Source organism: Ruegeria sp. AM4 (assembly GCF_056540665.1).
Window position 1 is genome coordinate 164,212 of record NZ_JBQFXD010000005.1, and the last position, 56,176, is coordinate 220,387.

Here is a 56,176-nt window from a genome sequence, read left to right on the forward strand (position 1 = left end):
GGCAAGACAGCGGACGAAATCCGTGCCGCGCTGACCGGCGGCATCCGTCAGTTCAACGTCGAATCCGAACCAGAGATGGAAGTGATCAATGCGGTCGCTTTGGAATTGGGAAAGGTCGCGCCGATCACCGTGCGGGTGAACCCGGATGTGGACGCAAAGACACATGCCAAGATTGCCACCGGCAAATCCGAAAACAAGTTTGGTATCCCGATATCGCGCGCCTCAGAAGTCTATGCGCTTGCCGCCCGCCTGCCGGGGTTGGAAGTGATCGGGATCGACGTTCATATCGGTTCGCAACTGACCGAGTTGGAGCCGTTTGAACTGGCCTACTCCAAGGTCGCTGAACTGACCGAGCAACTGCGTGCCGAAGGGCACAATATTCGCCGTCTGGATCTGGGCGGTGGCTTGGGCATCCCCTATACCCGCGCGAACGATGCGCCGCCGCTGCCGGTGGAATATGGTGCCCTGATCAAGAAGACCCTGGGCCATCTGGATTGCGAGATCGAAATCGAACCAGGCCGCCTGATCGCGGGCAATGCGGGTCTGATGGTCAGCAAGGTGATCTATGTGAAATCAGGCGAAGGCCGCGATTTCCTGATTCTGGACGGGGCGATGAACGACCTGATCCGCCCTGCAATGTACGAGGCACACCACGACATTGTTGCCGTCAAGGAACCCGAACCGGGTGTCGAACAACAGCCCTATGACATCGTCGGTCCAGTTTGCGAGTCGGGCGACACCTTTGCCAAGCAACGCAATATGCCCCCGTTGACACCGGGCGATCTGGTGGCGTTTCGCAGTGCCGGTGCTTATGGCGCGGTGATGTCCAGCGAATACAACACCCGACCGCTGATCCCAGAGGTGCTGGTGCATGGGGATCAATTTGCAGTTATTCGTGAACGGCCAAGCTTTGACGAAATCATAAACCGCGATACCATACCCTCGTGGCTCTGACGCGATAGGCGCGCGGGCCCGACCCGGAGGCTTGCCTTGACCGACAAACCGAACCTGCCCATTCCGCGACTTTCCGTGTGGCTTACCCATGCGGGAATGTTGGCCGAACAGGTTTTGCGCGCGTTCTGGCCCTTCTTTTCGATTCTGATGGTAGTTCTGGCGGCGCTGATGCTGGGACTGCAAGACGCGGTTGGCGTCGAAACCGTCTGGGTTACGGGCGCGCTTGCTGTGTCGTCAGCGCTGGGCGCTTTGGGTTTTGGTGTGCGTCGATTCCGTCTGCCCTCCCGGGCCGACGCCCTTGTACGGCTGGATGAAACCCTTCCCGGGCGCCCGATTCAGGCCCTGATGGACGATCAGGCCATTGGCGCGATGGACGCGGATTCGGTGGCGCTGTGGCGGGCGCATCAGGCGCGTATGGCAACCCGGGCAGCGCAGGCCGGGCCGGTCCGGCCTGATCTGCGGCTGGCGTCCCGCGACCCATATGCGTTGCGCTATGCGGCGATGCTGGCGCTGGTGGTTGCGACGCTCTTCGGGTCATTCTGGCGGATCGGGTCGGTCGCAGACATGACCCCCGGTGCTGCAGTTGCCGGTCAGGGGCCCACTTGGGAAGGCTGGGTTGAACCGCCGCGCTATACCGGCCTGCCGACATTGTATCTAGCAGATCAGGACGACCCGACACTGTCTGTGCCACAGGGCAGCCGTATCACCTTGCGATTCTATGGCGAGGTTGGGGCGCATACGTTGACCGAGACAGCTTCGACCACCGGCGCCGAGGCGGCTGCCGAGCCCGAGCAGGAATTCATCGCCGAGCGCTCAGGCCAGATGCGCATCGAAGGCCCGGCAGGGCGCGACTGGGTCTTGAGCGTCGTGGAAGACGAAGCCCCCCAGATCGCCGTGGCGGGTATGGCCGAGGCCGAGGCGGGCGGGCAAATGAAGCTGCCGTTTGCGGCCAACGACGACTATGGCGTCGTGTCAGGTTCCGCAGAGATCACGCTGGATCTGGATGCGGTCGAAAGGCGTTTTGGGCTGAAAGTCGACCCCGAACCGCGTGAGGTGATTGAGGTTCAGTTGCCGATGCCCATCACCGGAGACCGGTCAGATTTCACCGAAGACCTGATCGAAGATTTCTCGCAGCACCCCTGGGCGCACCTGCCGGTCACGATCACGCTGCAGGTGGTGGACGATGCCGATCAGACCGCGTCGTCGGAGCCTTACAAGACGGCTTTGCCCGCGCGACGTTTCTTTGATCCGCTGGCAGCGGCAGTCATCGAACAGCGCCGCGACCTGCTGTGGTCCAAGACAAATGCCGCTCGGGTGGCGCAATTGCTGCGGGCGGTCTCGCACCGGCCCGAAGGCCTGTTTCGCTCGGATACGGCCTATCTGCGCCTACGCGTGCTGTTGCGCCGCTTGGAAACATTTACGCGATACGATCTGAAGCCAAAGCAGCAGGAAGAAATTGCGCGAGCGCTGTGGGATCTCGCGGTGCTGATCGAGGATGGCACCCTTGCCGACGCTCTGGAGCGGATGCGCCGGGCGCAAGAACGTCTGACCGAGGCGATGCAGAACGGGGCCAGCGACGAAGAGATCGCTGAACTGATGCAGGAGCTGCGCGAAGCCACGCAGGACTATATGCGCCAATTGCAGCGTCTGGCGCAGGAAAACGGTGAAACGCAGGACGGTCAGCAAGGACCGAACGGCGAAACCATGCAGATGACACAAGACGATCTGCAACGCATGATGGACCGCATTCAGGAACTGATGGAACAAGGCCGCATGGCCGAGGCGCAGCAGGCGTTGGAAGAGTTCCAACAGATGATGGAGAACATGCGCGTCACGCAGGGACAGGGTCAGGGTGGCCAGTCCGAAGGACAGCAGGCCATGGAAGGATTGGCCGAAACGCTGCGTGAACAGCAGGGCCTCAGCGATCAGGCATTCCGCGACCTGCAGGAACAGTTCAACCCCGGCGCGCAAGCAGGCGAGAGTCAGGGCAACGAGGGTCAGTCCGGCGGTCAGGGCCGCGGGCAGAGCCACGAAGGCCAAGGTGGTCAAGGCCAGGGTCAGGATCAGGCTGGCGAAGGGCAGCAGGGCCAGGGATCGCTGGCAGACCGACAACAAGCCCTGCGTGACGAACTCAACCGTCAGCAACAAGGCCTGCCGGGTGCCGGAACGCCCGAAGGCGATGCTGCGCGCGAGGCGCTGGGCCGCGCGGGCCGCGCCATGGACGAAGCCGAGGACGCCTTGCGCGGTGACGATCTGGCCGAAGCAATCGACCGCCAGTCCGAGGCGATGGAGGCCCTGCGCGAAGGCATGCGCTCTCTGGGCGAGGCCTTGGCGCAGAACCAACAGAACCAACCGGGGCAGGGCACGCAGGACGGCGACATGCAGGCCAACAGCCGTGACCCGCTGGGCCGCAATCCGGGGTCTGCCGGGTCGATCTCAACCGAAGAGGACCTTCTGCAAGGCGAAGATGTCTATCGCCGTGCGCGCGAGTTGCTGGATGAAATTCGCCGCCGGACCGGAGAATCCGACCGGCCGCAAATTGAACTGGACTACCTCAAACGGTTGTTGGAGCGGTTCTGACGCGTAACGCGGCCTTAGTTCTCGGCCGCGCCCCCGGTCTGTGCTTCAAGCCACAGGCGCGCCTGATCGACAAATGAGACATACGATTTCAGCACCGGATCGGCCTGCGGAACGGTTTCGCTGATCTGGGTGGCGTTGCTGTAGACCAGCAGCAAAATGACCCCGATGATGACGATCAACGCAAACCCGCGCAGGAAGCCGCCCGATTTGCGCGGGGCTGCTGTTGCTTCGTCGCCCTTTGCGCTGTCGTCGCTTTTCAGACCAGTGTTGATGGTCTCGACATCGGGCAATTCGTCCTTTTGTCCGGCATCAGCGGCGGTCGCGCTCGCCGCTGGCCGCTTGGGTTTGACCTTTGCCTCAGCGGGCTGATCCAGCGCCAGATCCGGTTGGCTTTCCAGGCTGGTTGTGCCTTCCTTAGCGCGCAATTCAGCCTCGCGCGCGGCCTCTTCCTTGAGGATGCTGGCAACGGCCGGGTCAACATTGCCCGAGTCGGCTGGGGCTTTTTCGGCCTCCGGCGCGGGTTCTGGCGCAGCGGGTGGTGCCTCGGCGGGTTTTTCCTCATCCTTGGCTTGCGGCGGTTTTGGTTCCGCCTGATCGTCCTTGGCTTCGGGGTGTTTGGGCTGAAACCAGGTCTGTTCGCAATTCGAACATTGGACATCCCGTCCGCTTTCGGGGATGACGTCGTCCGGCACTTCGTACTGAGCGCTGCAATTCGGACATGTGAGTCGCATACTGCCTCCTGGCCTGACTGCCGGCCTGATAGTTTTCTTGCGATGATATTCCGTTAAGCCCCAACAGCAAAGCGTGTTTTCGGCCTCACGGGCCAAGTGTCGCCAATTGGTCCCTTTGCAGGCATTGAAACTGAGGCCGCGCTCGGGCAAGAGAGGCTGTATAACAAAGGGGACAGGCGTGATCGAGCTCGAAAGTGTCAGCTACAGCTATGGCGGCGGCGAACTGCTGAGCGATGTGTCGCTGCAATTGCAGTCGGGTTCGTTCCATTTTCTGACTGGCCCATCAGGGGCGGGCAAAACCACCTTTCTGAAACTCTGCTATGGCGCGTTGCTGCCGACCTCGGGACGGCTGAGCGCCTTTGGCGAGGATGTCGCAGGCTTGGATCGGGACCAGATGGCGGTTCTGCGTCGCCGGATCGGCATGGTCCATCAGGATTGCCGCTTTCTGGATCACATGACGCTGGCGGAAAACGTGGCTTTGCCGCTGATGGTGTCTGGCCGCGCTGCCGAAGCGGAACAAGACAATCTGACCGAGCTGTTGAATTGGGTTGGTCTGGGCGCGCGGCTTGGGGCGCATCCGCCCGAATTATCGGGCGGCGAGCGGCAACGGGCGGCATTGGCACGGGCGGTGATCTTGTCACCGGATATCGTTCTGGCAGATGAACCCACCGGCAATGTCGATTGGGAGATGTCACAGCGTCTGCTGCGCCTGCTGATCGAACTGAACCGAATGGGCAAGACCGTGCTGATCGCAACGCATGACCTGAGCTTGATCCGCGCCGCCAAAAGCCAGGTCCAGGCGCGGGTGCTGCGCATTTCACAACGCAAGCTGCAATTGGCAGGAGCAGATCTATGAGCGGCGACGATTTCCGCAATCTGCTGCGCCGCGACCGTCGCGCGGATCGCGTTGTGCCGCCCACTGGGTTCACCGCGCAACTGACACTATTTGTATCCGGGGCGATGGCGTTTCTGGCCGTCTTTGCGCTGGCGCTGTCGCTTGCGTCGGGCCGATTGGCCGAGCGTTGGGCTTCGGAACTGGCTGGGGCGGCAACGTTGCGCATCAACGCGCCAGCGGATCAGCTTGCAGCGCAGACCGAGGCGGCGTTGACCGTTTTGAATCAAACGCCGGGCGTGGCCTCGGCCCGGGCTTTGACGACCGAGGAGCAGGCGGCCCTGCTGGCCCCCTGGTTCGGGCCGGACCTGCCGCTGGACACGCTGCCGGTCCCGCAACTGATCGAGATTACCGAAGGAGAACCCGGTCTGGATGCGGCAGGGCTGCGCCTGCGGCTGGGGGCCGAGGTGCCCGGTGCGGTGCTGGACGATCATTCGCGCTGGCGTGAGCCGCTGGTTACGGCAGCCAATTCGTTGCGGCGGCTGGGCGTGATCTCGATCCTGTTGATCGGCGGGGCCACGGCGGCAATGATAACCCTCGCGGCCAACGCCTCGCTTGCTGCCAATGCGCAGATCATCGAGGTATTGCGTCAGGTTGGGGCCAAGGACCGTTTTATCGCCGGAGCCTTTGTCCGACGTTTCACCTTTCGCGCCTTGTTCGGCGCGGCGGTTGGAACCCTGCTCGGCATGAGCGGCGTATTACTGTTGCCCGAAGCGTCGGCAGAGGGCGGTTTTCTGACCGGTCTGGGCTTTCAGGGCGTCGGATGGCTGCTACCGGCTCTGATCCCCGTTTTGGGGGCCTGTGTTGCGTTTGTCGCCACATGGTCTGCCGCGCGGCGTAAGTTGAAGGAGCTTTCGTGATGTCCAAAGCGATCCAATGGGTGCGGTCCTTGATCTTCATGATCACGATCTATGCCTGGATGCTGATTCTTGGCGTCGTCTTTGCGCCTTATGCGCTGTTTTCGAAACGCGGAGCCCTGCAAGCGTGCAAGACCTATGCCCGAACAACCAAATGGTTGGCTGGCTGGATGGTCGGCATCAGGTGCGAAGTGCGTGGATCGGTGCCGACGGGCGAGGTCGTGGTCGGCGCCAAACACCAATCCTTTCTCGACATCATAATGATTTTCGACGCCGTCCCGCACGGCAAGTTCATCATGAAGCGCGAGTTGCTGTGGACGCCGGTTATCGGAATGTACGCCCGGCGTTTGGGTTGCATTCCAGTTAATCGCGGAAGAAAGGGAGCGGCTGTGGCCAAGATGGTCAAAGACGTGGCAAAGGAGTTCAGCGAACCCGGTCAGTTGGTGATCTATCCGCAAGGCACGCGCGTCGCTCCTGGGGTGCAAAAACCCTACAAGGTCGGTACGGCCGTTCTGTATGAGGGTCTGGGTTTTCCCTGTGTGCCGGTGGCCACAAATGCGGGTGTGTTCTGGCCACGGACCGGGATTTTGCGCAAACCCGGTCTGGCGATCGTCGACTTTCTAGACCCGATTGAACCGGGTGTAGCGCGAAACGCGTTTTTGGGGCGACTGGAAGACGTGATCGAGACGCGCTCAAATGAATTGATGCGAGAAGTGGGGTTTGATCCGGATGCGGTTCATTGACGACATCGAGGCGCTTGAGGCGCTCTATGGAACACCTGGCGCGCCGTCGATCCGAAAGGTCGCGCATCAGCTGACGCCGCTCTATCGGAAATGGATCATGGCCTCGCGCCTCTGTGTCCTCAGCACCGTTGGACCCGAAGGTGTCGATGGCAGCCCGCGCGGCGATGACGGCCCGGTTGTGCTGGAGCTGGACCCAAAGACCCTGGCGTTACCCGACTGGCGAGGCAACAACCGCTTGGATTCGCTGCGCAACATCGTGCGTGATCCGCGTGTCTCGCTGATGTTCATGGTGCCGGGGTCCAACAACGTCATCCGGGTCAATGGACGGGCGCGCCTGACCGACGATGCGGACTTGAGCAGCCGGTTCGAAAAACACGGCAAACGACCGGCAACTGTTGCCGTGATCGAAATCTCAGAGATTTACACCCAATGCGCCCGCGCGCTGATCCGGGCGAAGACATGGACGAGCGGCGACGAAAGCGCCGATCTGCCAAGCGTCGGCCAGATTTTGGCCGAGGTGAGCGCGGGCGAAGAAGGCGGCGCGCAGTATGACGAGGAATGGGCCCCGCGCGCCGCTAAGACGATGTGGTAGTGACCTGTCGACGCTGGCTTCAATGCGCGGCCGCACCCATTTTGGCGACATTGTCGATCCAGCGTTCGACGCTTCCGGGCTTTGGGTGGCTCGCTGCGGAAAAATAGGTAAAGCGCGTGGGTTTGAATCCAACAAAGCCCAGAATCTGGTCGCGTAGTTGGCGCAAAAGCGCTTGCCGATAGACCAGACGCATGAACCAACCTGGCGTATCTGATGTCATGATCACCCGCGCGGTACGTCCTGTCAGCATCGGTGCCGGAAATCCGATCTTCGTGGTTGTGCGCGTATCAAAGGTTCGGCCCGGAAGGAATGTCCGGTCGATCAGGCCCTTCAATTTGGCGGGCAGACCTCCCCACCACATTGGGGTCGTCAGAACCAGGTGATCGCTCCACTCGAGATTCTGCAAAACCTGTTCGAGCACGGGTTCAAGTGGTTTGTAATCCTCGTAACTGCTCTGACCATAGTCGTGATCGAATTGCAGATCGCTCAGATGAGCCATTCGAACCTCGTGACCCTCGGCAAGTGCAGCGTCCGCATAGGTTTGCGCAAAAGTGCGCGACAGGCTGGTTCTGGCGGGATGTCCATCCAGAACGAATATCTTTTTAGCAGGCATTATGATTCTCCATAAATTGACCACGGTCACTTTCTAAAGCAATAAATTGACCACGGTCAATTAAAAATTTGACCACGGTCAAAAATTGTGCCACCAAGCGCTATGCCAAAGCCGATTCAAAAACGAACTCTCAAAACGCGCGCGCGCCTGATCTCTGCCGCCGAGAACGAGATTCAAAACGGTGGGTACGAAGCCTTGCGGGTCGAAGAAGTGGTTCAGGCTGCCGGCGTGGCCAAGGGAACGTTCTTCGCGCATTTCCGGGACAAAGATGCGCTAATGGAAATCCTGTTGGCGGAGAAATTGAATGCCTGTCTAGATCTGGCCGAGGCGGGATCGCCGCCAAAATCCGTGCCCGAGATCATCGCGGCGCTTGGCCCGGTTCACAGTTTCATGACGGTTGAACGCTATGTTTTCGACCTGCTCATCAGGTATTCGGGCGCAACAGCGATCGCCGAAATCGGACCGATTGCCTATTTCTTCGAACGGTATTTCAGGGTCGTCATGATGTGGCTCGAAGACGCCGACATGCGCAAAGACGTCCCCTCTGAGCTGTTGGCGGAAGGGGTGCAGGCGTTCGCCATTCAGTCCATGTCGCTTAGATTTTGTGCCTTGCACGCCTCGACCAGTTTCGATGACAGGCTGAACGCCTATCTCAAGGCGTGGTTGACCCCGACGAGGTAATCGCCGGGGTCTTTCAATTAGCTATGGATCGGTCCGTCGCCGCAGGCCAGCGCGGCCTCGCGCACGGCTTCGGAATAGGTCGGGTGGGCATGGCAGGTCAGGGCCAGATCCTCGGCCGAAGCGCCGAATTCCATGGCTACGCAGACCTCATGGATCAGATCACCTGCGGCAGGGCCGATGATATGCGCGCCCAGAATGCGGTCGGTTTCCTTGTCGGCGAGGATTTTTACAAACCCGTCGGCGGCAAAATTGGCCTTGGCGCGACCGTTGCCCATGAACATGAACTTGCCAACCTTGTAGGCGCGGCCTTGTTCCTTGAGCGTCGCTTCGGTTTCGCCGACATTGGCGACCTCGGGCCAGGTATAGATTACACCGGGAATGACGCCGTAATTCACGTGGCCGTGCTTGCCTGCGACCTGTTCGGCGGCGGCCATGCCTTCGTCCTCGGCCTTGTGCGCCAGCATCGGGCCTTCGGTGACATCGCCGATCGCATAGATGCCAGGCACATTGGTCTGCCAGTCCGCCCCGACCTTGATCTGGCCACGCGGCGTCATCTCGACACCCAGCGCGTCCAGCCCCAGCCCGTCGGAATACGGCTTGCGCCCTGTGGCAACCAGCACCGTGTCCGCGTCGATCACATGTTCGCTGCCATCCTTGAGCAGCTTGTAGGTGACCTTGGCCTTGGTCTTGGTCGCTTCGGTCTTTTGCACCGCCGCGCCCATGACAAATTTCAGGCTCTGCTTCTTGAGGATGCGCTGGAAGGTTTTCTGTACCTCGGGGTCCATACCGGGCGTGATTTCCTTGAGGAATTCGATCACCGTCACCTCAGCCCCCAGACGACTGTAGACCGAGCCGAGTTCTAGTCCGATCACACCTGCGCCGATCACCACCATCTTCTTGGGGATCTTACCCAGCGCCAGCGCACCGGTTGAGGTGACGACAACCTTTTCATCGACCTCGACGCCGGGCAGGGACGAAGGCTCGGATCCGGACGCGATGATGATGTTCTTGGCCTCGTGAACTTCGTCCCCCACCTTGACCTGACCGGCGGCGGGGATCGAGCCCCAACCTTTCAGCCAGTCGATCTTGTTCTTCTTGAACAGGAATTCGATGCCCTTGGTATTACCGTCGATGACCTCATCCTTGTAGGCCTGCATTTGCTTCCAATCGACCGAAGGCGATTTGCCCTTCAGACCCATCTTGGCAAAGTTGTGCTCGGCCTCGTGCAGTTGATGGCTGGCATGCAACAGCGCCTTGGACGGGATGCAGCCCACGTTCAGGCAGGTGCCGCCCAGCGTGTCGCGCCCTTCGACCACGGCGGTTTTCAGACCCAGTTGAGCACAGCGGATGGCGCAGACATAGCCGCCAGGACCCGCTCCGATTACGATGACGTCATAATTTGACATTTTGTTCTCCTAAACCCCGTAGAGTTTACTAGTGAAAGCAATGCCCTGCCGGTGGCAGGGCGAAATTTCTGAGTTCAAACCGGTTCCAGCACTTTGACCTGGATATGCGCCACGCCACCCCGTTCGTGGTGCATGGCCAACTCTTCGGAGTCAAAGAACTCGCGCGCGCGCGTCAGGTCGGCCACCTCGAACATTGCGACCGCGTGGTCGGCCTGATCGGGGTCTTTCCAGACATGGAGGTCGTGGATACCCGCGGCCTCTCGCATGGGTTTGTCTTCCCGAAAAACCTTCAGCCAGGCATCGAAATCGGCCACATCGGCCTGCCAGAGTACATGTGCTGCCATGATTACAGATCCATCAACAGGCGGCGTGGGTCTTCCAGCGCCTCTTTCACGCGAACAAGGAAGGTCACAGCACCTTTGCCGTCGACAATCCGGTGATCGTAAGACAGGGCAAGATACATCATCGGGCGAATCTTGATCTCACCATTGATGACCATCGGACGGTCCTGGATCTTGTGCATGCCCAGAATGCCGGATTGCGGCGGGTTCAGGATCGGCGAAGACATCAGCGAGCCGTAGACACCGCCGTTTGAGATGGTGAAAGTGCCGCCCTGCATTTCCGCCATGCTCAGCTTGCCGTCACGGGCGCGGCGGCCTTTTTCGGCAATCGCCTTTTCGATCGCGGCAAAGGACATGCTGTCAGCGTCCCTGATCACAGGAACGACCAAGCCCTGCGGCGTACCGGCCGCTACACCCATATGTACGAAGTTCTTGTAGACGATGTCGGTGCCATCGATCTCGGCATTGACCTCGGGCACTTCTTTCAGCGCGTGACAGCAGGCCTTGGTGAAGAAGGACATAAAGCCAAGCCGGACACCATGCTTCTTTTCGAACTGGTCCTTGTACTGATTGCGCAGGGCCATCACCTCGGTCATGTCCACCTCGTTGTAGGTGGTCAGGATCGCGGCGGTGTTCTGCGCATCTTTCAGACGTTTGGCAATGGTTTGGCGCAGGCGCGTCATGCGGACACGTTCCTCGCGCGATGCATCCTGCGCTGCGACGGGCGCGCGTGGCGCCTGAGCTGCCGGGGCGGGCGCAGACGGAGCGGACGCCGGGGCCGAGGCGGTTACAACCGCTTTGGCCACGTCTTCCTTCATGATCCGACCATCGCGACCCGTGCCGGTTACCTGATCGGCGGACAGGCCAGCCTCGGCCATCGCTTTCTCGGCCGACGGCGCGTTTGCCACATCTTTGCCGGTGCTTGCCGCTGCTGCCGGGGCTGCCGCCGCTGCTGCGGGGGCTGCTGCTGCACCAGCTGCGGCGCCCGAGATCACCGCCAGTTTCGCACTTGCATCCACCGTTGCACCTTCCGGAGCGACGATTTCGGCCAGCACGCCGGCCGCTGGGGACGGAACCTCGACCGAGACTTTATCGGTTTCCAATTCACACAGCATTTCATCTTGCGCGACACTGTCGCCAACCTGTTTGAACCATGTGGATACCGTCGCTTCGGTCACGGATTCACCCAGCGTCGGCACCATCACATCAACGCTGCCTGCTGACGCCGCCGGGGCCGCTGCGGGTGCCGGGGCTGCCGCAGCCGCAGGGGCTGCACCGGCACCTTCACCGGCTGTGATGGTCGCGAGCAAGGCATCGACACCGACTGTTTCACCTTCGGCGGCTACAACCTCGCCCATCACACCCGCAGCTGGGGCAGGGACTTCGACCGTGACCTTGTCGGTTTCAAGCTCACAGAGCATTTCATCCACGGCGACCGCGTCGCCGGGTTTCTTGAACCATGTCGCAACCGTGGCTTCGGTTACCGATTCGCCAAGCGTGGGAACACGAACTTCAATTGACATCGTTTACTTTCCTTCAATGCTCAGCGCTTCGTTCACCAGCGCTTCTTGTTGGGCTTTGTGTTGGCTGGCCAGGCCCGTTGCGGGCGAAGCCGATGTGGCGCGGCCGACATAACGCGGCCGCGTATGTGTGGCCTTGATGCGGGTCAGCACCCATTCGATATTGGGTTCGATAAAGGTCCAGGCCCCCTGGTTCTTTGGCTCTTCCTGACACCAGATCATCTCGGCGCCCTTAAAGCGCTCAAGCTCGTTGATCAGCGAATGTGCGGGGAAGGGATAGAACTGCTCGATCCGCATCAGATAGACATCGTCGATCCCGCGCGCGTCACGCTCTTCGAGCAGGTCGTAATAGACCTTCCCGGAACACATCACCACGCGCTTGATCTTGTCATCCTTGACCAGCTTGGTGTCCGAGTTTCCGTGCTGCGCATCGTCCCACAGCACCCGGTGGAAGCTGGAACCCGTGGTGAACTCTTCGGCCCTGCTGACAGCCAGTTTGTGGCGCAGCAGCGATTTTGGCGTGACCAGGATCAGCGGCTTGCGGAAGGTGCGGTGCAACTGACGGCGCAGGATGTGGAAATAGTTCGCAGGCGTCGTGCAGTTTGCCACGATCCAGTTGTCCTGACCGCACATTTGCAGGAACCGCTCCAGACGCGCGGACGAGTGTTCTGGGCCCTGCCCTTCGAATCCGTGCGGCAGCAGGCAGACCAGACCGGACATGCGCAGCCATTTGCTTTCGCCCGAGCTGATGAACTGGTCGAACATGATCTGCGCGCCGTTGGCGAAGTCGCCGAACTGCGCCTCCCACAGGGTCAGCGCATTGGGTTCGGCCAGCGAGTAGCCGTATTCGAACCCAAGCACCGCATATTCCGACAGCATCGAGTCGATCACTTCGTAATGCGACTGCCCGGGCCGAATATTGTTGAGCGGATAGTATCGTTCCTCGTTCTCCTGATGCACAAAGCCGGAATGGCGCTGACTGAACGTACCGCGCGTTGCGTCCTGACCGGACAGCCGTACCGGGTACCCTTCGGTCAGCAACGAGCCAAAGGCCAGTGCTTCACCCGTGGCCCAGTCGAAGCCGGTGCCGGATCCGAACATCTGTTTCTTGTGCTCAAGAAGTCGGGCAACTGTCTTGTGTACTGCGATATCCGTCGGCGCATGGGTCAGGGACTTGCCGATCTCGGCCAGCGTGTCCGGGGTGATGGCGGTGTCGCCGCGCACATATTCTTCTTTGTTCTTGTCCAGATGCGACCAGCGCCCGTCCAGCCAGTCGGCTTTGTTGGGCTTATAGTCCTTGCCGGCCTCGAACTCATCATTCAGATGAGCCTGGAAGGCGGCCTTCATATCTTCGATCTCGCCTTCGGGGATCAGGCCGTCCTTGACCAGACGTTCAGTGTACAGAGACAGCGTGGTCTTATGCGTCTTGATCTTCTTGTACATGATCGGGTTGGTGAACATGGGCTCGTCGCCCTCGTTATGACCGAACCGGCGATAGCAGAAGATATCGATGACCACGTCCTTGTGGAACTTCTGGCGGAATTCTGTGGCTACCTTGGCCGCATGCACCACCGCCTCGGGGTCGTCGCCATTCACGTGGAAGATCGGCGCTTCGACCATCAGCGCGATATCTGTCGGATAGGGGCTGGAGCGGCTGAAGTGTGGCGCAGTGGTAAATCCGATCTGGTTGTTCACCACGATATGCATGGTGCCACCCGTCTTGTGGCCGCGCAGACCGGACAGGCCGAACCCTTCGGCCACCACACCCTGACCGGCAAAGGCTGCATCACCATGAAGCAGAATGCCCATTACCGCGGTGCGGTGATCATCCTTCAACTGATCCTGCTTGGCCCGGACCTTGCCCAGAACCACCGGGTTTACCGCCTCAAGGTGCGAGGGGTTGGCCGTCAGCGACAGGTGCACGCTGTTACCATCAAACTCGCGGTCGCTAGAAGCGCCGAGGTGGTATTTCACGTCACCCGAGCCATCCACATCTTCGGGCTTGAAACTGCCGCCCTGGAATTCGTTGAAGATGGCGCGATAGGGCTTGCGCATCACGTTGGCGAGGATGTTCAGGCGACCCCGGTGCGGCATCCCGATAACGATGTCGCGCACACCCAGCGCGCCACCGCGTTTGATGATCTGTTCCATCGCAGGGATCAGGCTTTCGCCACCATCCAGACCAAACCGCTTGGTGCCCATGTATTTGACATGCAGGAATTTCTCAAAGCCTTCGGCCTCGACCATCTTGTTCAGGATGGCTTTGCGGCCTTCCTTGGTGAACTGGATTTCCTTGCCGTACCCCTCGATCCGCTCCTTCAGCCAAGCGGCTTCTTCGGGGTTCGAGATATGCATGTATTGCAGCGCGAAGGTGCCGCAATAGGTCCGCTTCACGATCTCGACGATCTGACGCATGCTGGCCATCTGCAGTCCCAGCACGTTGTCGATAAAGATCGGGCGATCCATGTCGGCATCGGTAAAGCCATAGGTCTTGGGATCCAGTTCCGGGTGCGTGCTGGCCGCGCGCATGCCCAGCGGGTCCAGATTGGCGGCCAGGTGACCCCGGATGCGATAGGCCCGGATCAGCATCAGCGCTCGCAGACTGTCCAGCACCGCGCGCTTGATCTGGTCTTCGCTGACAACGACGCCTTTGTCGGCGGCCTTGTCCTTGATCTTCTTGCCCGCCGCCTTGGCGTCGATCTCGGCCCATTCGCCGGTAAGGGCACCCGTCAGATCGTCCGTCGGCATCGGCGGCCAGTCGGTCCGCGCCCAGGACGGCCCCTCGGCCTCACGTTGTACATCCGGAGTGGCGTCACCCATCTGCCGGAAGAATTCGACCCAGGCGGCATCCACCGCGCCAGGATCCCTGGTGTACTGGGCGTATAACTGCTCCAGATATTCGGCATTATGCCCCTGCATAAAGCTTGAGGCATGAAAGGCAGTGTTGGGCGTATGTTCGGTCATTGAGTTACCTCTGTTGGGTTGGGACCGTATTTGTTGGTGCCTGGTTCACTAGGGCGGGTCAGCCACCAGAGCACCAGAAGGGGCGACACAAACAGGACGATGAGTGTCGGAATGACGATCAGCAAAGTGGCGCGGGTGAACAGGATGTCCAGATTGCCACCGTGCTGGAAGCTGGACGCAAGGCCGATGCCAAAGATCAGCACCGCAAAGGCCCCGACGATCAGCAGGATCGGCAACAGAGCGTAAAGCCCGCTGCGCCCGGTATCATGCATCCGTCGCCACGCGACCGCGAGGTGCGGGATAAAAACGATCAGGCCGACGATGCTCTGCACCGGCGCCGAGGAAGTCGCGGTTGTGGTCGAGACCCCGTCCGCCTCGGTTGTGGTGACCTGTGTGAAGAATTGCCAGTCGATGATCCCGGCGATGATATTCCAGATCACGATGAACAGGAAAAAGAACCAGTATTCGGGCCGCGAGGCACGCCCTGAGAACGTGAAGAATTTGGAGAAACAAGTGCGGATGGCGTCAGAGAAGGTCATGGTTCACTCAACTCCAATCCTCGATGGATTTCCAACGCAAACGCGGTATTGGGCTCTCGCCCAAAGCCATCCACGAACTGCGATTCATCAAATCGAAAAAACTGGATGGAAGCACGACCTGCACCAAGCTGTGGTTCCAATACGGGCCGATCTTCCAAAATACCGAATTTCACGAGTAATCCGGCTGCCCCTGCAAGTGGGCGGTGGGGCGGATGACCTGAAGTGTATTCGGTCACAACACGGGCAGGGCCGTACTCAGATTCGTAAGTTTCCTCATCGAAGTCCCAGATAGCATCCTTTAATTGAGTCGCGTCGCCATGCGAGGCGCCAAAATACCTGCATCCCAATGTCTTCTTGGGAGATGTGGCCCCCGGTTGGTCGTAGAGCATCAAGAACGCCAAAGGCTCTCGTTTCCATAGCAATGCGTCATAAACGCCGCGTTCTGACACTTGGGAAATGGTTTCCATATGCTCTTGCATGGGAGGTATGACGCCAGCATTTGTGTCCAAGCCGAGTGAGTTATAGCCTTCGTCAACCAGCGCATGGAAAAGATACCCATCCGCAACAAGCTTTGGCGTCAATTTGGGGTAGGGCGCGCGAAACTTTGTCCATCCGCGCTCATAGAACTGCCGTGCAACTGATGCTCTATCACTTGTTGCCCAAGTGCATAGATCAAGAACATCTCGAGTTGGTTTTGATAAATCGAGATCAGCTTTGGCAATGCCTGGAACCAGCGAAATTGAGGCGCACATGGCGAACACCAAGAAATGCCCCATGCGAGAGGACCTCTCCCCCCGCCGGAACCCATAGTTTTCTTGGTACCGCACCATTGTTACCCAATCGCTTCCAGCACAGCCTCACCCAGCTGCGCCGGGCTTTCGGCCACGACGATACCGGCACTGCGCATGGCTTCGATCTTGTCCTCGGCACCACCTTTGCCGCCGGCGACAATCGCGCCCGCGTGGCCCATGCGGCGGCCCGGAGGCGCCGTGCGGCCTGCGATGAAACCGGCGGTCGGCTTCTTGCGGCCCTTCTTGGCCTCATCCGCCAAGAACTGAGCGGCTTCTTCTTCGGCCGAACCACCAATCTCACCGATCATGATGATCGACTCGGTCTCGTCATCGGCCAGGAACCATTCAAGCACGTCGATATGCTCAGTCCCTTTGATCGGGTCGCCGCCGATGCCCACACAAGTGGACTGGCCCAGACCCACATCGGTGGTCTGCTTGACGGCCTCATACGTCAGGGTGCCCGAACGGGACACAACGCCGACCGAGCCGCGCTTGTGGATGTGGCCGGGCATGATGCCGATCTTGCAAGCATCAGGCGTGATGACACCGGGGCAGTTCGGCCCGATCAGGCGCGAGCTTGAACCTTCCAGCGCGCGCTTGACCTTCATCATGTCCAGAACCGGGATGCCTTCGGTGATGCAGACGATCACTTCCATCTCGGCATCAATCGCCTCAAGGATCGAGTCCGCCGCGAAAGGCGGCGGAACATAGATCACGCTGGCATTGGCTTCAGTCACATGCTTGGCCTCGTGGACCGAGTTGAACACGGGCAAGTCGAGATGGGTCATCCCGCCTTTGCCGGGGGTCACGCCGCCGACCATCTTGGTGCCGTAGGCGATAGCCTGTTCGCTGTGGAATGTGCCCTGCGAGCCGGTAAAGCCCTGACAGATCACTTTGGTATTTTCGTCGATGAGGACTGCCATTCTGAGGAGTCTCCTATTGAGCTATGCGTGCGTTCCGTACCGCACGATAAGAAAATAATGCGATGGCTCCGAGCCAAAGCGGCCATACAAGAAGGGCCAAATGTTCAGCCCCCGGAATCTTCGCGGGCTCGCAGCCTTTGCAACCAATTAACTCCCATGCGATTCCGACCGCGGCCAGTGAAAGCAGGCCTGCGCCACAGACATAAACGCCCACGAGGCCAAACGCTTTTCTTGCGACCAGAAGCAGAAGGTAAACGCCAATTACTGGAGCCAATGTTGCAATAAGCAGAAATGTTACGAAGCCGAGCAGCAAGAGATTAACCCTTAACCGCCTTCACGATCTTCTCGGCACCGTCTTTCAGGTTGTCTGCCGCGATCACGTCCAGGCCAGAGGTGTTGATGATCTCCTTGCCTTTCTCGACGTTCGTGCCTTCCAGACGCACGACCAGCGGAACCTGCAGGCCGACCTCTTTCACCGCGGCGACAACGCCCTCGGCGATGACGTCACAGCGCATGATGCCGCCGAAGATGTTGACCAGGATGCCTTTGACCTGCGGGTCCGAGGTGATGATCTTGAACGCTTCGGTCACTTTCTCTTTGGTGGCACCGCCGCCAACGTCTAGGAAGTTGGCAGGCTCGGCCCCATACAGCTTGATGATATCCATGGTGGCCATCGCCAGACCGGCGCCGTTGACCATGCAGCCAATCTCACCATCCAGAGCGATGTAGTTCAGGTCGTATTTGCTGGCTTCCAGTTCCTTGGGGTCTTCCTCGGTTGTGTCGCGCAGCTCGGCAATGTCCGGGTGGCGATAAACCGCGTTGCCGTCAAAGCCAACCTTGGCGTCCAGCACCTTGAGGTCGCCGCTGTCGGAGACGATCAGCGGGTTGATCTCCAGCATCTCCATGTCCTTCTCGACGAAGGCGGAATAAAGCTGGCTCATCAGCTTGACGCATTGCTTGACCTGCGCGCCTTGCAGACCCAGCGAAAACGCGATGCGACGACCATGATAGGGCTGATATCCAGTGGCAGGATCGACCGAGAAGGACAGGATTTTCTCGGGCGTGGCTGCGGCCACCTCTTCGATGTCCATACCGCCCTCGGTCGAGCAGACAAAGGAAATGCGGCTGGTCTGACGATCCACCAACAGGGCCAGATACATCTCGGTCTCGATGCCGGAACCAGCCTCGATATAGATGCGGTTCACCTGCTTGCCCGCCGGGCCGGTCTGGTGTGTGACCAGCGTGCGACCTAGCATCTTCTTGGCTTCCTCGGCAGCCTCTTCGACGGATTTGGTCAGACGGACGCCGCCCTTTTCCCCGGCGTCAGCTTCTTTGAAAGACCCCTTGCCGCGGCCACCTGCGTGGATCTGAGCCTTGACGACCCACAGAGGACCATCCAGTTCGCCCGCTGCGGTTTTGGCTTCCTCGGAGCGCAGAACTGCGCGACCGTCAGAAACCGGCGCGCCATAGCTGCGCAAAAGAGCTTTGGCCTGATATTCGTGAATGTTCATCGAAACTGTCCCGTTTGACTACGATTGAACCGTTATAGGCGTGTCTAGGGGATATGTTTAAAGGGTTTTTTGATGTCAGGTGGGTTTTTACCGAAGATTTTCTCTTTTTGTGATCACAGGTTTTTGGGGTGTGATCACAAAGTTGGGCGCGCCGCAAATTTGATTCGAAATATCTTTTGCGCGTCGGGAAAACACATTCAAAAAGGGTGCTTGCGTCGTTTGCGCCAACATTTGCGACGGTTCACGTTGCAAGCTGCGTGGCGGTCCAAATAGAAAACCGGCCCGCTTTCGGGGCCGGTTTGAATGCAAGACCGAAGGGTGCTTACGCCAGCGAGCTGTCGATACCCTTGCAGGCTTCAATCAGGCCCTTCACAGCGTTGACCGAGTTGTCAAAACCGGCCTGCTCTTCTTCGTTGAGCTTGATGTTGACGACACGTTCGATGCCACCTGCGCCGATCACGGTGGGGACACCGACATACATGCCTTTGACGCCCAGTTCGCCGTCGCAATAGGCCGCACATGGCAGAACGCGTTTCTGGTCCTTCAGATAGGCTTCGGCCATTTCGATTGCCGAGGTTGCAGGTGCGTAGAAGGCCGAGCCGGTTTTCAGCAGGCCAACGATTTCAGCGCCGCCGTCACGGGTGCGTTGGACGATGGCGTCCAGCTTGTCCTGCGTGGTCCAGCCCATCTCGACCAGATCGGGCAACGGGATGCCGGCAACGGTTGAATAGCGCACCGACGGCACCATGGTGTCGCCATGGCCGCCCAGAACAAAGGCTGTCACGTCGCGCATGGAGACGTTGAACTCTTCCGACAGGAAATGCGCGAAACGGCCCGAGTCCAGAACGCCTGCCATGCCGCAAACCTTGTTGTGCGGCAGGCCCGAGAATTCACGCAGGGCCCAGACCATCGCGTCCAGCGGGTTGGTGATGCAGATGACGAACGCGTCGGGTGCGTTGGCGGCGATGCCTTCACCAACCGACTTCATGACCTTCAGGTTGATGCCCAGCAGGTCGTCGCGGCTCATGCCCGGTTTGCGCGGGACACCAGCGGTGACGATGCAGACATCCGCGCCTGCGATATCCTCATAAGACTGGGTGCCCTTCAACTTGGCGTCAAAGCCTTCCGAGGGGCCGGATTCGGCAATGTCCAGCGCCTTGCCTTCCGGGGTGCCTTCGGCGATGTCGAACAGGACGACGTCGCCAAGTTCCTTCATTGCTGCGAGGTGGGCGAGCGTGCCGCCGATCTGACCTGCGCCGATCAGCGCGATCTTGGGTCTGGCCATTTGGAATATCTCCGGTCGGATTAAAATCGCGGTTGTGCTAGTCGGTAAATGGCATTTGCGCAAGGGTTATGGGGCGCGGCATGCAACCGCATACCGATTGCAGACGACCCGGTGGTTGCGCTAAACGACCTGTTAGATAAGTCAATTCACGGATCGCCACATGTTCGATTTGAACCTGATGTTTTTTGCTGTGGCGATCCCTGCGGTGGTCTTTGCCGGTATCTCGAAAGGTGGATTCGGGTCCGGCGTGGCCTTTGCCTCATCGTCGATTCTGGCTTTGATCCTGACGCCCGGTCAGGCGCTGGCGCTGATGCTGCCGATCCTGATGGTGATCGATGTGGCCACGCTGGGACCCTATTGGAAACGCTGGAACTGGCCGGATTCGCGCCTGCTGATTCTGGGCGCGGTTCCAGGCGTCGCGCTGGGCGCATGGTTGTACCGCGCCACAAATGACGACTTGTTGCGCTTGCTTATCGGCGGAATATCAGTCGGTTTCGTGATCTGGCACATCGCCCAAAGCCGAGGTCTGATCCGGGGCTTTGCCAATCGGTTGCCACCGCCCGCCGGGATGATCGCAGGGCTTGTTGCCGGGTTTACCAGCTTTGTCAGCCACGCGGGCGGCCCGCCAGCGGCGGTCTATCTGTTATCGCAAAGGCTGACGAAAACCGAGTTTCAAGCCAGCACAGTGCTGGTCTTCTGGGTCATCAATGCCGCCAAATTCATCCCCTACGCTTTTTTGGGTCTGTTCACCTGGCACACGGCACTGGCAGATCTTCTGTTGACGCCCTTCGCAATTCTCGGGGCCTGGCTGGGCGTCCGGGCGCATTTCATGCTGTCCGAGCGCCTGTTTTTTGCCATAGCCTATGTGCTGTTGACCCTCACCGGCAGCAAATTAATCTGGGACGCGCTGACCTAGACGTTCGGTGGCAAGGCCTCGGCCATGTCCTCGTAAGCCTGGCCAGATGCGATCAGGCAGGTCATCCCGTCTGGTAGCGTAACCGTAACGGTCCAACTGCCGGTCTTCTCAGAAGCATAGACCTCCATCACCGCGCCTTGCCGGGCGATACCGATGCTGCGGCGCGTTTCGCCATAGGATTCGGCCAGCCGCTTAACCACGTCATCGCGTGGCGCGCAGGTGCGCGCCTGCAATTGCTGCGCGGCCAGAACCATGATCCCAAGGCCCATTGTCATCTTGATAAGCGTCTTTTTCATGCGTCACCCCATATGTTTCCATCTGTCGTCAGGCTGCAGGTAACGCACAGAAATTTGGTTAAATCGCCGCACGTTGCATTGCGAATGCTGCGTTGCGGCAATTTTCTCCTTGAACTTTCCGGCAAAAAATGCCCCATTCCGCGCAACATTCTTTCAAAGGGAGAGGCCAATGGACCTCCGTCAGCGCCCCTATCGTTCCGTTCTCTACATCCCCGGGTCCCGCGATCGGGCCTTGGAGAAAGCGCGCACCTTGCCGGTGGACGCGATCATTTTCGACCTCGAGGATGCGGTCTCGGCAGATGAAAAGGACAATGCGCGCGAAACGCTAAGGGCCGCTTTGAAAGCCGGAGGGTATGGTTCGCGGGTCAAGATCGTTCGCATCAACGGCCTGGATACGGAATGGGGCCGTGCCGATGCCGAAGCTGTGCGCCAGATGGATGCTGACTATGTTCTTTTGCCCAAGGTCAGTTCAGCTGCCGATGTGGACGCGTTGGCCGCGATCACGGGCGACATGCCGATTTGGGCGATGATGGAAACGCCGCGCGGGATGCTGAATGCAGCGGAAATTGCCGCCCACCCGCTGATGGCCGGGTTCGTCATGGGGACCAACGATCTTGCCAAGGAATTGCAGACCCGCTTTAGACCGGATCGGTTGCCAATGATGACCTCGCTTGGGTTGTGCCTGCTGGCGGCGAAGGCCGAGGGGCTGATCATCGTCGATGGCGTTTATAACGCCTTCAAAGACGGCGAGGGTCTGGCCGCCGAATGTGAACAAGGCCGAGATATGGGTTTTGACGGCAAAACACTGATCCACCCGGCGCAGGTTGAGATTGCCAATACAGCCTTTGCCCCGTCGGACGCCGAGATCGATTTGGCCCGCCGCCAGATCGCCGCATTTGAGGAGACTGAGTCGCAGGGGCAAGGCGTTGCTGTTGTCGACGGTAAGATTGTTGAAAACCTACACGTTGTAACTGCCCGCGAAACTCTGGCAAAAGCGGAGGCGATAGTAGCTTTGCAAGCGGGGTAAGCCAGCATGGGCTTTGTTCTTCTGATCCTTGGTGTCGCGCTTTGGTGGGCGGCACATCTGTTCAAACGCGTGATGCCGGCGCACCGCGCGGCTATGGGCGATGCAGGCAAAGGTGCGGTTGCGCTGTTGTTGGTTGTGGCGATTCTTTTGATGATCTTCGGCTATCGCATGACGGACTTCATCCATGTCTGGGCTCCGCCAACCTTCCTGATCCACGTCAACAACTTGTTGGTGCTGATTGCCTTCTACATGGCGAGCCCGGCCGGAACCAAAGGCCGCCTGTTGAACAAAATACGTCACCCGATGCTGGGCGGCTTCAAGCTATGGGCATTCGCGCATCTTCTGGTGAATGGCGATCTGGCGTCGATCGTCCTGTTTGGCGGGTTGCTGGCTTGGGCCGTGGTAGAGGTGATCGTGATCAACAAGTCCGAACCCGATTGGACCCCCGGCGAGCCCGGCACCTATGGCAAGGATGCGATGTTCTTTGTGGCTTCGATCGTGCTGCTTGGCGTTGTCGGCTATATTCACGGGCTGGTCGGCCCGTCCCCGTTCGGATCGTAAGGAGCAGACATCATGGCAAAACTCTATCGGTTGCTGACCGAGGAAGACACCTCGGCCTTTTGCCACAAGGTCTCGGACGCGCTGGCAAAAGGGTGGGACCTGTATGGCGATCCCTCTTACGCCTTTGACGCCGCAAACAATGTGATGCGCTGCGCGCAGGCGGTGACCAAAGAGGTTGCGGCTGATTATTCCCCCGACATGAAACTTGGACAGCAATGATGGCAAAGACCAATCCGGGCAATTTCTTCGAAGATTATTCAATAGGGCAAGTGTTGCATCACGCGGTTCCCCGCACCGTGACCGATGGCGAACGGGCGCTTTACCACGCGCTTTACCCGGCGCGGCACGCGCTCTACTCCTCGGATGAATTCGCCCGAAAAAGCGGCCTGCCACAAAGCCCGATTGATGACCTCGCCGCCTTCCATGTGGTTTTTGGCAAAACCGTTCCCGATATATCGCTGAACGCGGTGGCCAATCTGGGCTATGCCGAAGGACGCTGGTTAAAGCCGGTCTATCCCGGTGACACGCTGCGGTCAGAATCCGAGGTGATTGGACTCAAGCAGAATTCGAACGGCAAGACCGGCGTCGTTTATGTGCGCACTCGTGGCCTCAACCAGCGCGACGAGGCCGTCCTCGAATATGTTCGTTGGGTGATGGTACGCAAATCGAATCTGGATGCGCCCGCGCCCGAGACGCTGATACCCGAGCTGAAAAAGGTGCTGAACCCGCAGGATTTGGTAGTGCCCGAAGGGCTGGATTTTTCGTCCTATGACGACGCGCAGGCGGGCGAGGCCCATCGCTGGGGCGATTATGAGGTGGGTGAGACAATCGATCACGTCGATGGCGTCACCGTGGAAGAGGCCGAGCATATGCTGGCTACCCGCCTGTGGCAGAACACGGCCAAGGTGCATTTCGACCTGACTTTCCGTCCCGAAGGGCGGTTGATCTATGGCGGTCATGTAATCTCGATGGCACGGGCCCTGTCATTCAACGGTCTGGCCAACGCGCAGATGATTGTTGGCCTCAATGGTGGGGCTCATGCCAACCCTTGTTTTGCGGGCCAGACGATCAAGGCCTGGTCTGAAGTGCTGGACAGGGCGGACACGGATGCGCCCGGCGTGGGCGCCATCCGTCTGCGACTGGTGGCCACAAATGACGGTGAACCCTTTGCGTTGAAAGGTGATGACGGGCGGTATTTGCCCGACGTATTGCTGGATCTGGACGTCTGGGCGCTGATGCCCACGTAGCCGCCGTGAAAGGGGTCGCGATGTTAAAGCAACTCGCAGTTTGTGCCTTTGCTGCGGCTTCCCCGGCCGCCGCAAGCACCGACGAGTTCGTCGAGGCAAACCTGCTGTCCATCTTCTATCACGAGCTTGGACACGCGATCATCGATATCCTGCAGCTGCCCGTTTTTGGCCAGGAAGAGGACACGGCCGATGTGGCCTCGGTACTTCTCATCGACGCGCTGTTCGACGAGACAACCGCGACCAGTATCGCTTATGACGCCGCTTTCGGCTTTCTGGGCGAGGCGAATGCCGCTGGTGATGACATCCTGTATTGGGGGGTGCACGGCCCCGATCTTCAGCGTTACTACAATCTTGTGTGCCTGTTCGCGGGGGCAGACATGGACAGCCGCGCAGCGATGGCGGATGACTTGGGCCTGCCCGAGGAACGTCAGGAAACCTGCGAAGACGAGTTCCAGCTTGCCAATGACAGTTGGGGGCCGGTCTTTGATGAAATCGCCGGCAGCGGACGTTCGATCCGATACCAGGGCGACGCGTCGACGTTTGCCGGGGTGATAATGGCTGACGAAGTCGCGGCCTTGAACGAGGTTTTCAACCTGCCGCTCCGCTTGGATGTTCGGGTCGAACAATGCGGTGAGGCAAACGCATTTTACAACCTCGAGGACAAAGACATCGTGATCTGTACGGAATTCGAGAACTGGCTGCGCGAGATTGCGCCCTGACGCGAAATTGAGAGTCAAACTGCGCATTTGTGTTAGGCTCGCCCTATGCAAATCCTGCGCGCAGCTCCTCTGGCTTGTTTGCTTGCGACACCTGCCGTCGCCTGTGATCTGGCATTGGCGCTGGCCGTCGATGTATCCGGGTCGGTCGATTCCAGCGAGTTTCGAATTCAGATGGATGGTCTGGCCGCAGGGCTGCGCGACCCCGTAGTGTCCGAAGCATTGGTTCAGGGGCAAGCCCGTCTGATGCTGGTCCAATGGACGGGTAGTTCACGCCAGCGCACCACCATTCCCTGGACACGCATCGACAGCTTTGCTGCGCTGGACGCCTTTGCAGATCAGGTCGCCGTTGATCCTCGTGTGTGGCGAAACTTCTCGACCGCGATTGGCGAAGCGCTTGAGATGACGGTGGCGAGCTTTGACGCTGTCGCCGATTGCGGGCGGCATTTGATTGACCTGTCCGGGGACGGGGTCTCGAACGAAGGCGTTGAGCCATCCGAAATGCGCGGTCTGCTGAACGCCCGGGGCATCACCGTAAACGCCATCGCCATTGAGGAAAGCGAGCCGGACCTGACCGCCTATTTCTTTGAAAACGTCATTGTTGGCGAGGGTGCTTTCGTGGTTTCGGCCGCCGGGTTTGCGGACTACCCCGAACGCATAAGGAAGAAGCTGCTGCGCGAAGTGACTCAACAAACGGCGGGTCTGGAATGACGCCGCAGCAGATTCGTGATCACAATAGCTTCCCCTTGAAAACGCTAACATTGCGCGAGGTGAATGCAATTTGTGATCACAAGATAATTTTGCGTGATCACATACCCGATTTATCTGGGATTTAATGCAAGATTCGATGTTTTTTGCACCCGCAGCACGTGACAGAGTCGCAAAAAACGGTAAAACCTTCGGTAGCCAACCGAAAAGGAGCCAACATGGCCGATGTAAATCGGGGCAATCGCCCTCTTTCACCACACCTCACCATTTATCGTCCGCAGATGACGTCGATATCCTCGATCATGGTGCGGATTACGGGTCTTGCCGCGTTGGCGGTTTCCTTTTTTGTTGTCTGGTGGCTTTTGGCGGCTGCAACCTCTGAGAGTGCGTTCAACGTCATCGACGGGCTGATGCGAAGCTGGTTGGGTGATCTGGTGATGTTCCTCGCGGCCTGGGCGATTTTCTATCACATGCTGGGCCGGTTGCGTCACGTGATCTGGGATCTTGGCTACTGCGTCGAGGTCGCCGTATCCGAGAAGATGGGCATCGGCATGTTCGTCCTCGCTACCATTCTGGCGTTCATCACGGCGATTGCGGTTTAAGGAGACGGACCATGCAGAACTATCTGACAGACCGTAAACGCGCACAGGGCATGGGTGCCGGTGGGCAGGGTACGCATCATCACTGGCAGATGATGGCAAGCTCGACCGCGCTGGTGTTTTTGGTGCCCCTGTTTGTCTTCACCTTCGCTGCCGGTCTGGGCGGAACCTACGAAGAGGTTCTGGCCTATTACAGCCGTCCATTCCCGGCGATCATCACGGCGCTGACGCTGGTTGTCGTCATTCTGCACCTAGTGCGCGAGGCACAGGCCGCCATCGAAGACTACGTTCACGGCGTCGCAGAAAAGCTGAGCCTGATGGCTGTTGCTGCTTTCGGATACACTCTGATCGCTGCCGGGCTGTTCGCCCTTGTCAAGCTCGCCCTGTGATTTGCGCGGTAAGGAATTCAAACGATGACTGCATATGAATATGAAACCCACGAATATGACGTGGTGGTTGTTGGGGCAGGCGGAGCTGGCCTTCGCGCAACGCTGGGTATGGCCGAGCAGGGGCTGCGCACGGCCTGTGTAACCAAGGTTTTCCCGACCCGCTCGCACACTGTTGCTGCCCAAGGCGGTATCGCTGCGTCACTATCGAACATGGGGCCGGACCACTGGCAGTGGCACATGTACGATACGGTCAAAGGCTCGGACTGGCTGGGTGATACTGACGCGATGGAATACCTGGCGCGTGAAGCCCCCAAGGCGGTGTACGAGCTGGAGCATTACGGCGTTCCGTTCAGCCGCACCGAAGAGGGCAAGATCTATCAGCGCCCGTTCGGCGGACACACCACCGAGTTCGGCGAAGGCCCTGCGGTGCAGCGTACCTGTGCGGCCGCTGACCGGACCGGCCACGCGATCCTGCACACGCTCTATGGTCAAAGCCTCAAGAACAACGCCGAGTTTTATATCGAATACTTCGCCATCGACCTGATCATGTCCGATGACGGGCAATGTCAGGGCGTCGTCTGCTGGAAGCTGGACGACGGCACGATGCACGTTTTCAACGCCAAGATGGTGGTGCTTGCGACCGGCGGCTATGGCCGCGCCTATTTCAGCGCAACCTCGGCCCATACCTGTACCGGTGATGGTGGCGGCATGGTCGCCCGCGCGGGGCTCGCCCTGCAGGATATGGAGTTCGTGCAGTTCCACCCCACCGGCATCTACGGTTCAGGCTGTCTGATCACTGAAGGCGCACGGGGCGAGGGCGGATATCTGACCAACTCGGAAGGCGAGCGGTTCATGGAGCGCTACGCGCCCCAGTACAAGGACCTCGCGCCGCGCGACTATGTCTCACGTTCGATGACCATGGAAATCCGCGAAGGCCGCGGTCACGGTGACAATGGGGACCATATCCACCTGAACCTCAGCCACCTGCCCGCAGAAGCACTGGCTGAGCGTCTGCCGGGCATCTCGGAATCCGCGCGCGTGTTTGCCGGGGTGGATGTCACCAAGGAACCGATCCCGGTTCTGCCAACGGTTCACTACAACATGGGCGGTATCCCGACCAACTATTGGGGTGAGGTTCTGAACCCCACCGCCGACAATCCAACTGCCGTTGTGCCCGGCCTGATGGCCGTGGGTGAGGCCGGATGCGCCTCGGTCCATGGTGCGAACCGTTTGGGATCGAACTCGTTGATCGACCTTGTGGTCTTTGGCCGTGCGGCAGCGATCAAGGCGGGCAAGGTTGTAGATGCGGATGCACCGAACCCGGTGCTGAACCAGGCATCGGTCGATAAAGCGTTCGATCGCTTTGACGTGGTACGCAACGCCAGCGGCGCGATTCCAACTGCCGATCTGCGGCTTGAGATGCAGCGCACCATGCAGGAAGACGCAGCCGTGTTCCGGACCGCCAAGACCATGGCGGAAGGTGTCGAGAAGATGACTGCGATCGCCGCCAAGATGGACGATCTGAAAGTCTCGGACCGCAGTCTAGTCTGGAACAGCGATCTGATGGAGTCGCTGGAACTGACCAACTTGATGCCAAGCGCGCTGGCCACCATCGTCGGGGCCGAGGCGCGCAAGGAATCGCGCGGCGCGCACGCGCATGAGGACTTCACCGAGCGTGACGATGAAAACTGGCGGGTCCACACCGTCAGCCGTGTTGAAGGCAACAAGGTAGCCCTCAGCTATCGCCCTGTGATCGTTGATCCGCTGACCACCGAAGACGAAGGTGGCATCAGCCTCAAGAAGATCGCGCCCAAGGCGCGGACGTTCTAAGGAGAGGAACTTATGGTACAACTGACCCTCCCCAAAAATTCCCGGATCACGACCGGCAAGACATGGCCCAAGCCAGAAGGCGCGACCAATGTGCGCAAGTTCCAGATCTATCGCTGGAACCCCGATGATGGCCAGAACCCCCGTGTCGATACATATTTTGTCGACATGGATGCTTGCGGCCCGATGGTTCTGGACGCGCTGATCAAGATCAAGAACGAGATCGATCCGACCTTGACCTTCCGCCGGTCGTGCCGCGAAGGCATCTGCGGCTCCTGCGCGATGAATATCGACGGGATCAACACGCTGGCCTGTATCTACGGCATGGATGAGATCAAGGGCGACGTGAAAATCTATCCTTTGCCGCATATGCCGGTGGTCAAGGACCTGATACCGGACCTGACGCATTTCTATGCCCAGCACGCCTCGATCATGCCGTGGCTGGAAACCAAGACCAACCGCCCTGCGAAAGAGTGGAAGCAGTCCATCGAAGACCGCAAAAAGCTGGATGGTCTGTATGAATGTGTGATGTGTGCCAGCTGCTCAACCTCGTGCCCGAGCTATTGGTGGAACGGCGACCGCTATCTCGGCCCCGCCGCGTTGTTGCATGCCTATCGCTGGATCATCGACAGCCGGGATGAAGCCACAGGCGAGCGTTTGGACGAGCTTGAGGACCCCTTTAAGCTGTATCGTTGCCACACCATCATGAACTGCGCCAAGACCTGCCCCAAAGGTCTGAACCCGGCCAAGGCGATCGCCGAAATCAAAAAGATGATGGTCGACCGCGCAGTTTGATCACAGTGCCAGAAAATTCTAAACCCGGGGTGGAAACGCCTCGGGTTTTTTCGTGTTCTGCGAGCATTGAATAATCGGAGACCTTCAATGACTCAAAAATCAATCTTCGTCCTTTGCGCCATCGCAATCACTTTTCTTGCGGCTTGTGGTGGAACGAGCAGCAATCGGGCAGATCTTGTATTCAAACAAGTGGACTGCGCCGCGCAGGCGGGGATCAACGGCTCATTTACCACGCAGTACGAATTGCGGGACGGCAAACAAACCGAAGTATTTGTGCCCGGTAATGGCGTAACCGAAGCACAAGCGGCCAAGGCAAACGCCTGCATGGTGGCATAAGCGCGGCAACAAACGGGGCTGGCGCAAACAAATGCCAGCCTCTTGCGTTCTGATCATAACAAGACTGCAAAAAGATGCGGTGAACTCGGCGGATTTCCGGCTTACCATTCAATCAGGGAGGGGTGACTGGTTTAGAACAGGAACTCTTCGATGGAAAAGAAAGACAGCAAATCCGAGGCGCTTGAGGCGCTGGAACAGGCTTGGGCTTATTATATGCCAGAACCGGCGCCAGCGAAAAACGAACGTACCCCCGACCTGTTCGAATACGCCAACGCAGCCTGACACTTGAACTTGGTCGACGAATGGGCAAAGCATAAGCATGCCCATTCTGTTGCTGATACTGGCCGCTGGTGTATTTGCCTATTTCGTCTGGCGATCCAGAACGACATCCCTGACCCGCGATTGCCGCTGGCGGCAACACCGGCAGGAGGGTGTCTGGACCTGCGCCTATTGCGGGGCGCAGCAGGCCGGGTCGGATGCCCCAACTGCCTGTCTGCGCGGCACGTCAAAGTGAAAGGGCGGCGTTTCGCCCTGTCCTTGGTCTAGGCGTTGGGAAAGGCCGCCTGTAGAGCAATCTCAACCATGTCGCCAAAGCTACGCTCACGCTCGGACGCGGGCAGGGCTTCGCCGGTCAGCAGGTGGTCGGATACGGTCAGAACCGCCAGTGCACGGCAGTTGTGGCGCGCGGCAAGGATGTAAAGCTCGGCGGCTTCCATTTCGACCCCAAGGATGCCGTGGCGCACCATCTGTTCGTTCAGGTCGGGCCGTTCATCGTAGAACACGTCCGACGAATAAATCCCGCCAACATGGGTCGGCGTACCTTTGGCGCGTGCGGCGGCGACGGCCGCCTCAAGCAAATCGAAATCGGCACAGGGTGCGAAATTCAGCTCTTTCATGATCCCGCGCGACGGGGTGCTGAGCGTGGTTGAGGTCATCGCCACAATCACGTCCCGCACTTTGACGTTTTCCTGCATTCCGCCGCAGGACCCGATACGGATCAGCGTTTTGGCGCCATAATCGCGAATCAATTCGTTGGTATAAATCGACAGCGAGGGCATTCCCATTCCGCTGCCCTGAATAGTGACAGGGTTTCCCTTCCAGCTGCCGGTAAAGCCAAGCATGCCCCGCACGTTGTTAATTTGCCGAACATCGTCAAGAAACGTTTCTGCCGCCCATTTCGCGCGATATGGGTCGCCCGGCAGCAAAACTGTTTCTGCGATTTCGCCTTTTTCAGCGCCAATATGAATTGTCATTTCAAATCCGCCCGTCAGATTTCAAGATCAGAGATATCGGCGCCGGATTGCAGAGCGTCATGAATCCATTGCGGTTTCCGGCCACGGCCGGTCCAGGTTTGCACTGGATTTTCCGGATTGCGGTACTTCGCTTTCGCCTTGGTGCCTTTTGCAGAGAATTGCGAATCGGGCGAAAGCTCTGACAGGGAAAACCCAAATTCGGCGGCAGCCTTTTCAGCCGCTTTCAAGGCCGCTTTCCGTTCGCGGACTTCAGCGTTTTTTATTGCTTTTTCAACTTGCGCGCCTAATTCCAGCAGTTCTTTGCGCGACATGTTTTCCAGATTGATCCCCATCATTCCCTCCGTGTGTCAGGGTTGCCCAATGCAAAACCGCTTGGGCAAAACCGCATTCGCCCAAGTTGTCTATCCCTTTCAAGGGGGAATTAGAATCGAAAAAGATCAGCGCGGATTTTCCGCCTATTCAGCGGCAAGAGTTTGCGGATCAACCAGTGTAACGATATCGCCCATAATTGCGTTCAATTCGAAATTCTTGGGCGTGTACACTTTTGCGACGCCCATGGATTTCAACTGCTCGGCATCCTCGTCCGGGATGATGCCTCCGACGACCACTGGGATATGGTCCAGCCCCTCTTGCGCCAGACGTGTCATGACATCCTTGACCAAAGGCAGATGACTGCCGGACAGGATCGACAGGCCGATTACATGTGCGTCGTCTGCCGCCGCTGCCTCAACGATTTCCTCGGGGGTAAGGCGGATGCCCTCATAGCTGATGTCCATGCCGCAGTCGCGCGCGCGGAATGCGATCTGTTCGGCGCCATTGGAATGGCCGTCCAATCCGGGTTTGCCGACCAAGAACTTCAACCGGCGGCCCAGCTTGTCGCTGACTGCGTCGACTGAGGCGCGCAGGTCCTCCAGCCCTTCGGTCTTGTTCGATACCGACCCGGACACGCCCGTCGGGCCGCGATAGGTGCCATAAGCCTTGCGCATTTCCTCGGCCCATTCCCCGGTTGTCACGCCAGCCTTTGCTGCCGCAATGGACGGCTCCATGACATTAGCACCGGTTTGCGCCGCGTTGCGCAGGTCCGCCAGCGCCCGGTTCACAGCAGCTTCGTCCCGTTCGGCGCGCCATTCGCTCAGACGCGAGATCTGTTCCTGTTCGACCGCCGGGTCGACCACCATGATGCCGCCATCTTCGGTTTGCAGGGGCGAGGGCTCGCCTTGCGTCCACTTGTTCACGCCGACAACAACCGTTTCATTGCGTTCGATCCGGTTGAGACGCTCGGCGTTGGAGTCCACCAGCCGCGACTTCATGTATTCGATCGAGGCGACAGCGCCGCCCATCGAGTCCAGATTGGCCAGTTCCGCGCGGGCCCCGGTCTTGAGCTCCTCGACCTTGGTATCCACCGTCGGGTTGCCGTCAAACAGGTCTCCGAATTCCAGCAGGTCGGTCTCATAGGCCAGGATCTGCTGCATCCGCATCGACCATTGCTGATCCCATGGGCGCGGCAGGCCAAGCGCTTCATTCCAGGCGGGCAATTGCACCGCACGGGCGCGGGCCTTTTTCGACAGAGTCACGGCCAGCATCTCGATCAGAATGCGATAGACGTTGTTTTCGGGCTGTTGTTCGGTCAGGCCCAGCGAGTTCACCTGAACGCCATAGCGGAAACGGCGGAACTTGGGGTCTTCGACACCATAGCGATCTTGCAGAATTTCATCCCAAAGATCGACAAATGCCCGCATCTTGCACATTTCGGTGACAAAGCGGATGCCAGCATTCACAAAGAAGGAAATCCGTCCGCACAGCGCTGGGAAATCCTCAGCCGGAACGCGCGGGCGCAGTTCGTCCAACACCGCGATGGCAGTGGCCAACGCATAGGCCAACTCCTGCTCGGGTGTCGCGCCAGCCTCTTGCAGGTGATAGGAACACACATTCATCGGGTTCCATTTCGGCACGTTGGTATAGCAATACTCGGCCACATCCGCGATCATCTTCAGCGATGGTTTCGGCGGACAGACATAGGTGCCACGGCTCAGATACTCTTTGATCAGATCGTTCTGAACTGTGCCTTGCAGTTTCGAGATATCCGCGCCTTGTTCTTCGGCCACGGCAATATACAACGCCAGCAGCCAAGGCGCTGTGGCGTTGATTGTCATCGAGGTGTTCATCTGTTCCAGCGGTATCTGATCGAACAGCACGCGCATGTCACCCAGATGGCAGACCGGAACACCAACCTTGCCGACCTCGCCCCGCGCCAGGGTATGATCGCTGTCGTACCCGGTCTGGGTCGGCAGGTCGAACGCCACAGAAAGTCCGGTTTGACCCTTTGCCAGATTGTTCCGATAGAGCGCGTTTGACGCCCGAGCGGTCGAGTGACCGGCATAGGTGCGGATAAGCCAGGGGCGATCTTTCTGCGTCTGCGTCATGGTGCAATCCTAGTGAGTCCAAGAGTAACAAAATTACGTACTCAGGTTCTAAAGCGCAATTTTTGGGATATGTCAATTCGCTGCATTGCGGCATTCACCGGTTTCTTCAGATTGTGGGCGATGCAGATTAGTGGCACTGTGCGCCCATGACGCAGAGCGTGGAAATTCCGTTATGGCTGTTTGTGCTGATCGTGGTGTTTGCCACGGTCACCTTTGCCTCGCATTTCCTGTTCCCATCGGTGCGCTGGTTCTTTCGTCGGCGACTGGAACGCGCAGTGGCGCGGCTGAACCAGCGCCTGCAACGTCCGATTCAGCCATTCAAGTTGGCCGGACGCCACGACATGATCCAACGACTGATCTATGACCCTCAGGTCAGCAAGGCGGCGCAGGAATACGCGCGAGACACCGGCGTGCCCGAGGCCGTCGCCTCAGAGCAGGTGCGGCGCTACGCGCGCGAAATCGTGCCATCCTTTTCCGCATTCGCCTATTTCGGTTTGGCCATCCGTCTGGCCCGGTTGCTGAGCAATTCGCTCTATACGGTAAGGCTCGGCTATGAGGATGAGGCAGCGATCAACGAGATCGACCCCGATGCAACGGTGGTCTTTGTCATGAACCACCGCAGCAACATGGACTACGTTCTGGTGACCTACCTTGCGGCCAGTCGGTCAGCCTTGTCATACGCGGTTGGCGAATGGGCCCGGGTCTGGCCCCTCAGCCGTCTGATCCGTGCGATGGGCGCGTATTTTATCCGGCGCAGGTCGGGCAACGATCTGTACCGACAGGTTCTGGCCAGCTATGTGCGCCACGCGACCGAGGCCGGGGTAACGCAAGCGATGTTTCCCGAGGGCGGGTTGAGCGTGACCGGTCATCTGGGTCGCCCGAAGCTGGGTCTGCTGAAATACATTATCGATGGGGCAGGGGCCAGTGATCGGGATGTGGTGTTCGTCCCCGTGGCATTGAACTACGACCGGGTCCTTGAAGACACCATTCTGACCGCCGCTGCTCAGGACAGCGAAAGGCGTTTCAGGGCCCGGATTGGTGTGGTCACGCGATGGACGCTCAAACAGATCTGGCGGCGGTTGATTGGTCGGTACAAGCGTTTTGGTCTGGCTTCGGTCCGATATGCCAAGCCGATTTCGCTGAACGCGTTCCGACAGAAGCATGAGCGCGATCTGACAACCGATCTTGCACGAGAGCTTATGCGGCGCATCGGCGGTGCGATTCCCTATGCTCCGTTGCCCGAAGCGTGTCGCATCCTGTTGCATGATGGTCCGCTAGCGGAAGGGGAATTGAAAGCCCGGCTGTTAGAGCGCGCCAAGCCCGAAATGGCGGACGACGCCGAGCAGGTCATTTCGGACGCCATTGATCAACTTGTTGATCGCCGCTTGCTGGCCCGCAAAGACGGAGTGCTGGTGCCGACCGGGGATAGATCCGACTTGTTGACATACTACGCTGCCTCGTCGTCGCAGGGATCTGTGGTGGATGCTGCGAGTGCGAAAGGCATTTCTGCACCTGCTGGGTCATAAAATTACAAAAACGACACCAAAAACGGTTGCATTATTTCTCAGCCGTCAATATTCCATCTTTCAGAAACCGCGATTCTGCATCGCGGCAAGACAGTCAGCATAAGGAGGCCAGCATGGCTTTGGACACCGACAGCGGTATCGCGTCATACGAGGCGCCGGAAAAGGACCTCTACGAGATGGGCGAGATCCCTCCGATGGGATATGTGCCGAAACAGATGTACGCCTGGGCGATCCGCAAGGAGCGTCATGGCGAACCGAACACCGCAATGCAGCTGGAAGTCGTCGATGTTCCGAAGCTGGACAGCCACGAAGTGCTGGTTCTGGTGATGGCTGCAGGCGTCAACTATAACGGTGTCTGGGCCTCGCTGGGCAAACCGATCAGCCCGTTTGACGGTCACGGTCAGCCTTTCCACATCGCTGGTTCGGATGCCTCGGGCATCGTCTGGGCCGTTGGCGACAAGGTCAAGCGTTGGAAAGTGGGCGACGAGGTCGTGATCCACTGCAACCAGGATGATGGCGACGACGAAGCGTGTAACGGCGGTGACCCGATGTATTCGGACAGCCAGCGCATCTGGGGCTATGAGACGCCGGACGGTTCGTTTGCACAGTTCACCAACGTGCAGGCTCAGCAGTTGATGCCGCGCCCCAAGCACCTGACCTGGGAAGAAAGCGCCTGCTATACGCTGACGCTGGCCACCGCATATCGCATGCTGTTCGGCCATGAACCGCATGACCTGAAACCGGGTCAGAACGTTCTGGTTTGGGGTGCTTCAGGTGGTCTGGGGTCCTATGCGATCCAGCTAATCAATACTGCCGGTGCCAATGCGATTGGTGTGATCTCGGACGAAAGCAAACGTGATTTCGTCATGGGCCTTGGCGCGAAGGGTGTGATCAACCGCAAGGACTTCAATTGCTGGGGGCAACTGCCTACCGTCAACACGCCGGAATATGCCGATTGGTTCAAAGAAGCCCGCAAGTTCGGCAAAGCCATCTGGGACATCACCGGCAAGGGTGTGAACGTCGACATGGTGTTCGAACACCCCGGCGAAAGCACGTTCCCGGTTTCGACCTTCGTGGTGAAGAAGGGTGGCATGGTCGTGATCTGCGCCGGTACCACCGGTTATAACCTGACCTTCGACGTGCGTTACATGTGGATGCACCAGAAGCGTCTGCAGGGCTCGCACTTTGCGCATCTGAAACAGGCGTCCGCCGCGAACCAGTTGATGGTCGAACGCCGCCTGGACCCTTGCATGTCCGAAGTGTTCTCGTGGGATGATCTGCCCGAGGCGCATATGAAGATGATGCGTAACGAGCACAAGCCCGGCAACATGTCGGTTCTCGTTCAGGCACCCCGTACGGGTATGCGAACGCTGGAAGAAGTTCTGGCTGCGCGCGACTGATACCGTTCAAATTGAACCGAAGCACCCGCAGGGCGTTACAGCGCTTTTGCGGGTGCTTTTGCGTTCAAAATACCGAAGTGCGCAAATTCAAAGGTTTGCGCGTTCGCCCTCCGCTATTTCTGGGGAGTAGAAAGCGGTGAATAGGCCACACTGGCGCATACATGTTATGGTTGTGTTAACCCTTCGTTAACTATTTCGGGGACACCTTTGATGGCGAAAAATGAGTGGATATTGGACGTTTTGTCGGATCTCAACGCCTTTGCGGTGGCGAACGGGATGAGCGCGCTGGCCGAGCAGTTGGATGACACCCGGCTGATCGCAGCGGCCGAGATTGCGTCCAAGCAGGATGAGGCACGGTCGCCAGCGAATGGGAACAAAATTCGATTTGAGCCAGGTCCCGGAGGATTTGGAAAACACCAGCACGCTTGACGAGCTGACAGATGTCGCGGTCCGGATGCGCGACAATCTGGAACTGGACCACATCACATATCATTGGGTCGATGGGGCAGGTGATCAGTACGGCTTTACGACCTATTCTGACGCCTGGAACGATCAGTACCGAGACAGAAACTATCACCGGATCGACCCGGTTATCCTAGGCTGCTTCCAGCGGTTTCACCCGGTGGATTGGAAACAGCTTGACTGGACCTCGAAATCCGTTCGCGCCTTTTTGCAAGATGCCCGCGACCATGGTGTCGGAAATCAGGGCTATTCGATCCCGCTGCGCGGTCCTGGTGGTCAGTTCGCCCTGCTAACCGTCAACCACACCTGTGACGACGACCAATGGCAATTTTTCATTTCGACCTATGGCCGCGATCTGATCCTGATCGCACATTACCTGAATCGTAAGGCTCTGGAATTTGCACGTGACCGCCAGCCTGAACATCAACGTGCCCTGTCGCCGCGTGAAATTGACGCCATGACCCTGCTGGCGCTGGGATACAGCCGGGCGCAGGTGGCGCATTCCCTGTCGATCTCGGAACATACGTTACGCGCCTATATCGAAAGCGCCCGGGCCAAGCTGGGCGCGCAGAACACAACTCATGCCATCGCAACCGCACTCAGCAGAGGTTTAATAGTCGTTTAACGACCGCGCGTTGCTCATACGCATAATTAACCACGTGTCCGTACTCCCTTTGTTCCAAGCATGGACGACAAGGGGAACAAGTCATGTTGCGTTATCTGTATGCCGACGAGTTGCATAAATTCCCGGCGCTGGCCGAAGGCATGTTTCGGGATCGCGCCAATCAGTTCAAAATCCGGCTGGGTTGGGACGTGACGGTGGATGAAAACGGTGAAGAGCGGGATCAGTATGACGCCATGAACCCGCTCTATGTCATCTGGGAAGAGGAAGACGGCAGCCACGGTGGATCCATGCGGGTCATGCCGACAACAGGGCCGGTGATGGTGAACGAAGTGTTCGGACATCTGAACGGTGGCGCGCCGATCCACAGCCCGCTGATCTGGGAGGTGACGCGCTTTTGTCTGTCGCGCACGGCCAGCCCGCACACGGCCGGAGCGATCATGCTGAGCGGCGGCGAAATGATGGAGGGGTTTGGCCTGACCCATATCGCCGGTGTGTTCGATGCGCGGATGATCCGGATCTATCGTCTGATTGGATCCTCGCCAATTGTGCTGGGATCACAAGGCAAGGGACGCGATCAGATCTCGGTGGGATTGTGGCCCTATTCTGCCGATGACTGCAACCGTGTCGCCGAGCGGGCCGGTATCCCGCGCGAGCTGTCGCGCCTGTGGTTCAAGGTCGCTTTCGGCCATGTGGCACGGCATCGGTTCGCGTTGTCGGCCTAGCATATCGAAAAACGAATTCCGCATCTGGTCGGGGGTGGCGTGGCCCTGTAGGGTCGCGCCATGTCCTTGCCCCAAGTCACCTTTTCCGAAGATCAGGCCGCCGCATTCGACAGCATTGCGGAAATGCTGCGCTCGGCTGGCGTAGACCTTGAAGACGACGCTTTACTGAAGCTTCCGGGAAACGGAAAATCAGGTGTCATGGCCGTTATCGGCAAAGCGGGATCAGGAAAAACCCTTTTACTGGCAGAGCTTTACAAGGCTCTGGCGGAAACAGGCGTCAATCTTGTGTCCGGCGACTTTGAAAGCCGCAAGTCGCGCGACAAGCGCAGCCTCGCGATACTGGCCCCGACCAACAAGGCCGCCAGTGTTTTGCGCCTGCGCGGCGTACCCGCAACCACTATTCACCGCATTCTTTATACTCCGGTCTATGACCCGGAATATGAGCGCATCGCCGAATGGTTGGCCGGAAATGACGAACGCCCCGAGATCGAAGGCCTCACGGACGAAGCGCTGGACCGCGCTGCGGCATTCTATGCCAACAACAAGTCCATCCCGGGGGCGTTGGCGGCGGCGGGGCTTCGGGGATCGGACTTTATCACTGGCTGGAAACGACGGGATGAGCCGCTGGATATCGGCTTTGTCGATGAGTCGTCGATGCTGGACGACCGGCAGTTCGAAGATTTGCAAGAGATCTTTCCGACCCTGCTTTTGTTTGGCGACCCCGCGCAGTTGGCACCGGTGAACCAGTCCGGCTCGATGGTGTTCGACGGTCTGCCCGAGCCACGCAAGCTGGAATTGCACAGGGTACACCGGCAAACGGCAGACAATCCGATCCTCGACCTCGCACATGCACTGGCTGATCCGGCCTTGGGGTTCGAGGATTTCGAACGTTTGGTCGAAGACACCGCCCGCCGGGATGATCGAGTGGTCTGGGGGCAGCGGGTCGAAGTCGATTTGATGGCACGCAGTCCCGTGCTGGTCTGGCGCAACGCAACACGTATTCGCCTGATTCAGGCGTTTCGGAATGTGCATGGCGCGCCTGAGACCGAGTTACTGGAAGGCGAGCCGCTGATCTGCGACGGCATCGAACTGCCGTTGAAACACCGCAAGAAGCGGCTGGACCTAGAGGCGCGCGGCCTGATCAAGGGGGCTCAGGTGATCTATCTCGGCCCTGGCCGCAAGCCCGGGTTTTCGCGTCTTCACGTGATGGGGGCAGAGGACCCGCAAGTCAGCGCCGCCTCGATCGTGCAGATCGAAAAGCCTGACGAAGAAGAGCCTTTCATCCCCTACGCCGCCCGGATGGGGGCAACGTTTCTGCACGGTGCGGCGGTGACCATTCACAAGGCACAGGGCTCGCAATGGGATACGGTGCAGGTGTTTGCACCGGATATCTATGCCGCAGCCTGCATGGGCCGAACCGAGGCCGGGCAACCGTTGTGGAAACGGTTGGCCTATGTGGCCATCACGCGCGCACAAGAGCGGTTGATCTGGGTGGTTCGGAACCGTCTGTCCAAGCCGACCCACCCGTTGCGTGTGGATGACCTGCGGGCGGTTCCGGCCGCATCCCTGACATTGGAGGCAGAAGAGCCATGAAAACAATCATCGTAACTGGCGCAAGCTCGGGCATTGGCCGCGCAACGGCCGAATTGTTTCTGGACGAAGGGTGGACTGTCGGCATTCTGGCCCGCAGCGCCGATACGCTCAAGGACATGGCAGCGCAGAACGGGAACGCAATCCCCTTGGTTGCGGACGTCACCGATCCAATCGCGGTTGCGCGGGCCTTTCGGTCGTTTCTGAACGAGGTCGACCGGCTGGACGTTCTGTTCAACAACGCGGGCATTTTCGCGCCGGGTGGCACGATTGATGAGATCGCGCTGGAGTCCTGGTTTCAAACCGTAAATGTCAATCTCAATGGCATGTTCCTGTGCGCGCGCGAGGCGTTCCGGATCATGCGAAACCAATCTCCGCAAGGTGGGCGCATTATCAACAATGGCTCGATCGCGGCCTATGTGCCGCGCCCGAATTCGGTGCACTATACAGCGACGAAACACGCCATCACCGGGCTGACGCGCAGCCTGTCGCTGGACGGGCGCGATCTTGGAATCGCTTGTGGCCAGATTGATATCGGCAACGCCAATACGCCAATGGTTCAGGAGCTTGTGAATAACGCCAAAGCCGAAGGGCGCACCCCCGATCCGACGATGCCAGTCGAAGACGCTGCCCGGTCGGTGCTGCATATGGCAAATCTTCCGCCCGAGGCGAATGTTCAGTTCATGACCGTGATGGCCACCACGATGCAGTATATCGGCAGGGGTTAGGTCTACTTCTCGCGCAGCAGGCGGAAGGCTGTCGAGGCACCCCAACCGGCGGCAATCGCGATGACCAGCGACATCAGCCCGTACCAGATCGGTTGCTGGCGCGACATGTTGTACAGGAACCGTTCCAGCCCGACCTTGCGGACGTCAATTGCCGTCTCGAACTGAGAAACAACGCGCCCGCCCCGCGTCAGGAAGATGCGCGCCTGATAGTCGCCTTCGGTCAGATCGGCAGGCATGTCGATCGAGGTACGGAATAGGGTCTGTTCGTCGACAGCAACGGTGTTCTCGCGAACGGAATACAGGCCCTCGTGCTCGCGAATGCGGATGACGGCGGCGGCGAACTCCTGTGCGCCTTCGACGTCCATATCTGCACCAACTGACCGAATGGCGCGTTCGATCGAGACGCGGTGTCGCAGGTCTTCGGTGCTCGACAGAACTTCGCGAAACGGCGCACTTGTGGCCACTGCATAAAAGCTGGGGGCCAGATCGACCTCGATACTGTCGGTGTTCACCCAGATGCCGAACTTTCGTTCCTTGCGTCGCACGGTGACGGGCTCGGACGGGCCGACGACCGAAACGATCACCTCAAGCGGCGGGCCATCGGGAATGGGGGCTTCGCGTTTCACCGCGCCGAAGATCAGGATCTCGGATCCGTCGAAATTGGCGGTGATCGAAACCCGGTCCTGGCTGAGACCAAGCACGACCTGTTCCTGCGCCGCATGCGCTGGCAGACACAACAGGCAGAGAGCGAAGATCATGCGGATCATGATCAGTGCCCTCCTGCAGCGCCAAGCGAATACAGCTCGGTCGGTTGTAGCAGAAGATCCAGTGCAAGCTTGCCGCAGACCACCAAGACAAGCGCTGCCAGAAGGACGCGCAACTGCTCGGCAGGCATACGTGCACCGATCACGGTGCCGATCTGGGCGCCGACCACACCGCCGACAAGCAGCAGAACCGCCAGAACTACATCTACCGTATAGTTCGTGGTGGCGTGCAGCATCGTGGTAAAGGCGGTCACGAAGATGATTTGGAACAGAGAAGTTCCAACCACAACCTTGGTCGGCATACCCAGCAGATAGATCATTGCGGGCACCATGATGAACCCGCCTCCCACACCCATGATGGCGGACAGGATGCCGACGAATACGCCCACGATCAGCGGGGGAATGACCGAGATGTAAAGGCCCGAGGTGCGAAACCGCATCTTGAACGGCATCGCATGCACCCAGCCGCGCTGGCGTCGTTTAGCCGTCGCCGTGCCTTTGCGGGACTTACGTATGGCGTTAAGGCTTTCGACAAACATCAGGCTGCCGATGATGCCCAGAAACACGACATAGCAGAGCTTGACCAGCAGATCGACCTGCCCAAGACTTTTCAGGTAGTTGAAGACAACAACACCAAGCGCCGCACCGGTCAGACCCCCGATCAGCAAAACTGTCCCCATCTTCAGATCGACTGTTCGCCGCCTGAAATGCGCTAACACGCCCGAGAAAGACGAGGCCACGATCTGGTTAGCCTCGGTCGCAACGGCAACTGCGGGCGGGATGCCGATGAAGAACAGCAAAGGTGTCATCAGGAACCCGCCACCGACGCCAAACATGCCGGACAGGATGCCGACCATCCCCCCGAGGCCGAACAGCAAAAATGCATTCACAGAAACTTCGGCGATCGGTAGGTAAATCTGCATGGCTTCTTCTGAACGGGGTTTGCCGCGCCGGACGGCGCAGCATGACTGGATGGGTTTGCGCTTTGACTGACAGAACGTGGGGCGCCGCTGGTACGAACCTGCTCGCCCCGATCTGGGTCCTCTCCCTTAGAAGAACCCGTTCATATCAGAACTAAGTCGGACGATTCCCTCTTCCTTTAGAACGGTTGCGATCCGAAAATCAACCGTTCATGCCGCTTTGCAGCAATCAGGACCGAGATGCCGTTGCAATCTGGACCTATCAACGCTCTTTCACATAGGGTTCGCCACCTGCACGAGGCGGTACAGCCTTGCCAACAAACCCGGCCAGAATGACCACAGTCAGGATATAGGGCAGGGCGTCCATCATCTGTACGGGGATCACGATCCCGCCCAGATCGATATTCTGGAACCGCAGCGCGATGGCTTGCAGCAATCCGAACAGCAAACAGGCCCACATCGCATGCCAGGGTCTCCATTTGGCGAAGATCAGCGCCGCCAACGCGATGAATCCTCGTCCTGCGGTCATCTCTTTGACGAAGCCCGCTTGCAGCGCCGTGGCCAGATACGCACCAGCGACCCCACACAAGATGCCGCAGATTGCGACCGCAGCGAACCGCAGACCAACGACGGACACCCCGGCCGTGTCAACGGCAGCAGGGTTTTCGCCAACCGCCCGCAAGCGGAGGCCAAATCGGGTGCGATACAAGATCCACCACGTTGCCGGAACCATCAAGAAAGCGACATAGACCAGAATGGAATGGCCCGAGAGCAGCTCGGAATAGATCAGATGAAGGATGTTTGCCTCGGACATGAGCTCAGATACCGAGCGCCCGGTTTCTTCGGCATCCTGCGGGCCGATGGCCAGCGGGAACTCGGCGGATTCAAAGCGCCCGCCGCCGAACAATGACGGTGTTCGCCCGCCCTGCTGAAACCAGCTTTGCGCCACCAGAACTGTCATCCCTGACGCCAGGAAGTTGATGGCGACGCCCGAAATCAGCTGATTGCCGCGGAATGTGATCGACGCGACCCCGTGCAGACCCGACAGGATCAGCGACGCGGTAACCCCGGCCAGCAGGCCCAGCCAGACCGACCCGGTCACAGCTGCCACCGCCGCCGAGAAGAATGCCGACATCAGCATCTTGCCCTCGAGACCGATGTCGAAAATACCGGCGCGTTCCGAATATAGCCCGGCCAGACAAGCCAGCAGCAGAGGTGTGGCCAGACGAATGGTCGAGTCTAGGACCTGAATGAGTGTGACAAATACCTCCATCAGTCCGCCCTCGCCCGGAAGGTCAGGAACAGCTTTTCAAGCGGTATGCGCACCATGTTGTCCAATGCTCCGGTAAACAGAATGACCAATGCCTGAATGACGACGATCAGCTCGCGCGGGATCTGGGTCCACAACGCCAGTTCCGCGCCGCCTTGATAGAGGAACCCGAACAGCAGCGCTGCAAGAAACACCCCGAACGGGTGCGACCGGCCCATCAGCGCAACGGCGATACCGATAAAGCCAGCACCTTCGGTCGGGTTCAGCACCAGACGCTCGGCCTCGCCCATGACGTTGTTGATGGCCATCATCCCGGCCAGCCCGCCGGAAATCAGCATTGCGATGATCGTGATCCGCACCGGCGAGATACCGGCATAGACCGCGCCGGTTTCGGAAAAACCATAGGCCCGGATTTCATATCCCAGCCGGGTCCGCCAGATCAGAGCCCAGACCAAAACGCAGGCCAGAATTGCGACGAAGAATGAGATATTTGCGGGTGCGCCCCGGAATACGACATTTTCCGCAGTCGAGAACATTGACTGGAAACTCGGCAAGTGCGTCGCTTCGGGGAAGCGCGCGGTCGCAGGGTCCTGCGAACCGGCCGGTTTCATCACATTGACCAGCATGTAGTTCAGGAAGGCCGCAGCGATAAAGTTGAACATGATCGTGGTGATCACGATATGACTGCCGCGCTTGGCTTGCAGATAGGCCGGAATTGCGGCCCAGGCCGCGCCGAACAGGGCCGAGGCGGCGCAGGCGGCAAGCAGAGCGATGCTCCAGTGTGGCCACGGCACTGAAAGGCAGATGATGGCAACACCCAGCCCGCCCAGCATGGCCTGACCCTCCCCGCCGATATTGAACAGCCGTGCGTGAAAGGCAACGGCGACCGCAAGACCGGTGAACATGAAATTGGTCGCATAGTAGAGCGTGTAGCCCCAGCCATAGGTCGACCCCAGCGCGCCGGTGACCATCAGGTTTACCGCTTCAATCGGGTTTTCGCCGATGGCAAGGATCACGATCGCCGATAGGATTGCGGCCAACAGAAGGCTGATCAAAGGGATCAGAACCACGTCGGCCCATTTGGGCATCTTTTCCATGTTACGCGGCCTCCCCGGCAACACCGGCCATCAACAGGCCCAGTTCTTTTTCATCTGTTTCGTGCGGCAGGCGTTCGCCCATGATATGACCGTCGAACATCACTGCGATCCGGTCGGACAGCGAGAATATTTCTTCCAGTTCGACCGAGACCAGCAGGATTGCCTTGCCCTGGTCACGCAGGGCGACGATCTGCTTGTGAATGAACTCAATCGCACCGATATCCACGCCGCGCGTGGGCTGGCCCACCAGCAGCAGATCCGGATTTCGCTCAATCTCGCGCGCGACGACAATCTTTTGCTGGTTGCCGCCCGAAAAGCTTTTGGCCGTCAGCCAGGCGTTGGGCGGGCGGACATCGAATTTCTCGATCTTGGCTTCGGTATCGGCGCGCAGTGCCGCGTTGTCCATGAATAGCCCACGTTTGTAGGCCGGATCGCGGTGATAGCCGAAGGCCACGTTTTCCCAAGCATGAAAGTCCATGATTAGACCTTCGCGCTGCCGATCTTCGGGCACGTGCGCGATATGCTGCGCCCGCCGGGCCTGACCGTCAGAGCCATGACCGCTGAGCGGCAGGGACTCTCCATTCAGTTTGATCAAACCCTGTCCGGGACGCATCCCTCCCAGAACTTCAAGCAGTTCGGATTGGCCGTTACCGGCAACACCAGCGATGCCGACAATTTCGCCCGCACGAACGGTCAGGTCGATACCCTTGACCCGCTCGACACCCGACGAGTCAAAGACCTGCAGGTTTTCGATTTCCAGAATCGGTTTGCCGGGTTGGGCCGGAACCTTGTCGACCTGCAACAGCACTTTGCGGCCAACCATCAGTTCGGCCAGCTCTTCCGGGTTCGTCTCGGCCGTTTTCACTGTGGCGGTCATTTGACCACGACGCATCACCGACACCGTGTCAGTATTCTCCATGATCTCTCGCAGCTTATGCGTGATCACGATGATCGTTTTGCCCTCGGCCCGCAGCCGGTCAAGGATGCGGAACAGCTGATCGGCCTCGGCCGGGGTCAGCACGCCGGTAGGTTCGTCCAGAATCAGAATCTCGGCCTTGCGGTACAGAGCTTTGAGGATCTCGACCCTCTGTTGCATGCCGACGCCAATCTCGTCGATGCGTTTGTCGGGGTCGACGAACAGCTCGTATTCTTCTTCAAGCTCTTTCAGTTCTTTGCGGGCTTTGGCCAATGACGGGGCAAGCAGCCCGCCATCCTCGGCGCCCAGAACGATGTTTTCCAGAACGGTGAAATTCTCGACCAGTTTGAAATGTTGGAATACCATCCCGATGCCCGAGGCGATGGCCGCCTGGCTGTCAGGGATGTCGGTCTTGGTGCCGTTGATCCAGATCTCACCTTTGTCGGCCTTGTAGAAACCGTAGAGAATGCTCATCAGCGTGGACTTGCCCGCGCCGTTTTCACCGATGATCCCGTGGATCGTACCGGGGGCGACGCTGATCGAGATGTCCTTGTTGGCCTGAACCGGCCCAAAGGCTTTGGAAATCCCTTTGAGCTCAATGGCGGGGACGGTCATGTCTTGTCCTCAATTGCCGAAAAGGGCCGCGCAAATGCAGGGCGGCAGAGTGGAAGCAGGGCGGGGAGACCCCCGCCCCACGCGATATCAGAACTGAAGTGCAGGGCAGCTGTCGTTCTCGTAGTAGCTGACGACCGTTATATCACCATCGATGATGTCGCTGCGGGCGTCGCTTACCGCGTCGCTCATCTGGGGCGAAACAAGTGCTTCGTTGTTTTCGTCCATTGCGACGCCAACACCATCTTCGGCCAGGCCCATGGTGAATACACCGGTTTCTACGTCTTCACCGGCCTTCATGGCTTCGTAGACGGCAACGTCGACGCGCTTGAGCATCGAGGTCAATACCTTGCCCGGATGCAGGTGGTTCTGGTTGCTGTCCACGCCGATCGACAGGATGCCTTCGTCTGCAGCAGTTTGCAGAACGCCTACGCCGGTACCGCCGGCGGCGGCATAGATCACGTCAGCACCCTGACTGATCTGGGCTTTGGTCAGTTCCGAGCCTTTGACCGGGTCGTTCCACGCCGCAGGGGTGGTGCCGGTCATGTTGGCGATCACGTTGACGTCCGGGTTCACCGCCTTGGCACCCTGAGCGTAGCCGCATCCAAAGTGGCGGATCAGGGGCACGTCCATGCCACCGATAAAGCCAACGGTGCCTGACTTCGATGCCATCGCCGCCATCATGCCAACAAGGTACGATCCTTCATGCTCGGCAAAGCCAACCTGACGCAGGTTGGGTACGTCCAGCCAGGTCACGTCGACAACGACAAATTTCGTGTCAGGGTAATCCGGTGCAACCGTGCTGAGCGGATCTGCCATGGCAAAGCCCATGGTGATGATCGGGTTGGCTCCTGCTTCGGCAAAGCGGCGCAGCGCCTGTTCGCGCTGGGCTTCCGATTGCAGTTCGATCTCGCGGTATTTGCCACCGGTCTCGTTGGCCCAACGCTGCGCGCCGTTATGCGCTGCTTCGTTGAAGGATTTGTCGAACTTGCCACCCAGGTCAAAGATCAGGGCCGGTTCTGCCAAGGCGGCGCCGGCTGTCAGTGCAACCGCAGTGGCCGCGCCCATCAAGGATTTCATCAGGGTCATTTGTTACTCCCGTTGGTTTTTTGTCGGTCCAAGGCCAAGATAGCCCCGTTTACCCACTCAGAGCGAGCATAACCGTTGTGATGGCGGGAATTAAGAGCGTTTGCAACACCGGGGGTCAACTGAAATTTGACCATATGGTCCAAAAATTACGTTTGACCCGTGGATAACAGGCGTTCCATCACGATCGCGTCCATGTTCGGAGCGTTCTCGCGCAGATAATACGCATGTCTGGACCCGCACTGCACATAGCCGCAGCTTCGATACAGCGCGAGGGCCGGGATATTGTCCGCGGCGACGTCCAAGACCGAGCGCGTCGCCCCCAGCCGGAGTGCCTCGTTGTGCCAGGTTTGCATGATCTTGCGGGCCAGGCCTTGATTCTGATGATCCGGGTGCGTGGCGATTGTCAGCAATTCGCCCGCGTCTGCAATCACCTGGTAAACGGCGAAAGAGGCTTTGTTCCCAACAACATGGGTGAATCGATTTGACAAAAGGTCGGTAAATTCATCCGCCGTCCACGGACGGGACTGGGTAAAGGCCGCAGCGTGGGTCGATGCCATGTCCTGCGGTGTCATCCGTCCAAAAGTACCGGCGGTACATCGCTGGAAGGCGCGGCGTCAGCAGGGCGAACGTAGCAGGGGGCAGGTGCTGGCAGGACCTCGGACCGGCGATTCGCGGCGACGCGCGCGATGGCCTGCACTTGCGACGCCGGGTCGTCGCACAAGTACAAAGGCCCAAGCGCGTCGGCTTCGTTGCGACTGATCAGGCGCGGCTCGTCGCCTGCGGCTTGAACATAGACCTGATCGCGGGGGGCCGGTATGGCCGGGATGCGCGCGGGCTCAAGGAACGCAAGGGCCTCAAATCCGGTGACCCCGACGGCAGGGACCGACAGCCCAAGTGCAAGGCCACGCGCTGCCGAGACAGAGATTCGGATGCCCGTGAAATTACCTGGCCCGACGCCAACGCCAATGGCATCCAGATTCTGCCACGTGCATTGTGCTTCGGCCAAAACCTCTTCCAGCAACGGCATCAACCGTTCCGCCTGCCCGCGTCGCATCGTTTCGACGCGCGTGGTCACGATTTCAGTGCCGCGCAACAAAGCGGCCGCGCAATGCGCGGCCGATGTATCAAATGCCAGTATGGTCGGGTCAGGCGACAACCGGGCGCACCTCGACCACTTCGGGAATATAGTGGCGCAGCAGATTTTCGATCCCCATTTTCAGCGTGATCGTTGACGAGGGGCAACCCGCGCAGGCGCCCTGCATATGCAGATAGACAATACCGCGGTCAAAGCCATGGAACGTGATGTCGCCACCATCCTGTGCCACTGCCGGGCGGACGCGGCTATCCAACAAGTCTTTGATTTGGTGAACGATTTCAGCGTCCTCTCCGGTGTGCTCGGCATGGCCGGCAGCCGCGGCTGCGTCGGCGCCCATCACCGGCTGGCCGGATTGGAAATGCTCCATCACCGCGCCCAGAATAGCGGGTTTGATGTGGTCCCATTCAACATCGTCGGACTTGGTCACGGTGACGAAATCGTTCCCGAAGAACACGCCGGTGACGCCATTGACTGCAAAAATGCGGCTTGCCAGCGGTGATTTCTCGGCCGCCTCGGCGGACGGAAAATCTGCGGTACCCGCATCCAACACGGTCTGGCCGGGCAGGAATTTCAATGTGGCCGGATTCGGTGTGGATTCAGTCTGGATGAACATGGCGCGTCTCCGATTTGGGTGCCACAGATATGCGCCCGGACACGGCGGAAGTCAAGAATTGGAACGATTCTAAATTGTCGCCGCCTGAGATATCGCGGCATCCAAACGATCATCTCCCCAAAACAGCTCGTCACCTACGACAAAACTGGGCGCTCCGAAAATGTCCAGAGATTTGGCGCGCGCCACCTGCGCGAACAGTGCCTGTTTGATGTCCGAATCGCCCGCACGGGCCAGCATGTCCGAAGACACATCGGACGCAGTCAGGCATTCGGTCAGAACCGAAGTGTCGGATATGTCTCGCCCAGCCCCGAATTGCGACGAAAACACCGCGCGCGCAAATCTTGCGCGCTCGCCATCATCGGACAGGGCCAAGGCCAACCGCGCGGCCGTCAGGCTGTTGGCCGGAAAGACGTCCGGACGATGCAAGGGAAGATCACGCGCTGCACAGAGCCGTTCCATATCGCGCCACATGTAACGGCCTTTGGCGGGGTAGATATCGAACGGCGAGTTGTTCCAGCCCTGTTCCGCGAAAATCGGCCCCAGCAAGAAGGGTTCCCACAGCACGGAAACCCCTTGCTCTTGGGCCGCTTGTTCAATGCGCATCGCGCTGAGATACGAGTAGGTCGATGCAAAATCGAACCAGAACTGGATTTGCGCGCCCATGTGAATACCGTCAGGTGATTTCTTCCAGCTTTTCCTTGCTCAGATCACCCGGCACGATGGTGATCGGTATGGGCAGGCTGCCCGAGTTCTTGGTCAATTGCGTGACCAGAGGACCCGGACCTTTCTTGTCCGTACCCGCGCCCAGAACCAGAACCCCAATCTCCGGATCCTGCTGCACATGCTCAATGATCTGAGGCACCGGGTCGCCTTCGCGAATCGCCAGGTCAGGGTCGATGTTCTGCTTGTCCCGCATCCACTTCGCGAACACTTCATAATGGGCATGGATACGTTCACGTGCTTCTTCGCGCATGACTTCGGCAACACCGATCCAGTGGTTGAACTCATCCGGCGGGATCACCGACAAGATTGTCACACCACCACCAGTATGGGCTGCGCGCATAGCGGCAAACCGCATCGCGTTCAGGCATTCGCGGCTGTCATCCAGAACGACAAGGAATTTGCGCATGATTTTCCTCTATGATTTTCGGGGATCATGCCCGACTGCCAGCGCGCTGGCAACCAAACTGCACAGGTTCAACCTAACCTTCGCCTGCGGCCCAGTCCCAATACATCTCGCGTGCGCGTCGGGCAACCGGCCCGATCTGGTAGTGCGTGTCATCCAGGGCGGTAACTGGTGTCAGTTTGTTCATATTGCCGGTCATGAACACCTCGTCCGCGCTGTGGAATTCGTCAAAGCTCAGAACGGTTTCATGGACCGTGACACCATCGGCGCGCAGGTTCCTGATGTGGCGCGCGCGGGTGATGCCAGCCAGAAAGGTTCCGTTGGGGATCGGGGTGAACACCTCACCATCGCGAACCATGAAGATATTGGCAGTCGCCGTTTCCGCCACATGTCCCATCGCATCCGCCACAAGCGCGTTGGAAAAGCCCTTTGCACGCGCTTCCTGCAGCATGCGGGCGTTGTTGGGGTAAAGGCACCCGGCCTTGGCATTGACCACGGCGGATTCCAGAACCGGGCGGCGAAAGCGTGTGGTCGTCAATGTAATCGAGGCGGTCTCGGGCGCCATCGGGATCTCTTCCAGACAGATGGCAAAGCCGGTGCTGTTTTCCTGCGGAACGATCGCGGTTCGGTCGCCGTCGATACCCCAGTACATGGGGCGGATATAGACGGCCGCGTCCTCTGCGTAGCTCGTCAGCCCCTCGCGCACGATGTCGACCATTTGCTCGGGCGTCACGGTTGGCGTCAGCATCAGCGCCTCGGCCGAGCGGTTCACACGGGCGCAATGCGCCTCAAGATCCGGGGACATACCATCGAAAAAGCGTGCGCCGTCAAAGACCGACGAGCCCAACCAGGCACCGTGGTCGGCCGCGCGCATGATCGGGGTGTCGCCGTTATGCCACTGGCCCTCGAAATAGGTGCGAATATTTTTGCCGACTGCCATGAAGCCCTCCCAAGCTTTGGGCAAACCTAGGAGGGCATCCGGCACAGGTCCAGAAGATTGTAAGGTCGATTAGCCCTGACCGGAACCGACCATCCCCACAATTTCATATGTCTGACGCAGGATCGGAGAGGTTATCTCGCGCGCCCGTTCCGCGCCACGCGCCAGAATGCGGTCGATCTCGGACTGATCGCCCATCAGACGCGCCATTTCAGACGTGATCGGTGACAGCTTTGCCACCGCCAGATCCGCAAGCATCGGCTTGAATTCACCAAATTGCCTGCCACCAACCTCGGCCAGCACCTGCTGAGGTGTCTGATCGCTGAGCGCGGCGTAGATATTCACCAGATTGCGCGCCTCGGGGCGGCCTTCCAGCCCGTCGACATCCGAGGGAAGCGCATCCGGGTCGGTCTTGGCCTTGCGGATCTTCTTGGCAATCGTTTCGGCATCGTCGGTCATGTTGAGCCGGCTCATGTCGGACGGGTCGGATTTCGACATCTTCTTGGCCCCGTCCCGCAAGCTCATGATACGGGTTGCGGCCCCTTCGATCACCGGCTCGGTGATGGGGAAGAAATCGACGCCGAAATCGTTGTTGAACTTGATCGCGATGTCGCGGGTCAGTTCAAGGTGCTGTTTCTGGTCATCGCCAACCGGAACATGTGTCGCGTGATAGACCAGAATGTCCGCAGCCATCAACGACGGGTACGCGAACAGTCCCAACGAGGCGTTCTGCTGGTTCTTGCCCGCCTTGTCCTTCCATTGCGTCATCCGCTGCATCCAGCCCATGCGGGCGACGCAATTGAAAATCCAGGCCAGCTGCGCGTGTTCGGGCACCTGGCTTTGGTTGAACAGGATCGACCGTTCCGGGTCGATGCCCGCAGCGATGAAACCGGCGCACAGCTCGCGGGTCGAATGCATCAGTTCCTTGGGGTCTTGCCAGACGGTGATCGCATGCAGATCGACCATGCAATAGACCGTCTCCATCTCGGGTCCTTGCATGTCGACAAAGCGTTTGAGCGCACCCAGGTAGTTACCAAGATGCAGGTTTCCCGAAGGCTGGATGCCGGAAAACACGCGGGGCGTGAATTTGGTTTCGGTCATCAAAGGGAACTCCCGTCTGGAAAAATCAGCCCCCGTCGCTTACCCATGAGGCCAAGGGACGTCAACAGCCGCGAAAGGCAGCCCAATGAGCAGTGAGCACAATACACATGCCGTGAACCCCCTGCCGCCCGTTGTCGTGGCGCTGGTTTTGTTCATCATGGGGATTGAACTGGCGTTCACGTTTGGCTCTCGCGGGCTGGTCGGCGGGCCGACTGCGGTTGGGTGGCGGCTGGACGCAATCCAGCATTATTCCTTTTCGCCCGATATCTTCGACTGGATGATCCAGAATGGCCGCTGGCCGTTTGAGCATGTGATGCGGTTTGTCACCTACCCGTTTGTCTCGGTCAGCTTCACGCAGGCGGTCTTTGTCAGCGTCTTCGTTCTGGCCATGGGGAAAATGGTTGGCGAGGTGTTCGGTGGGTTCCCGATGCTGATCATCTTTGTGCTGTCGGGTGTTGGCGGCGCGCTGGTCTATGCGTTGCTTTTGAACCCGCAATACCCCCTGATCGGAGGGTTTCCACCAGTCTACGGATTGATCGGCGCGTTCACATGGTTGCTGTGGCGCAAACTGTCATTGGTGGGCGAAAACCAAAGTCGCGCCTTTCAGCTAATCGCCGTTCTGATGGGCATCCAGCTTTTGTTCGGGCTTTTGTTTGGCGGAACCTTGGATTGGGTCGCCGATCTGGGCGGGTTCGCAACAGGGTTCGTGTTGTCATTCTTTCTGGCCCCGGGGGGTTGGGCGCGGATCGTCGGTCGCATTCGTCGCGACTGATCAGGACCGGCGCAGGGCCTTGCGGAACTCGGACAGTTCAAACGCGCCGAGCAGGTGGCCCAGGAAGAAATATGTGGCCGCAGCAATTTTGATCAGCAGGATCAGCGCCAGATACCGCCATCCGGACATGTTGAACGCCCATCCGAACAGATGAATGGCTGCGAACAGAACCGCCCCCATACCCAGCGACGCCGCCACGATCCGCCAAGCCTTGTGCCGGAAACGTTCGTCGAACCGGGCTTCGTCGCCCATCTGGCGCGCGCCCAGGGCCAGCAACAGAACCATCGCCCACCCGGCGACCGAGGCCGCGATTGCAGGCGCGATCCAGCCGACCAGCGGAAAAAGACCAAAGGCAAGGGCTGCGTTCACGATCATTGCGACCACAGCATAGTGGAAAGGCGCACGGGTATTTTCCCGCGCGAAATACAGCGGCTGCAGCAGTTTTTGCAGCATGAAGGCAGGCAAACCCAATCCGTAGATCGTCACGGCCAGAGCGGTCGCAGCTGTGTCTTCGGCCGTAAAGTGCCCGCGTTCGAACAGAACCGAAACCATTGGGTTCGGGATGATCACAAAGGCCACGGTCGAAGGGATGGTCAGAAGCAGCGTAAACTCACCAGCGCGGGAAAAGGCGTGGCGCGCACCGTCTTTGTCACCGGCGCGCAGGCGGCGCGACAGGTCGGGCAGCAGGACGATGCCCACCGCAATGCCGACGACGCCCAGCGGCAGTTGATACAGACGGTCCGCCGCAAAAAGCCAGCTGACCGCCTTTTCGGTCTTCGATGCCACAAGCTGCCCGACCACTAGATTGACCTGCGTCACCCCCATGGCCAGCGCTGCAGGAACCGCGATACGGACCATTCTGCGCATCTCGGGGCTGAGGCGCGGCACGCCGGGACGGATCCGAATACCCGCCCGTTCCGTTGCCACCCAGACCAGCGCCAGTTGTGCGATACCTGCAAGTGGGATGACGGCGATCAGCCAGCGGATCACCTCTCCACCGGACATTGCGCCAAAAATCAGGGCTGAGCAGGCAAAGATGTTCAGCAGAACCGGTGCGGCGGCAGCAGCGGCGAAACGCCCGGTTGCGTTCAGAACGCCCGAGAACAGCGCTGCAAGCGCCATGAACAGGATATACGGAAAGACCACGTATCCGTAGTCGACCGCCAGATCGAACCGTTCGTCGCCGTAGAACCCCTCGGCGGTGATCCAGACCAGCGCGGGCATGAACACCATCGCCAGCCCGACCAGTGCCAGTACGGCAATGGCCAGCAGGTTGAACGCATCCTGCGCAAAACCCTGCGCGTTTTCATCCGCTTCAAGCCGTTTGGAAAACATCGGTACGAAGGCGGCGTTGAACGCGCCTTCGGCAAAGAACCGGCGAAACATGTTTGGCAAACGAAAGGCGGCGACAAACGCGTCCATGACCGGCCCGGGGCCGATATAGGCGGTCAACAGGATTTCCCGCAGAAACCCCAGTATTCGGCTGGCCAGAGTCCAGAAACCCACGGTGAACAGGCCCGAGAACAGACGAATCTGCTTCATGAGGCCGCCCGCTCGGCACCTTCGGTGATGGCTTTACGCAGTTTGGCTTCAAGCCCGCGCTGTTTGCTTTCCGAGTGATATTTCAGACCGAACATGTCCTTGACATAGAAGGTATCGACCACCTGCTCGCCGTAGGTCGCGATGACCGCATTTGCGATATAGACATTGCCGCTTGCCAACGTTCGGGTCAGATCGAACAGCAGGCCGGGACGATCGCGGGTGTCGACTTCGATGATGGTGTAAATCTCGGAGCCGTCGTTGTCGAAGGTGATATGCGTCGGAACGTTGAAGGCGCGCTCGCGCTTTTTAATCTTGTCGCGCGATTTCAGCGCGTCGCCGGCTACAACTTCACCTTTGAGGGTTTTGTGGATCATTTGGGTCAGGCGCGGCAGGCGGCTGGCCTCGAACGGGTGGCCTTCGGCGTCCTGAATCCAGAACGCATCCGTCACATATCCGTCCTTGGTGGTATAGCTTCGGGCATCAACCACATTGGCACCAACCAGCGCCAGCGCACCGGCGATCCGGGCAAAGATGCCCGGGTGGTCCGCCATCGCGAAACAGGCGCGGGTGGCGTCGCGGTCTACGTCGGGATGCAGGCGGATCTCCATGTCGCCCGGATTGCCGCTTTTCTCCAATGCGCGCAGCATTTCGGCGAACTCGACATGAGTCGCCAAGTTCAGACCCTGCCAATACGGCTCATAGTGACGGCCGGTTTCCGTTTTGAGGTCACCCTTGGACCAATCCGCCAAAGCCGCGCGCAGGGCCTTTTTCGCCCCGGCCCCGCGATTGGCGCGGTTCAGGTCTTCCATACCTGTTTCGAGCGCCCGCTTTGTTTCCGCATGCAGCGCCCGCAACAAGGTTGCCTTCCAGTTGTTCCAGGTGTTTGGGCCAACCCCCCGAATGTCACAGACCGTCAAAACGGTCAGCAGGTCCAGCCGTTTCACCGTTTCGACCGCTTTGGCAAAATCGCGCACCGTACGCGGGTCCGAGATGTCGCGCTTCTGCGCCATGTCCGACATCAGCAGGTGATAGCGCACCAGCCATTCGACGGTCTCGGCATCGGATTTGTTCAAGCCCAGGCGAGGGGCAACCTTGCGCGCGATCTGCGCGCCCAAGATCGAGTGATCCTCGGGCCGGCCTTTGCCGATATCGTGCAGCAACAATGCCACATACAGGACCTTGCGATTGACACCGCGTTTCAGAATCGACGAGGCCAAAGGCAATTCCTCGATCAACTCGCCCCGTTCGATCTGAGCAAGATTGACGATGCATTGGATCGTATGCTCGTCCACCGTGTAGCTGTGATACATGTTGAACTGCATCATCGCGACGATGGGTTCGAACTCGGGCAAGAACGTCGACAAGACGCCCAATTCGTTCATCCGGCGCAAGGCGCGTTCGGGATTGCCGTGTTTCAGCATCAGGTCCAGAAAGATGCGCCGCGCTTCTTTGTCATTGCGCATGTCATCGTCAATGAGGCTCAGGTTGGCGGTCACCAGACGCATGGCATCCGGATGGATCAACATACCGGTGCGCAGGCCTTCCTCGAACAGTCGCAGCAGGTTCAGCTTGTCGGACAGAAAAGTCTTGGGATCGCTTACATCCAGGCGGCCATGTACCACCGCAAATCCGGGTTTGACCCGCGGCCTTCTGCGGAAGATACGTTCAAGCAGCGCTGCGCCCTTCACATGCGCCGCTTCCAGCTTGGTCAGGAAAATGCGCGTCAGCTCGCCGACCTTCGTCGCCTCGCGGAAATAGCGCTGCATGAAGACCTCGACCGCGCGCCGTCCGGCATGGTCCTGATAGCCCATGCGGTCGGCCACCTCGACCTGAAGGTCAAAGGTCAACTGCTCGGTGGCGCGCCCGGTGACCAGATGCAGATGCGAGCGGACCGCCCACAGGAAATCCTCGGCTTCGCGGAATGTTTGAAATTCTTCAGGGGTGAACAGACCAAGCGGCACAAGCTCGGCCACGTCATGAACGCCATAGATGTACTTGGCGATCCAATACAGCGATTGCAGGTCGCGCAGACCGCCCTTGCCCTCTTTGACGTTGGGCTCGACCATATAACGCTCACCCTGCTTTTGGTGGCGGGTGTCGCGCTCGGCCAGTTTGGCCTCGATAAATTCGCGTTCGCTGCCTTTGAACAATTCGTCCTTCAGGCGCTGTTCAAGCTCGTCCGCCAGCGCTTTGTCACCGGCCAGATAACGCTGTTCGAGCATGGCTGTGCGGATGGTGAAATCCTCGGCCCC

At 59.1% G+C, this 56,176-nt stretch carries 59 protein-coding genes (2 of these 59 running past the window's edge); 29 read left to right on the forward strand and 30 right to left on the reverse strand.

Annotated features, from left to right (window positions below; translation table 11 throughout):
* On the forward strand, positions 1-954 hold the 3' portion of the coding sequence (gene lysA / locus ACR0JA_RS12115; RefSeq protein WP_480574728.1) for a diaminopimelate decarboxylase. 312 nt of this gene lie to the left of the window's left edge; the window shows 954 of its 1,266 coding nt (coding positions 313-1,266); its start codon lies beyond the left edge, outside the window; it ends in the stop codon at positions 952-954.
* Between the two features lie 36 nt (positions 955-990).
* Positions 991-3,534, forward strand: coding sequence for a TIGR02302 family protein (locus tag ACR0JA_RS12120; RefSeq protein ID WP_480574730.1), 2,544 nt, complete (start codon positions 991-993; stop codon positions 3,532-3,534).
* A 14-nt stretch (positions 3,535-3,548) separates the two neighbouring features.
* Here the strand turns inward: ACR0JA_RS12120 and ACR0JA_RS12125 are convergent, their stop codons facing one another.
* Entirely contained in the window at positions 3,549-4,265 is a 717-nt protein-coding gene (locus ACR0JA_RS12125; protein WP_480574733.1) for a zinc-ribbon domain-containing protein, read from the reverse strand.
* 178 nt (positions 4,266-4,443) lie between these two features.
* On the opposite strand from ACR0JA_RS12125, the gene ACR0JA_RS12130 reads away from it, so the two are divergent.
* From ACR0JA_RS12130 to ACR0JA_RS12145, 4 genes are read left to right on the forward strand one after another with little or no spacing between them, the layout of a single operon-like run.
* Entirely contained in the window at positions 4,444-5,121 is a 678-nt protein-coding gene (locus ACR0JA_RS12130; protein ID WP_480574736.1) for a cell division ATP-binding protein FtsE, read from the forward strand.
* A complete protein-coding gene (locus ACR0JA_RS12135; RefSeq protein WP_480574739.1) occupies positions 5,118-6,017 on the forward strand; it encodes a cell division protein FtsX in 900 nt (299 codons plus the stop codon). The genes ACR0JA_RS12130 and ACR0JA_RS12135 overlap by 4 nt, the downstream gene beginning before the upstream one ends.
* Positions 6,017-6,757, forward strand: a complete 741-nt coding sequence (locus ACR0JA_RS12140; protein WP_480574742.1) for a lysophospholipid acyltransferase family protein — start codon at positions 6,017-6,019, stop codon at positions 6,755-6,757. Before ACR0JA_RS12135 ends, ACR0JA_RS12140 begins: the two co-directional genes overlap by 1 nt.
* The gene (locus tag ACR0JA_RS12145; protein WP_480574745.1) at positions 6,744-7,349 is read left to right on the forward strand and encodes a pyridoxamine 5'-phosphate oxidase family protein; all 606 of its coding nucleotides are present in this window, start codon (positions 6,744-6,746) and stop codon (positions 7,347-7,349) included. Before ACR0JA_RS12140 ends, ACR0JA_RS12145 begins: the two co-directional genes overlap by 14 nt.
* A gap of 19 nt (positions 7,350-7,368) precedes the next feature.
* On the opposite strand, the gene ACR0JA_RS12150 is transcribed toward ACR0JA_RS12145, so the two are convergent.
* Positions 7,369-7,962, reverse strand: coding sequence for an NAD(P)H-dependent oxidoreductase (locus ACR0JA_RS12150; RefSeq protein WP_480574748.1), 594 nt, complete (start codon positions 7,960-7,962; stop codon positions 7,369-7,371).
* A 102-nt stretch (positions 7,963-8,064) separates the two neighbouring features.
* Here ACR0JA_RS12150 and ACR0JA_RS12155 point away from each other — a divergent pair, with 102 nt between their 5' ends.
* Positions 8,065-8,643, forward strand: coding sequence for a TetR/AcrR family transcriptional regulator (locus ACR0JA_RS12155; protein ID WP_480574751.1), 579 nt, complete (start codon positions 8,065-8,067; stop codon positions 8,641-8,643).
* Between the two features lie 17 nt (positions 8,644-8,660).
* Here the strand turns inward: ACR0JA_RS12155 and lpdA are convergent, their stop codons facing one another.
* From lpdA to mdh, 9 genes are all read right to left on the reverse strand, one after another.
* The gene (lpdA, locus tag ACR0JA_RS12160; protein WP_480574754.1) at positions 8,661-10,049 is read right to left on the reverse strand and encodes a dihydrolipoyl dehydrogenase; all 1,389 of its coding nucleotides are present in this window, start codon (positions 10,047-10,049) and stop codon (positions 8,661-8,663) included.
* A gap of 74 nt (positions 10,050-10,123) precedes the next feature.
* Positions 10,124-10,393: a hypothetical protein gene (locus tag ACR0JA_RS12165; protein ID WP_480574757.1), complete on the reverse strand. Its 270-nt coding sequence runs from the start codon at positions 10,391-10,393 to the stop codon at positions 10,124-10,126.
* 2 nt (positions 10,394-10,395) lie between these two features.
* A complete protein-coding gene (odhB, locus tag ACR0JA_RS12170; protein ID WP_480574760.1) occupies positions 10,396-11,913 on the reverse strand; it encodes a 2-oxoglutarate dehydrogenase complex dihydrolipoyllysine-residue succinyltransferase in 1,518 nt (505 codons plus the stop codon).
* Positions 11,914-11,916: 3 nt separating this feature from the next.
* The gene (locus ACR0JA_RS12175; protein WP_480574762.1) at positions 11,917-14,874 is read right to left on the reverse strand and encodes a 2-oxoglutarate dehydrogenase E1 component; all 2,958 of its coding nucleotides are present in this window, start codon (positions 14,872-14,874) and stop codon (positions 11,917-11,919) included.
* Entirely contained in the window at positions 14,871-15,413 is a 543-nt protein-coding gene (locus ACR0JA_RS12180; protein WP_480574765.1) for a DUF805 domain-containing protein, read from the reverse strand. The genes ACR0JA_RS12175 and ACR0JA_RS12180 overlap by 4 nt, the downstream gene beginning before the upstream one ends.
* Positions 15,410-16,189: a hypothetical protein gene (locus tag ACR0JA_RS12185; RefSeq protein WP_480574768.1), complete on the reverse strand. Its 780-nt coding sequence runs from the start codon at positions 16,187-16,189 to the stop codon at positions 15,410-15,412. The genes ACR0JA_RS12180 and ACR0JA_RS12185 overlap by 4 nt, the downstream gene beginning before the upstream one ends.
* Positions 16,190-16,245: 56 nt before the next feature.
* Positions 16,246-17,127 carry a succinate--CoA ligase subunit alpha gene (gene sucD, locus ACR0JA_RS12190; RefSeq protein WP_170350627.1) on the reverse strand — a complete coding sequence of 294 codons (882 nt, stop codon included), beginning with the start codon at positions 17,125-17,127 and terminating at the stop codon, positions 16,246-16,248.
* 317 nt (positions 17,128-17,444) lie between these two features.
* Positions 17,445-18,638, reverse strand: coding sequence for an ADP-forming succinate--CoA ligase subunit beta (gene sucC / locus ACR0JA_RS12195; protein WP_480574771.1), 1,194 nt, complete (start codon positions 18,636-18,638; stop codon positions 17,445-17,447).
* A 322-nt stretch (positions 18,639-18,960) separates the two neighbouring features.
* A complete protein-coding gene (gene mdh, locus ACR0JA_RS12200) occupies positions 18,961-19,923 on the reverse strand; it encodes a malate dehydrogenase (protein WP_480574774.1) in 963 nt (320 codons plus the stop codon).
* Positions 19,924-20,083: 160 nt separating this feature from the next.
* Between mdh and ACR0JA_RS12205 the strand changes: the two genes are divergently transcribed.
* A complete protein-coding gene (locus tag ACR0JA_RS12205; RefSeq protein ID WP_480574777.1) occupies positions 20,084-20,839 on the forward strand; it encodes a sulfite exporter TauE/SafE family protein in 756 nt (251 codons plus the stop codon).
* Here ACR0JA_RS12205 and ACR0JA_RS12210 read toward each other — a convergent pair.
* Entirely contained in the window at positions 20,836-21,135 is a 300-nt protein-coding gene (locus ACR0JA_RS12210; protein ID WP_480574780.1) for a hypothetical protein, read from the reverse strand. The two genes, ACR0JA_RS12205 and ACR0JA_RS12210, sit on opposite strands and share 4 nt — an antisense overlap.
* A gap of 169 nt (positions 21,136-21,304) precedes the next feature.
* Between ACR0JA_RS12210 and ACR0JA_RS12215 the strand changes: the two genes are divergently transcribed.
* The 13 genes from ACR0JA_RS12215 (at position 21,305) to ACR0JA_RS12275 (ending at position 29,854) form a co-directional block, all read left to right on the forward strand.
* The gene (locus ACR0JA_RS12215; protein ID WP_480574783.1) at positions 21,305-22,162 is read left to right on the forward strand and encodes an HpcH/HpaI aldolase/citrate lyase family protein; all 858 of its coding nucleotides are present in this window, start codon (positions 21,305-21,307) and stop codon (positions 22,160-22,162) included.
* Positions 22,163-22,168: 6 nt separating this feature from the next.
* Positions 22,169-22,723: an NnrU family protein gene (locus tag ACR0JA_RS12220; RefSeq protein WP_480574786.1), complete on the forward strand. Its 555-nt coding sequence runs from the start codon at positions 22,169-22,171 to the stop codon at positions 22,721-22,723.
* 12 nt (positions 22,724-22,735) lie between these two features.
* Positions 22,736-22,942 carry a DUF1737 domain-containing protein gene (locus ACR0JA_RS12225; protein WP_480574789.1) on the forward strand — a complete coding sequence of 69 codons (207 nt, stop codon included), beginning with the start codon at positions 22,736-22,738 and terminating at the stop codon, positions 22,940-22,942.
* Positions 22,942-23,970 carry a MaoC family dehydratase gene (locus ACR0JA_RS12230; RefSeq protein ID WP_480574792.1) on the forward strand — a complete coding sequence of 343 codons (1,029 nt, stop codon included), beginning with the start codon at positions 22,942-22,944 and terminating at the stop codon, positions 23,968-23,970. The genes ACR0JA_RS12225 and ACR0JA_RS12230 overlap by 1 nt, the downstream gene beginning before the upstream one ends.
* A 20-nt stretch (positions 23,971-23,990) precedes the next feature.
* Positions 23,991-24,689, forward strand: a complete 699-nt coding sequence (locus ACR0JA_RS12235) for a DUF4344 domain-containing metallopeptidase (protein ID WP_480574795.1) — start codon at positions 23,991-23,993, stop codon at positions 24,687-24,689.
* A 45-nt stretch (positions 24,690-24,734) separates the two neighbouring features.
* Entirely contained in the window at positions 24,735-25,397 is a 663-nt protein-coding gene (locus ACR0JA_RS12240; protein WP_480574798.1) for a DUF1194 domain-containing protein, read from the forward strand.
* Between the two features lie 215 nt (positions 25,398-25,612).
* The gene (gene sdhC / locus ACR0JA_RS12245; protein ID WP_480574802.1) at positions 25,613-25,996 is read left to right on the forward strand and encodes a succinate dehydrogenase, cytochrome b556 subunit; all 384 of its coding nucleotides are present in this window, start codon (positions 25,613-25,615) and stop codon (positions 25,994-25,996) included.
* Between the two features lie 11 nt (positions 25,997-26,007).
* On the forward strand, positions 26,008-26,382 hold the full coding sequence (sdhD, locus tag ACR0JA_RS12250; protein WP_480574805.1) for a succinate dehydrogenase, hydrophobic membrane anchor protein: 375 nt from the start codon (positions 26,008-26,010) through the stop codon (positions 26,380-26,382).
* Between the two features lie 24 nt (positions 26,383-26,406).
* Positions 26,407-28,212, forward strand: a complete 1,806-nt coding sequence (sdhA, locus tag ACR0JA_RS12255; RefSeq protein ID WP_480574808.1) for a succinate dehydrogenase flavoprotein subunit — start codon at positions 26,407-26,409, stop codon at positions 28,210-28,212.
* A gap of 12 nt (positions 28,213-28,224) precedes the next feature.
* Positions 28,225-29,004 carry a succinate dehydrogenase iron-sulfur subunit gene (locus ACR0JA_RS12260; protein WP_039540410.1) on the forward strand — a complete coding sequence of 260 codons (780 nt, stop codon included), beginning with the start codon at positions 28,225-28,227 and terminating at the stop codon, positions 29,002-29,004.
* Positions 29,005-29,091: 87 nt separating this feature from the next.
* Entirely contained in the window at positions 29,092-29,340 is a 249-nt protein-coding gene (locus ACR0JA_RS12265) for a hypothetical protein (protein WP_480574812.1), read from the forward strand.
* Positions 29,341-29,490: 150 nt separating this feature from the next.
* Entirely contained in the window at positions 29,491-29,622 is a 132-nt protein-coding gene (locus tag ACR0JA_RS12270) for a hypothetical protein (protein WP_480574816.1), read from the forward strand.
* A gap of 37 nt (positions 29,623-29,659) precedes the next feature.
* The gene (locus ACR0JA_RS12275; RefSeq protein WP_480574819.1) at positions 29,660-29,854 is read left to right on the forward strand and encodes a hypothetical protein; all 195 of its coding nucleotides are present in this window, start codon (positions 29,660-29,662) and stop codon (positions 29,852-29,854) included.
* Positions 29,855-29,882: 28 nt separating this feature from the next.
* Here the strand turns inward: ACR0JA_RS12275 and deoD are convergent, their stop codons facing one another.
* The 3 genes from deoD to ACR0JA_RS12290 all read right to left on the reverse strand — a co-directional run bounded on the left by deoD (position 29,883) and on the right by ACR0JA_RS12290 (position 33,016).
* A complete protein-coding gene (gene deoD, locus ACR0JA_RS12280; RefSeq protein WP_480574822.1) occupies positions 29,883-30,593 on the reverse strand; it encodes a purine-nucleoside phosphorylase in 711 nt (236 codons plus the stop codon).
* A gap of 14 nt (positions 30,594-30,607) precedes the next feature.
* Positions 30,608-30,925 (reverse strand): H-NS histone family protein, encoded by a 318-nt coding sequence (locus tag ACR0JA_RS12285; protein WP_480574825.1) that lies wholly within the window; start codon positions 30,923-30,925, stop codon positions 30,608-30,610.
* Positions 30,926-31,048: 123 nt separating this feature from the next.
* Positions 31,049-33,016 (reverse strand): protein meaA, encoded by a 1,968-nt coding sequence (locus ACR0JA_RS12290; protein ID WP_480574828.1) that lies wholly within the window; start codon positions 33,014-33,016, stop codon positions 31,049-31,051.
* Between the two features lie 146 nt (positions 33,017-33,162).
* Here ACR0JA_RS12290 and ACR0JA_RS12295 point away from each other — a divergent pair, with 146 nt between their 5' ends.
* The 7 genes from ACR0JA_RS12295 to ACR0JA_RS12325 all read left to right on the forward strand — a co-directional run bounded on the left by ACR0JA_RS12295 (position 33,163) and on the right by ACR0JA_RS12325 (position 40,069).
* The gene (locus ACR0JA_RS12295) at positions 33,163-34,542 is read left to right on the forward strand and encodes a 1-acyl-sn-glycerol-3-phosphate acyltransferase (protein ID WP_480574831.1); all 1,380 of its coding nucleotides are present in this window, start codon (positions 33,163-33,165) and stop codon (positions 34,540-34,542) included.
* Positions 34,543-34,655: 113 nt separating this feature from the next.
* Positions 34,656-35,942, forward strand: coding sequence for a crotonyl-CoA carboxylase/reductase (gene ccrA, locus ACR0JA_RS12300; RefSeq protein ID WP_480574834.1), 1,287 nt, complete (start codon positions 34,656-34,658; stop codon positions 35,940-35,942).
* 210 nt (positions 35,943-36,152) lie between these two features.
* Entirely contained in the window at positions 36,153-36,371 is a 219-nt protein-coding gene (locus tag ACR0JA_RS12305) for a hypothetical protein (RefSeq protein ID WP_480574836.1), read from the forward strand.
* Positions 36,310-37,029, forward strand: coding sequence for a helix-turn-helix transcriptional regulator (locus ACR0JA_RS12310; protein ID WP_480574839.1), 720 nt, complete (start codon positions 36,310-36,312; stop codon positions 37,027-37,029). The genes ACR0JA_RS12305 and ACR0JA_RS12310 overlap by 62 nt, the downstream gene beginning before the upstream one ends.
* Before the next feature lie 83 nt (positions 37,030-37,112).
* Positions 37,113-37,751, forward strand: a complete 639-nt coding sequence (locus ACR0JA_RS12315) for an acyl-homoserine-lactone synthase (protein ID WP_480574842.1) — start codon at positions 37,113-37,115, stop codon at positions 37,749-37,751.
* Between the two features lie 60 nt (positions 37,752-37,811).
* Positions 37,812-39,344, forward strand: coding sequence for an ATP-dependent DNA helicase (locus ACR0JA_RS12320; protein ID WP_480574845.1), 1,533 nt, complete (start codon positions 37,812-37,814; stop codon positions 39,342-39,344).
* Positions 39,341-40,069 (forward strand): SDR family oxidoreductase, encoded by a 729-nt coding sequence (locus tag ACR0JA_RS12325; RefSeq protein WP_480574848.1) that lies wholly within the window; start codon positions 39,341-39,343, stop codon positions 40,067-40,069. The genes ACR0JA_RS12320 and ACR0JA_RS12325 overlap by 4 nt, the downstream gene beginning before the upstream one ends.
* 2 nt (positions 40,070-40,071) lie before the next feature.
* Here ACR0JA_RS12325 and ACR0JA_RS12330 read toward each other — a convergent pair whose 3' ends face one another.
* From ACR0JA_RS12330 to trpS, 13 genes are all read right to left on the reverse strand, one after another.
* A complete protein-coding gene (locus ACR0JA_RS12330) occupies positions 40,072-40,836 on the reverse strand; it encodes a TIGR02186 family protein (RefSeq protein WP_480574851.1) in 765 nt (254 codons plus the stop codon).
* Positions 40,837-40,838: 2 nt separating this feature from the next.
* Positions 40,839-41,756 (reverse strand): sulfite exporter TauE/SafE family protein, encoded by a 918-nt coding sequence (locus ACR0JA_RS12335; RefSeq protein WP_480574854.1) that lies wholly within the window; start codon positions 41,754-41,756, stop codon positions 40,839-40,841.
* A 259-nt stretch (positions 41,757-42,015) separates the two neighbouring features.
* Positions 42,016-43,026, reverse strand: a complete 1,011-nt coding sequence (locus ACR0JA_RS12340; protein ID WP_480574857.1) for an ABC transporter permease — start codon at positions 43,024-43,026, stop codon at positions 42,016-42,018.
* The gene (locus ACR0JA_RS12345) at positions 43,026-44,120 is read right to left on the reverse strand and encodes an ABC transporter permease (RefSeq protein WP_480574860.1); all 1,095 of its coding nucleotides are present in this window, start codon (positions 44,118-44,120) and stop codon (positions 43,026-43,028) included. Before ACR0JA_RS12345 ends, ACR0JA_RS12340 begins: the two co-directional genes overlap by 1 nt.
* Position 44,121: 1 nt before the next feature.
* Positions 44,122-45,651 (reverse strand): ABC transporter ATP-binding protein, encoded by a 1,530-nt coding sequence (locus ACR0JA_RS12350; RefSeq protein ID WP_480574863.1) that lies wholly within the window; start codon positions 45,649-45,651, stop codon positions 44,122-44,124.
* Positions 45,652-45,738: 87 nt separating this feature from the next.
* Complete coding sequence (locus tag ACR0JA_RS12355) at positions 45,739-46,737, reverse strand: BMP family lipoprotein (RefSeq protein ID WP_480574865.1); 999 nt, start codon at positions 46,735-46,737, stop codon at positions 45,739-45,741.
* A gap of 146 nt (positions 46,738-46,883) precedes the next feature.
* Positions 46,884-47,309, reverse strand: a complete 426-nt coding sequence (locus ACR0JA_RS12360; RefSeq protein ID WP_480574868.1) for a GNAT family N-acetyltransferase — start codon at positions 47,307-47,309, stop codon at positions 46,884-46,886.
* Complete coding sequence (tsaB, locus tag ACR0JA_RS12365) at positions 47,306-47,893, reverse strand: tRNA (adenosine(37)-N6)-threonylcarbamoyltransferase complex dimerization subunit type 1 TsaB (protein WP_480574871.1); 588 nt, start codon at positions 47,891-47,893, stop codon at positions 47,306-47,308. The genes ACR0JA_RS12360 and tsaB overlap by 4 nt, the downstream gene beginning before the upstream one ends.
* The gene (locus ACR0JA_RS12370) at positions 47,883-48,446 is read right to left on the reverse strand and encodes a NifU family protein (protein WP_480574874.1); all 564 of its coding nucleotides are present in this window, start codon (positions 48,444-48,446) and stop codon (positions 47,883-47,885) included. The genes tsaB and ACR0JA_RS12370 overlap by 11 nt, the downstream gene beginning before the upstream one ends.
* A gap of 69 nt (positions 48,447-48,515) precedes the next feature.
* Positions 48,516-49,109 carry a DsbA family protein gene (locus tag ACR0JA_RS12375; RefSeq protein ID WP_480574877.1) on the reverse strand — a complete coding sequence of 198 codons (594 nt, stop codon included), beginning with the start codon at positions 49,107-49,109 and terminating at the stop codon, positions 48,516-48,518.
* Between the two features lie 10 nt (positions 49,110-49,119).
* Complete coding sequence (locus ACR0JA_RS12380) at positions 49,120-49,575, reverse strand: universal stress protein (protein WP_480574880.1); 456 nt, start codon at positions 49,573-49,575, stop codon at positions 49,120-49,122.
* Between the two features lie 73 nt (positions 49,576-49,648).
* A complete protein-coding gene (locus tag ACR0JA_RS12385) occupies positions 49,649-50,512 on the reverse strand; it encodes a branched-chain amino acid aminotransferase (RefSeq protein ID WP_480574883.1) in 864 nt (287 codons plus the stop codon).
* Positions 50,513-50,581: 69 nt separating this feature from the next.
* Positions 50,582-51,610, reverse strand: a complete 1,029-nt coding sequence (gene trpS / locus ACR0JA_RS12390; RefSeq protein WP_480574886.1) for a tryptophan--tRNA ligase — start codon at positions 51,608-51,610, stop codon at positions 50,582-50,584.
* Positions 51,611-51,695: 85 nt separating this feature from the next.
* On the opposite strand from trpS, the gene ACR0JA_RS12395 reads away from it, so the two are divergent.
* Positions 51,696-52,382, forward strand: a complete 687-nt coding sequence (locus ACR0JA_RS12395; RefSeq protein ID WP_480574889.1) for a rhomboid family intramembrane serine protease — start codon at positions 51,696-51,698, stop codon at positions 52,380-52,382.
* Here ACR0JA_RS12395 and murJ read toward each other — a convergent pair whose 3' ends face one another.
* Positions 52,383-53,924, reverse strand: a complete 1,542-nt coding sequence (gene murJ, locus ACR0JA_RS12400) for a murein biosynthesis integral membrane protein MurJ (RefSeq protein WP_480574892.1) — start codon at positions 53,922-53,924, stop codon at positions 52,383-52,385.
* A protein-coding gene (locus tag ACR0JA_RS12405) for a [protein-PII] uridylyltransferase (RefSeq protein ID WP_480574895.1) crosses the window boundary here: on the reverse strand, positions 53,921-56,176 show its 3' portion. It continues 564 nt past the right edge of the window; only the last 2,256 of its 2,820 coding nucleotides appear in the window; its start codon lies off the right edge, out of view; the stop codon is at positions 53,921-53,923. Before ACR0JA_RS12405 ends, murJ begins: the two co-directional genes overlap by 4 nt.

Coding starts and splice junctions, on each gene's coding strand:
- ACR0JA_RS12270 (WP_480574816.1), top strand. CDS start 29,491: ATGGAAAAGAAAGACAGCAAATCCGAGGCGCTTGAGGCGCTGGAACAG.
- ACR0JA_RS12375 (WP_480574877.1), bottom strand. CDS start 49,109: ATGGGCGCGCAAATCCAGTTCTGGTTCGATTTTGCATCGACCTACTCG.
- ACR0JA_RS12230 (WP_480574792.1), top strand. CDS start 22,942: ATGGCAAAGACCAATCCGGGCAATTTCTTCGAAGATTATTCAATAGGG.
- ACR0JA_RS12140 (WP_480574742.1), top strand. CDS start 6,017: ATGTCCAAAGCGATCCAATGGGTGCGGTCCTTGATCTTCATGATCACG.
- ACR0JA_RS12210 (WP_480574780.1), bottom strand. CDS start 21,135: ATGAAAAAGACGCTTATCAAGATGACAATGGGCCTTGGGATCATGGTT.
- ACR0JA_RS12295 (WP_480574831.1), top strand. CDS start 33,163: ATGACGCAGAGCGTGGAAATTCCGTTATGGCTGTTTGTGCTGATCGTG.
- ACR0JA_RS12260 (WP_039540410.1), top strand. CDS start 28,225: ATGGTACAACTGACCCTCCCCAAAAATTCCCGGATCACGACCGGCAAG.
- ACR0JA_RS12350 (WP_480574863.1), bottom strand. CDS start 45,651: ATGACCGTCCCCGCCATTGAGCTCAAAGGGATTTCCAAAGCCTTTGGG.
- ACR0JA_RS12265 (WP_480574812.1), top strand. CDS start 29,092: ATGACTCAAAAATCAATCTTCGTCCTTTGCGCCATCGCAATCACTTTT.
- ACR0JA_RS12380 (WP_480574880.1), bottom strand. CDS start 49,575: ATGCGCAAATTCCTTGTCGTTCTGGATGACAGCCGCGAATGCCTGAAC.
- deoD (WP_480574822.1), bottom strand. CDS start 30,593: ATGACAATTCATATTGGCGCTGAAAAAGGCGAAATCGCAGAAACAGTT.
- ACR0JA_RS12175 (WP_480574762.1), bottom strand. CDS start 14,874: ATGACCGAACATACGCCCAACACTGCCTTTCATGCCTCAAGCTTTATG.
- ACR0JA_RS12165 (WP_480574757.1), bottom strand. CDS start 10,393: ATGGCAGCACATGTACTCTGGCAGGCCGATGTGGCCGATTTCGATGCC.
- ACR0JA_RS12360 (WP_480574868.1), bottom strand. CDS start 47,309: ATGACACCGCAGGACATGGCATCGACCCACGCTGCGGCCTTTACCCAG.
- ACR0JA_RS12385 (WP_480574883.1), bottom strand. CDS start 50,512: ATGGCAGTCGGCAAAAATATTCGCACCTATTTCGAGGGCCAGTGGCAT.
- ACR0JA_RS12135 (WP_480574739.1), top strand. CDS start 5,118: ATGAGCGGCGACGATTTCCGCAATCTGCTGCGCCGCGACCGTCGCGCG.
- murJ (WP_480574892.1), bottom strand. CDS start 53,924: ATGAAGCAGATTCGTCTGTTCTCGGGCCTGTTCACCGTGGGTTTCTGG.
- mdh (WP_480574774.1), bottom strand. CDS start 19,923: ATGGCCAGACCCAAGATCGCGCTGATCGGCGCAGGTCAGATCGGCGGC.
- ACR0JA_RS12275 (WP_480574819.1), top strand. CDS start 29,660: ATGCCCATTCTGTTGCTGATACTGGCCGCTGGTGTATTTGCCTATTTC.
- ACR0JA_RS12145 (WP_480574745.1), top strand. CDS start 6,744: ATGCGGTTCATTGACGACATCGAGGCGCTTGAGGCGCTCTATGGAACA.
- ACR0JA_RS12215 (WP_480574783.1), top strand. CDS start 21,305: ATGGACCTCCGTCAGCGCCCCTATCGTTCCGTTCTCTACATCCCCGGG.
- ccrA (WP_480574834.1), top strand. CDS start 34,656: ATGGCTTTGGACACCGACAGCGGTATCGCGTCATACGAGGCGCCGGAA.
- ACR0JA_RS12150 (WP_480574748.1), bottom strand. CDS start 7,962: ATGCCTGCTAAAAAGATATTCGTTCTGGATGGACATCCCGCCAGAACC.
- sucD (WP_170350627.1), bottom strand. CDS start 17,127: ATGGCAGTCCTCATCGACGAAAATACCAAAGTGATCTGTCAGGGCTTT.
- ACR0JA_RS12125 (WP_480574733.1), bottom strand. CDS start 4,265: ATGCGACTCACATGTCCGAATTGCAGCGCTCAGTACGAAGTGCCGGAC.
- ACR0JA_RS12240 (WP_480574798.1), top strand. CDS start 24,735: ATGCAAATCCTGCGCGCAGCTCCTCTGGCTTGTTTGCTTGCGACACCT.
- sdhD (WP_480574805.1), top strand. CDS start 26,008: ATGCAGAACTATCTGACAGACCGTAAACGCGCACAGGGCATGGGTGCC.
- sdhA (WP_480574808.1), top strand. CDS start 26,407: ATGACTGCATATGAATATGAAACCCACGAATATGACGTGGTGGTTGTT.
- ACR0JA_RS12325 (WP_480574848.1), top strand. CDS start 39,341: ATGAAAACAATCATCGTAACTGGCGCAAGCTCGGGCATTGGCCGCGCA.
- ACR0JA_RS12225 (WP_480574789.1), top strand. CDS start 22,736: ATGGCAAAACTCTATCGGTTGCTGACCGAGGAAGACACCTCGGCCTTT.
- ACR0JA_RS12205 (WP_480574777.1), top strand. CDS start 20,084: ATGTTCGATTTGAACCTGATGTTTTTTGCTGTGGCGATCCCTGCGGTG.
- ACR0JA_RS12290 (WP_480574828.1), bottom strand. CDS start 33,016: ATGACGCAGACGCAGAAAGATCGCCCCTGGCTTATCCGCACCTATGCC.
- trpS (WP_480574886.1), bottom strand. CDS start 51,610: ATGACCGAAACCAAATTCACGCCCCGCGTGTTTTCCGGCATCCAGCCT.
- ACR0JA_RS12220 (WP_480574786.1), top strand. CDS start 22,169: ATGGGCTTTGTTCTTCTGATCCTTGGTGTCGCGCTTTGGTGGGCGGCA.
- ACR0JA_RS12185 (WP_480574768.1), bottom strand. CDS start 16,189: ATGGGGCATTTCTTGGTGTTCGCCATGTGCGCCTCAATTTCGCTGGTT.
- ACR0JA_RS12285 (WP_480574825.1), bottom strand. CDS start 30,925: ATGGGGATCAATCTGGAAAACATGTCGCGCAAAGAACTGCTGGAATTA.
- ACR0JA_RS12315 (WP_480574842.1), top strand. CDS start 37,113: ATGTTGCGTTATCTGTATGCCGACGAGTTGCATAAATTCCCGGCGCTG.
- ACR0JA_RS12345 (WP_480574860.1), bottom strand. CDS start 44,120: ATGGAAAAGATGCCCAAATGGGCCGACGTGGTTCTGATCCCTTTGATC.
- lpdA (WP_480574754.1), bottom strand. CDS start 10,049: ATGTCAAATTATGACGTCATCGTAATCGGAGCGGGTCCTGGCGGCTAT.
- ACR0JA_RS12330 (WP_480574851.1), bottom strand. CDS start 40,836: ATGATCCGCATGATCTTCGCTCTCTGCCTGTTGTGTCTGCCAGCGCAT.
- ACR0JA_RS12335 (WP_480574854.1), bottom strand. CDS start 41,756: ATGCAGATTTACCTACCGATCGCCGAAGTTTCTGTGAATGCATTTTTG.
- sucC (WP_480574771.1), bottom strand. CDS start 18,638: ATGAACATTCACGAATATCAGGCCAAAGCTCTTTTGCGCAGCTATGGC.
- ACR0JA_RS12320 (WP_480574845.1), top strand. CDS start 37,812: ATGTCCTTGCCCCAAGTCACCTTTTCCGAAGATCAGGCCGCCGCATTC.
- odhB (WP_480574760.1), bottom strand. CDS start 11,913: ATGTCAATTGAAGTTCGTGTTCCCACGCTTGGCGAATCGGTAACCGAA.
- ACR0JA_RS12305 (WP_480574836.1), top strand. CDS start 36,153: ATGGCGAAAAATGAGTGGATATTGGACGTTTTGTCGGATCTCAACGCC.
- ACR0JA_RS12180 (WP_480574765.1), bottom strand. CDS start 15,413: ATGACCTTCTCTGACGCCATCCGCACTTGTTTCTCCAAATTCTTCACG.
- ACR0JA_RS12355 (WP_480574865.1), bottom strand. CDS start 46,737: ATGACCCTGATGAAATCCTTGATGGGCGCGGCCACTGCGGTTGCACTG.
- sdhC (WP_480574802.1), top strand. CDS start 25,613: ATGGCCGATGTAAATCGGGGCAATCGCCCTCTTTCACCACACCTCACC.
- ACR0JA_RS12395 (WP_480574889.1), top strand. CDS start 51,696: ATGAGCAGTGAGCACAATACACATGCCGTGAACCCCCTGCCGCCCGTT.
- ACR0JA_RS12310 (WP_480574839.1), top strand. CDS start 36,310: ATGGGAACAAAATTCGATTTGAGCCAGGTCCCGGAGGATTTGGAAAAC.
- ACR0JA_RS12340 (WP_480574857.1), bottom strand. CDS start 43,026: ATGGAGGTATTTGTCACACTCATTCAGGTCCTAGACTCGACCATTCGT.
- ACR0JA_RS12370 (WP_480574874.1), bottom strand. CDS start 48,446: ATGTTCATCCAGACTGAATCCACACCGAATCCGGCCACATTGAAATTC.
- ACR0JA_RS12155 (WP_480574751.1), top strand. CDS start 8,065: ATGCCAAAGCCGATTCAAAAACGAACTCTCAAAACGCGCGCGCGCCTG.
- ACR0JA_RS12235 (WP_480574795.1), top strand. CDS start 23,991: ATGTTAAAGCAACTCGCAGTTTGTGCCTTTGCTGCGGCTTCCCCGGCC.